General features: G+C 40.1%; 54 protein-coding genes, 1 tRNA gene and 1 riboswitch (2 of these 56 running past the window's edge). Of the genes, 35 read left to right on the forward strand and 20 right to left on the reverse strand.

What is annotated here, in order from left to right; all coding sequences use genetic code 11:
* The 3 genes from yedE to moeA form a co-directional block, all read right to left on the reverse strand.
* A protein-coding gene (yedE, locus tag INP95_RS06630) for a selenium metabolism membrane protein YedE/FdhT (RefSeq protein WP_197560380.1) crosses the window boundary here: on the reverse strand, positions 1 to 89 show its start. 1,135 nt of this gene lie to the left of the window's left edge; only the first 89 of its 1,224 coding nucleotides appear in the window; it begins with the start codon at positions 87 to 89; the stop codon falls past the left edge of the window.
* 566 nt (positions 90 to 655) lie between these two features.
* Positions 656 to 1,378: a molybdopterin-synthase adenylyltransferase MoeB gene (gene moeB / locus INP95_RS06635; RefSeq protein ID WP_197560381.1), complete on the reverse strand. Its 723-nt coding sequence runs from the start codon at positions 1,376 to 1,378 to the stop codon at positions 656 to 658.
* Positions 1,378 to 2,595, reverse strand: coding sequence for a molybdopterin molybdotransferase MoeA (moeA, locus tag INP95_RS06640; protein WP_197560382.1), 1,218 nt, complete (start codon positions 2,593 to 2,595; stop codon positions 1,378 to 1,380). Before moeA ends, moeB begins: the two co-directional genes overlap by 1 nt.
* Positions 2,596 to 2,750: 155 nt before the next feature.
* Here moeA and folE point away from each other — a divergent pair, with 155 nt between their 5' ends.
* The 3 genes from folE (at position 2,751) to INP95_RS06650 (ending at position 4,716) form a co-directional block, all read left to right on the forward strand.
* On the forward strand, positions 2,751 to 3,407 hold the full coding sequence (gene folE / locus INP95_RS06645; RefSeq protein ID WP_049368839.1) for a GTP cyclohydrolase I FolE: 657 nt from the start codon (positions 2,751 to 2,753) through the stop codon (positions 3,405 to 3,407).
* A 111-nt stretch (positions 3,408 to 3,518) separates the two neighbouring features.
* On the forward strand, positions 3,519 to 3,659 hold the full coding sequence (locus INP95_RS09865) for a hypothetical protein (RefSeq protein ID WP_232088511.1): 141 nt from the start codon (positions 3,519 to 3,521) through the stop codon (positions 3,657 to 3,659).
* Positions 3,634 to 4,716, forward strand: a complete 1,083-nt coding sequence (locus INP95_RS06650; protein ID WP_232088512.1) for a multidrug effflux MFS transporter — start codon at positions 3,634 to 3,636, stop codon at positions 4,714 to 4,716. Before INP95_RS09865 ends, INP95_RS06650 begins: the two co-directional genes overlap by 26 nt.
* A gap of 80 nt (positions 4,717 to 4,796) precedes the next feature.
* On the opposite strand, the gene aroA is transcribed toward INP95_RS06650, so the two are convergent.
* From aroA to INP95_RS06665, 3 genes are all read right to left on the reverse strand, one after another.
* On the reverse strand, positions 4,797 to 6,095 hold the full coding sequence (gene aroA, locus INP95_RS06655; protein WP_197560383.1) for a 3-phosphoshikimate 1-carboxyvinyltransferase: 1,299 nt from the start codon (positions 6,093 to 6,095) through the stop codon (positions 4,797 to 4,799).
* Positions 6,095 to 6,931, reverse strand: a complete 837-nt coding sequence (gene purU / locus INP95_RS06660; RefSeq protein WP_049365819.1) for a formyltetrahydrofolate deformylase — start codon at positions 6,929 to 6,931, stop codon at positions 6,095 to 6,097. Before purU ends, aroA begins: the two co-directional genes overlap by 1 nt.
* 71 nt (positions 6,932 to 7,002) lie before the next feature.
* Positions 7,003 to 7,407 (reverse strand): H-NS family histone-like protein, encoded by a 405-nt coding sequence (locus INP95_RS06665; RefSeq protein WP_197560384.1) that lies wholly within the window; start codon positions 7,405 to 7,407, stop codon positions 7,003 to 7,005.
* Between the two features lie 300 nt (positions 7,408 to 7,707).
* Positions 7,708 to 7,885, forward strand: a riboswitch (Lysine riboswitch).
* 60 nt (positions 7,886 to 7,945) lie between these two features.
* Here INP95_RS06665 and INP95_RS06670 point away from each other — a divergent pair.
* On the forward strand, positions 7,946 to 9,466 hold the full coding sequence (locus tag INP95_RS06670; RefSeq protein WP_049368836.1) for a Na+/H+ antiporter NhaC family protein: 1,521 nt from the start codon (positions 7,946 to 7,948) through the stop codon (positions 9,464 to 9,466).
* A gap of 65 nt (positions 9,467 to 9,531) precedes the next feature.
* Here INP95_RS06670 and cls read toward each other — a convergent pair whose 3' ends face one another.
* Complete coding sequence (gene cls, locus INP95_RS06675) at positions 9,532 to 10,992, reverse strand: cardiolipin synthase (protein ID WP_197560385.1); 1,461 nt, start codon at positions 10,990 to 10,992, stop codon at positions 9,532 to 9,534.
* An 18-nt stretch (positions 10,993 to 11,010) separates the two neighbouring features.
* Here cls and INP95_RS06680 point away from each other — a divergent pair, with 18 nt between their 5' ends.
* Positions 11,011 to 11,688, forward strand: a complete 678-nt coding sequence (locus INP95_RS06680; protein WP_197560386.1) for a TIGR01621 family pseudouridine synthase — start codon at positions 11,011 to 11,013, stop codon at positions 11,686 to 11,688.
* A gap of 10 nt (positions 11,689 to 11,698) precedes the next feature.
* Here the strand turns inward: INP95_RS06680 and INP95_RS06685 are convergent, their stop codons facing one another.
* Positions 11,699 to 13,009: a cation:proton antiporter gene (locus tag INP95_RS06685; protein WP_049368833.1), complete on the reverse strand. Its 1,311-nt coding sequence runs from the start codon at positions 13,007 to 13,009 to the stop codon at positions 11,699 to 11,701.
* Positions 13,010 to 13,241: 232 nt separating this feature from the next.
* On the opposite strand from INP95_RS06685, the gene xthA reads away from it, so the two are divergent.
* Positions 13,242 to 14,045 (forward strand): exodeoxyribonuclease III, encoded by an 804-nt coding sequence (gene xthA / locus INP95_RS06690; RefSeq protein ID WP_197560387.1) that lies wholly within the window; start codon positions 13,242 to 13,244, stop codon positions 14,043 to 14,045.
* 9 nt (positions 14,046 to 14,054) lie between these two features.
* Positions 14,055 to 14,828, forward strand: coding sequence for a TIGR01619 family protein (locus INP95_RS06695; RefSeq protein ID WP_197560388.1), 774 nt, complete (start codon positions 14,055 to 14,057; stop codon positions 14,826 to 14,828).
* Between the two features lie 132 nt (positions 14,829 to 14,960).
* On the opposite strand, the gene INP95_RS06700 is transcribed toward INP95_RS06695, so the two are convergent.
* Positions 14,961 to 15,036 (reverse strand) — tRNA-Asn (locus tag INP95_RS06700).
* A gap of 400 nt (positions 15,037 to 15,436) precedes the next feature.
* Here INP95_RS06700 and uvrB point away from each other — a divergent pair.
* Positions 15,437 to 17,473, forward strand: coding sequence for an excinuclease ABC subunit UvrB (gene uvrB / locus INP95_RS06705; protein WP_197560389.1), 2,037 nt, complete (start codon positions 15,437 to 15,439; stop codon positions 17,471 to 17,473).
* Positions 17,474 to 17,510: 37 nt separating this feature from the next.
* Here uvrB and INP95_RS06710 read toward each other — a convergent pair whose 3' ends face one another.
* Positions 17,511 to 18,902, reverse strand: coding sequence for a DegQ family serine endoprotease (locus tag INP95_RS06710; RefSeq protein WP_197560390.1), 1,392 nt, complete (start codon positions 18,900 to 18,902; stop codon positions 17,511 to 17,513).
* Between the two features lie 412 nt (positions 18,903 to 19,314).
* Between INP95_RS06710 and aroG the strand changes: the two genes are divergently transcribed.
* On the forward strand, positions 19,315 to 20,406 hold the full coding sequence (gene aroG, locus INP95_RS06715) for a 3-deoxy-7-phosphoheptulonate synthase AroG (protein WP_070583131.1): 1,092 nt from the start codon (positions 19,315 to 19,317) through the stop codon (positions 20,404 to 20,406).
* 122 nt (positions 20,407 to 20,528) lie between these two features.
* A complete protein-coding gene (locus INP95_RS06720; RefSeq protein ID WP_176747776.1) occupies positions 20,529 to 21,446 on the forward strand; it encodes a LysO family transporter in 918 nt (305 codons plus the stop codon).
* Between the two features lie 78 nt (positions 21,447 to 21,524).
* On the opposite strand, the gene hypF is transcribed toward INP95_RS06720, so the two are convergent.
* Together hypF and hybG are read right to left on the reverse strand one after the other, a co-directional pair.
* Positions 21,525 to 23,792: a carbamoyltransferase HypF gene (hypF, locus tag INP95_RS06725; RefSeq protein ID WP_197560391.1), complete on the reverse strand. Its 2,268-nt coding sequence runs from the start codon at positions 23,790 to 23,792 to the stop codon at positions 21,525 to 21,527.
* A gap of 13 nt (positions 23,793 to 23,805) precedes the next feature.
* The gene (gene hybG, locus INP95_RS06730; RefSeq protein ID WP_005696275.1) at positions 23,806 to 24,081 is read right to left on the reverse strand and encodes a hydrogenase maturation factor HybG; all 276 of its coding nucleotides are present in this window, start codon (positions 24,079 to 24,081) and stop codon (positions 23,806 to 23,808) included.
* Between the two features lie 346 nt (positions 24,082 to 24,427).
* Here hybG and INP95_RS06735 point away from each other — a divergent pair, with 346 nt between their 5' ends.
* The 12 genes from INP95_RS06735 to fdhF all read left to right on the forward strand — a co-directional run bounded on the left by INP95_RS06735 (position 24,428) and on the right by fdhF (position 38,132).
* On the forward strand, positions 24,428 to 25,027 hold the full coding sequence (locus tag INP95_RS06735; RefSeq protein ID WP_014065505.1) for a 4Fe-4S dicluster domain-containing protein: 600 nt from the start codon (positions 24,428 to 24,430) through the stop codon (positions 25,025 to 25,027).
* Between the two features lie 36 nt (positions 25,028 to 25,063).
* Positions 25,064 to 27,085 carry a hydrogenase 4 subunit B gene (hyfB, locus tag INP95_RS06740; RefSeq protein WP_197560392.1) on the forward strand — a complete coding sequence of 674 codons (2,022 nt, stop codon included), beginning with the start codon at positions 25,064 to 25,066 and terminating at the stop codon, positions 27,083 to 27,085.
* Positions 27,086 to 27,095: 10 nt separating this feature from the next.
* Complete coding sequence (locus tag INP95_RS06745) at positions 27,096 to 28,058, forward strand: respiratory chain complex I subunit 1 family protein (RefSeq protein WP_197560393.1); 963 nt, start codon at positions 27,096 to 27,098, stop codon at positions 28,056 to 28,058.
* Positions 28,059 to 28,069: 11 nt separating this feature from the next.
* On the forward strand, positions 28,070 to 29,515 hold the full coding sequence (locus INP95_RS06750; protein WP_197560394.1) for a hydrogenase 4 subunit D: 1,446 nt from the start codon (positions 28,070 to 28,072) through the stop codon (positions 29,513 to 29,515).
* 15 nt (positions 29,516 to 29,530) lie between these two features.
* A complete protein-coding gene (hyfE, locus tag INP95_RS06755; protein ID WP_005697594.1) occupies positions 29,531 to 30,169 on the forward strand; it encodes a hydrogenase 4 membrane subunit in 639 nt (212 codons plus the stop codon).
* 4 nt (positions 30,170 to 30,173) lie between these two features.
* Positions 30,174 to 31,712 carry a hydrogenase 4 subunit F gene (locus INP95_RS06760; RefSeq protein ID WP_197560395.1) on the forward strand — a complete coding sequence of 513 codons (1,539 nt, stop codon included), beginning with the start codon at positions 30,174 to 30,176 and terminating at the stop codon, positions 31,710 to 31,712.
* A 20-nt stretch (positions 31,713 to 31,732) separates the two neighbouring features.
* A complete protein-coding gene (locus tag INP95_RS06765; protein WP_049365604.1) occupies positions 31,733 to 33,463 on the forward strand; it encodes a hydrogenase large subunit in 1,731 nt (576 codons plus the stop codon).
* 12 nt (positions 33,464 to 33,475) lie between these two features.
* A complete protein-coding gene (locus INP95_RS06770; RefSeq protein ID WP_197560396.1) occupies positions 33,476 to 34,123 on the forward strand; it encodes a formate hydrogenlyase complex iron-sulfur subunit in 648 nt (215 codons plus the stop codon).
* Positions 34,120 to 34,896, forward strand: coding sequence for an NADH-quinone oxidoreductase subunit B family protein (locus INP95_RS06775; protein WP_197560397.1), 777 nt, complete (start codon positions 34,120 to 34,122; stop codon positions 34,894 to 34,896). The genes INP95_RS06770 and INP95_RS06775 overlap by 4 nt, the downstream gene beginning before the upstream one ends.
* Before the next feature lie 44 nt (positions 34,897 to 34,940).
* Positions 34,941 to 35,348, forward strand: coding sequence for a formate hydrogenlyase maturation HycH family protein (gene hycH / locus INP95_RS06780; protein ID WP_005696265.1), 408 nt, complete (start codon positions 34,941 to 34,943; stop codon positions 35,346 to 35,348).
* Positions 35,338 to 35,796 carry a hydrogenase maturation peptidase HycI gene (hycI, locus tag INP95_RS06785; RefSeq protein WP_197560398.1) on the forward strand — a complete coding sequence of 153 codons (459 nt, stop codon included), beginning with the start codon at positions 35,338 to 35,340 and terminating at the stop codon, positions 35,794 to 35,796. The genes hycH and hycI overlap by 11 nt, the downstream gene beginning before the upstream one ends.
* A gap of 176 nt (positions 35,797 to 35,972) precedes the next feature.
* A complete protein-coding gene (fdhF, locus tag INP95_RS06795) occupies positions 35,973 to 38,132 on the forward strand; it encodes a formate dehydrogenase subunit alpha (protein ID WP_232088532.1) in 2,160 nt (719 codons plus the stop codon).
* Positions 38,133 to 38,217: 85 nt separating this feature from the next.
* On the opposite strand, the gene INP95_RS06800 is transcribed toward fdhF, so the two are convergent.
* Genes INP95_RS06800 through INP95_RS06820 form a run of 5 tightly spaced genes read right to left on the reverse strand, consistent with a single transcriptional unit; the run spans position 38,218 to position 41,299 of the window.
* Positions 38,218 to 38,859, reverse strand: a complete 642-nt coding sequence (locus INP95_RS06800) for an energy-coupling factor ABC transporter ATP-binding protein (RefSeq protein ID WP_197560400.1) — start codon at positions 38,857 to 38,859, stop codon at positions 38,218 to 38,220.
* Complete coding sequence (locus tag INP95_RS06805) at positions 38,859 to 39,503, reverse strand: energy-coupling factor transporter transmembrane component T family protein (RefSeq protein ID WP_197560401.1); 645 nt, start codon at positions 39,501 to 39,503, stop codon at positions 38,859 to 38,861. The genes INP95_RS06800 and INP95_RS06805 overlap by 1 nt, the downstream gene beginning before the upstream one ends.
* Entirely contained in the window at positions 39,500 to 40,111 is a 612-nt protein-coding gene (cbiM, locus tag INP95_RS06810; protein ID WP_070590778.1) for a cobalt transporter CbiM, read from the reverse strand. Before cbiM ends, INP95_RS06805 begins: the two co-directional genes overlap by 4 nt.
* Position 40,112: 1 nt before the next feature.
* Entirely contained in the window at positions 40,113 to 40,616 is a 504-nt protein-coding gene (locus tag INP95_RS06815) for an HI_1622 family ECF transport-associated protein (protein ID WP_070590776.1), read from the reverse strand.
* Complete coding sequence (locus INP95_RS06820) at positions 40,616 to 41,299, reverse strand: DUF4198 domain-containing protein (protein WP_070590774.1); 684 nt, start codon at positions 41,297 to 41,299, stop codon at positions 40,616 to 40,618. Before INP95_RS06820 ends, INP95_RS06815 begins: the two co-directional genes overlap by 1 nt.
* Before the next feature lie 86 nt (positions 41,300 to 41,385).
* On the opposite strand from INP95_RS06820, the gene INP95_RS06825 reads away from it, so the two are divergent.
* The 5 genes from INP95_RS06825 (at position 41,386) to hypE (ending at position 45,411) form a co-directional block, all read left to right on the forward strand.
* Positions 41,386 to 41,799 (forward strand): MerR family transcriptional regulator, encoded by a 414-nt coding sequence (locus INP95_RS06825; protein ID WP_005697590.1) that lies wholly within the window; start codon positions 41,386 to 41,388, stop codon positions 41,797 to 41,799.
* A gap of 136 nt (positions 41,800 to 41,935) precedes the next feature.
* A complete protein-coding gene (gene hypA, locus INP95_RS06830) occupies positions 41,936 to 42,277 on the forward strand; it encodes a hydrogenase maturation nickel metallochaperone HypA (protein ID WP_070590771.1) in 342 nt (113 codons plus the stop codon).
* A 187-nt stretch (positions 42,278 to 42,464) separates the two neighbouring features.
* On the forward strand, positions 42,465 to 43,271 hold the full coding sequence (hypB, locus tag INP95_RS06835) for a hydrogenase nickel incorporation protein HypB (protein WP_070590768.1): 807 nt from the start codon (positions 42,465 to 42,467) through the stop codon (positions 43,269 to 43,271).
* A gap of 9 nt (positions 43,272 to 43,280) precedes the next feature.
* Positions 43,281 to 44,393, forward strand: a complete 1,113-nt coding sequence (hypD, locus tag INP95_RS06840) for a hydrogenase formation protein HypD (protein WP_049369315.1) — start codon at positions 43,281 to 43,283, stop codon at positions 44,391 to 44,393.
* A 4-nt stretch (positions 44,394 to 44,397) separates the two neighbouring features.
* Positions 44,398 to 45,411: a hydrogenase expression/formation protein HypE gene (gene hypE, locus INP95_RS06845; protein ID WP_070590766.1), complete on the forward strand. Its 1,014-nt coding sequence runs from the start codon at positions 44,398 to 44,400 to the stop codon at positions 45,409 to 45,411.
* Between the two features lie 68 nt (positions 45,412 to 45,479).
* On the opposite strand, the gene INP95_RS06850 is transcribed toward hypE, so the two are convergent.
* The 3 genes from INP95_RS06850 to purR all read right to left on the reverse strand — a co-directional run bounded on the left by INP95_RS06850 (position 45,480) and on the right by purR (position 49,740).
* Positions 45,480 to 45,803: an HI1450 family dsDNA-mimic protein gene (locus INP95_RS06850; protein WP_049357433.1), complete on the reverse strand. Its 324-nt coding sequence runs from the start codon at positions 45,801 to 45,803 to the stop codon at positions 45,480 to 45,482.
* A gap of 113 nt (positions 45,804 to 45,916) precedes the next feature.
* Entirely contained in the window at positions 45,917 to 48,556 is a 2,640-nt protein-coding gene (gene ppc, locus INP95_RS06855; RefSeq protein WP_049369311.1) for a phosphoenolpyruvate carboxylase, read from the reverse strand.
* 173 nt (positions 48,557 to 48,729) lie between these two features.
* Positions 48,730 to 49,740: an HTH-type transcriptional repressor PurR gene (gene purR / locus INP95_RS06860; protein ID WP_049369309.1), complete on the reverse strand. Its 1,011-nt coding sequence runs from the start codon at positions 49,738 to 49,740 to the stop codon at positions 48,730 to 48,732.
* A 404-nt stretch (positions 49,741 to 50,144) separates the two neighbouring features.
* Here purR and INP95_RS06865 point away from each other — a divergent pair, with 404 nt between their 5' ends.
* The 8 genes from INP95_RS06865 to INP95_RS06900 all read left to right on the forward strand — a co-directional run.
* Positions 50,145 to 50,915: a glycosyltransferase family 25 protein gene (locus INP95_RS06865; RefSeq protein WP_049369308.1), complete on the forward strand. Its 771-nt coding sequence runs from the start codon at positions 50,145 to 50,147 to the stop codon at positions 50,913 to 50,915.
* Between the two features lie 7 nt (positions 50,916 to 50,922).
* Positions 50,923 to 52,122 carry a hypothetical protein gene (locus INP95_RS06870; RefSeq protein WP_049369307.1) on the forward strand — a complete coding sequence of 400 codons (1,200 nt, stop codon included), beginning with the start codon at positions 50,923 to 50,925 and terminating at the stop codon, positions 52,120 to 52,122.
* Positions 52,115 to 52,996: a glycosyltransferase family 2 protein gene (locus INP95_RS06875; RefSeq protein WP_049369305.1), complete on the forward strand. Its 882-nt coding sequence runs from the start codon at positions 52,115 to 52,117 to the stop codon at positions 52,994 to 52,996. Before INP95_RS06870 ends, INP95_RS06875 begins: the two co-directional genes overlap by 8 nt.
* A gap of 22 nt (positions 52,997 to 53,018) precedes the next feature.
* Positions 53,019 to 53,822, forward strand: a complete 804-nt coding sequence (locus INP95_RS06880) for a glycosyltransferase family 2 protein (protein WP_049369304.1) — start codon at positions 53,019 to 53,021, stop codon at positions 53,820 to 53,822.
* Between the two features lie 34 nt (positions 53,823 to 53,856).
* Positions 53,857 to 54,975, forward strand: coding sequence for a lytic murein transglycosylase (locus tag INP95_RS06885; RefSeq protein ID WP_049369303.1), 1,119 nt, complete (start codon positions 53,857 to 53,859; stop codon positions 54,973 to 54,975).
* Positions 54,976 to 55,054: 79 nt separating this feature from the next.
* Positions 55,055 to 56,194 (forward strand): cytochrome-c peroxidase, encoded by a 1,140-nt coding sequence (locus INP95_RS06890; RefSeq protein ID WP_049369301.1) that lies wholly within the window; start codon positions 55,055 to 55,057, stop codon positions 56,192 to 56,194.
* Positions 56,195 to 56,292: 98 nt separating this feature from the next.
* A complete protein-coding gene (locus tag INP95_RS06895) occupies positions 56,293 to 57,408 on the forward strand; it encodes an ABC transporter substrate-binding protein (protein ID WP_049369299.1) in 1,116 nt (371 codons plus the stop codon).
* A 15-nt stretch (positions 57,409 to 57,423) separates the two neighbouring features.
* Positions 57,424 to 57,671: the 5' portion of a FecCD family ABC transporter permease gene (locus INP95_RS06900; RefSeq protein WP_054418916.1), read on the forward strand. Its footprint extends 802 nt past the window's final position; only the first 248 of its 1,050 coding nucleotides appear in the window; the start codon lies at positions 57,424 to 57,426; its stop codon lies off the right edge, out of view.

The raw sequence follows: 57,671 nt of genomic DNA on the forward strand, positions 1-57,671 counted from the left end.
GAAATGAGTCCGGCAGCAATAACTGCAGCGACAGGATTCCAGTATTTGATCAGATAATTTTGTTTGAATTGCTGCAAAATCTCTTTCATGAGTGAGTAAATCCTTAAAATGAAATGATGATTTGCAAGTGCGGTATAAAATGAAGATATTTTGAAGTGTCTGCCATTTTCCTATACACAAAACTTGCGATATAAGACAAATGAATTGTCGAGCAAGATAATAGCATTTGTTTTTTGTTAATGCACGAGGGGAGGGATAATTATTTGTGGGTAATTTTGAATTTTAAGATGAGAGAATAAAGTCAATCTATAGCCTTTATTTTTTCCTCAATATCAATTTTTCAATTAAAAAAACGAAGACTAGGGTAATAAGCATCGTAAGTCCACCAGCTAGAATAGCTAATAAACAAATTACCCAAGCAGATTTGTCCATATTAAGGAAAGCAAAGAAATAGAAACCAAATAGTAGGGAAAATACACACCATAATCCCCAACTTAATTTGGAATATTTATTGAATAGGAATTCAAATAATCCTTCAAAAAATAAACGGAAAATACATTCAAAGAGAATATGGCCCATACGTTGTTTCAATGCTAAGTCATAATAATGATTTGTTTAGACAAACTTTCTGTCTGCCTAAATGTTAAGAGAAAACTTAAACAGGCAATTTCATTTCTCGGATACGCATGGTTAATCCATCGATTAACAATAAACGTCCACATAAATTTGAACCGATTTTTAACCGCACTTTGATGGCTTCTAAGGCTTGAATAGAGCCAACAATACCCACAATTGGCGCCAGTACGCCCGCCTCTACACAGCTTAAAACGTTTTGTCCAAAGAGTTGGCTAAGTTGGCGATAGGTTGGGGTATTGGGTTCATAAGTAAAGACGGAAACCTGTCCTTCTAAACGGATCGCCGCACCAGAAACAAGCGGGATCTTCGTTTGTTCGCACCCACGATCGAGCGCATTACGAATATCCACGTTATCGGTACAATCTAATATTACATCAAAGTGCGGTATGATTTCCGCGAGTTTTTCTTCGGAAAGTTGCGCATTGATGGTTTCAATTTCAACGTGTGGATTAATCTGTTGTAACGCAATTTTTGCCGATTCCACTTTAGGCATATTTAATCGGCTATCGGTATGCAGTACCTGACGTTGCAAATTGGAAAGCGATACGGTGTCAAAATCCAATAAGGTTAAATGACCCACGCCAGCGGCGGCAAGATATTGGCTTGCCGCACAGCCTAAACCGCCCAGACCAACAATTAACATTTTGCTGTCTTTCAGCTTTTCTTGCCCGTCAAAATCAACCGCTTTTAAGATGATTTGGCGGTTATAGCGCAGTTCTTCTTCGTAGCTTAATTCAGCCATTATTGCCCCAATAGGTGATTAAAAGGTTCAATGGTGACGATTTCGCCTGCAGCTACATTGCCGCGATCTTTTTCGAGGCGAATAAAACAGTTACTTTTCACAAAAGAACTGAATAAATGTGAGCCTTGGAACCCCACTGGTTGCACTTCAAGTTGACCATTTTCATTAATTTGATAGAAACCACGTTGGAAATCTAAACGCCCTGGCGCTTTTTTCAAATTGGTTTGAGCAATCGCTTTAAAGTGCGGTTGTTTTTTCGGGTGTTTTTTACCGCTTAATTTGGCAATAGCAGGTTGAACTAATTGATAGAATGTCACTAATGCAGAAACGGGATTGCCAGGTAAACCGCAGAACCAAGCATTTTCTAATTTACCGAAAGCAAATGGCTTGCCGGGTTTCATCGCAATTTTCCAGAAATTCACTTGACCCACTTTTTCTAACACGGTTTTCGTAAAGTCAGCTTCACCCACTGAAACACCACCACTCGTGATAACAAGATCTGCCTGAGCTTGTGCTTTCACAAAAGCCGCTTCAAATTCTGCTTGGTTATCCGGCAGAATACCGAAGTCGAGCACGTCACAATTTAATTTTTCTAGCATTAATTTCACGGTGAAACGGTTGGTATCGTAGATTTGTCCAGCTTCTAATGGTTTGCCAACAGGCACTAATTCATCACCCGTTGAAAGCACAGCCACTTTTAAGCGTGGATATGCTTTGACTTCAGCAATGCCTAATGATGCAAGTAAAGGCAAAGAAACGGCATTTAACTCATCCCCTTGATGTAATACCACATCACCTTTTTTCACATCCTCACCAATACGACGGATATTTTGATTGGCTTTTGGTAATGCGGAAAAAGTCACAGTTCCATCTTCATTAACGGTGACATCTTCTTGCATAACCACTGCATCTGCACCTTCAGGAATCATCGCACCCGTCATAATTCTGACCGCACTTTGGGCTACCCATTCCCCTTGAAACGGATTACCCGCAAAGGACTTTCCTGCGACAGAAAGTGTCATAGATTGCTGTAAATCGGCTAAACGAACCGCATAGCCATCCATCGCGGAATTATCAAAAGAAGGCACGTTAATCGGAGAAACCACATCTTCCGCACAGACACGATCAGCGGCTTCAGTTAAAGCAAGAGTTTCAGTTTTTGTTGGGAAGGGAAGTTGGTTGAGCATTTGCGCCAAGGCATCTTCAAGTGGCAACATAATGAATCCTTTGGGTTGAGCGAAATAAAAGTGGATATATTGTAGCCCGAAATACAATATGAAGGAAATTAATAAATTAGGGTGATTTTTCGCATTTTACGAATAATTCATCTTTTGCTAAAATGACGCATTATTTTTTTATAAATGGAAAGTGAATGAACGCTATTTCACCTGATGCGGAAAGTGTCCGCCGCGCCTTGGTAGCCAAAGGCATCGAAACACCAATGATTGATCCGACTCAATGTAAAGATGAGCGCCGTGCAGCGATTGCTTCGCATATGCGTGAAGTGATGAAATTGATTGGATTAGATCTGCGTGATGATAGCTTAGAAGAAACGCCAAATCGTTTAGCTAAAATGTTTATTGATGAAATTTTCAGTGGAATGGATTATGCCAATTTCCCGAAAATGACGAAAATCAAAAACCAAATGAAAGTGAGCGAAATGGTGCAGGTGAATGACATCACCTTGACCAGTACTTGCGAACATCATTTTGTGACGATTGATGGTAATGTCGCCGTCGCATATTACCCGAAAGATTGGGTGATTGGCTTGTCTAAAATCAATCGCATTGTGGCATTTTTTGCGCAACGTCCACAAGTACAAGAGCGCTTAACTGAACAGCTTTTAACGGCATTTCAAACGATTTTAGAAACCGATGATGTGGCAGTTTATGTGAAAGCGACACATTTCTGTGTGAAAGCGCGTGGGGTAAAAGATACTCACAGCTATACCGTGACATCAGCCTATGGCGGGGTCTTTTTAGAAGATCGCGAAACTCGCAAAGAATTTTTATCTTCGATTCAGAAATAACGAAAAAAGCACCGAGCATTCGGTGCTTTTTTGTTTATTAATTGTACGGATATAAGTTAAAATCAGCCTTTTCATTTTTTATTTCGATTTTTATTTTTCTTGAGGATTTTCATGGCGAAAGCTAATTCAAAACTTTTTCTTGTGTTATTACTCGGTGTCCTTTCAGCCTTTGGTCCGTTTGTGGTGGATCTTTATTTACCTTCTTTGCCACAACTTGCTACCTTCTTTGCCACAACTTGCTACCTTTTTTGAAACAAGTGCTTCAATGACACAACTTACGCTCACCACTGCCATGATTGGTCTAGCGGTGGGGCAGTTACTTCTTGGTCCTCTCAGTGACAAATTTGGGCGAAAAATTCCGCTTATTATTTCATTGGTCATTTATATTATCAGCACGGTCTTAATCGTTTATGCACCAAATATTGAAGCGATGATTGTCTTGCGTGTGATTCAAGGGCTTTCTTCAGCAGGAAGTGTGGTTATTTCTCGTGCGGTCGCAACGGATCTGTATCGAGGCCGTGAAATGACTCGTTTCTTTGGTTTATTAATGACAATTAACGGACTCGCCCCAATTATTTCACCAATCCTTGGTAGTTTATTGTTGGAATACATCAGTTGGAAAGGCGTATTTGTTTTCCTTGCATTGATTGGTGTGATTGTTTTGTTTTTCTGTTTCCGTTTAAAAGAAAGCTTGAATGTCAAAAATCGCTTACAAGGTTCAATATTTTCCACCTTTTTGACTTTTGGTGTGATTATCAAAAATCGCTTATTTATGAGCTATGTAGGAATTCAAAGTTTCTTGCTTGGTTCCATGTTTGCCTATATTGCGGCTTCGCCATTTATTTTCCAAAGCTTCTATGGGTTGAGTGCATTTATCTTTAGTTTATGTTTTGGTGCAAATGGGGCAGCGTTAGTCATTGGAGCAAATATTGGCGGTAAATTGCCAAATCGTCAGGCTTTAGCAATTGGCGTATTGGCTTTTGTGGTTGCTGCACTTTATACCATTGCGGTATTGATTATTCAGCCATACTGGTTATTTGTTGAAATCGGTTTCTTTGCCATGTTGTTATTAATGGGTATTACTTTCCCTGCGATTTCTACTTTAGCGATGGAAAGTGAGCGTCAATATGCAGGTAGTGCTTCTGCATTATTAGGTTTTGCCCCCTTCTTCTTAGGTGGCGTAGTCTCTCCGCTAGTGGGTATCGGCAATATTTTCTATTCAACTGCGTTAGTGATTTTAGCTTGTGGAGTATTGGGACTTGCTATCTATTGGTCGATTCGTCATAAAATCCCAACTTTAGCAGAGTAGAGAGAAGTGCGGCCATTTTTGATGGTGTTTTAAAAAAGAAAAAGGCGAACATCCATTTGTTCGCCTTTTGTTATTCAGTTTTAGCTTCGAACACTTAATTTTTCAAATTCGTCGAAGAATGTTGGGAACGTTTTAGCCGTACATTTGGGATCTAAAATCGTGACAGGTGTATCTGATAATGCAATCAAGGCGAAGCACATTGCCATGCGATGATCGTTATAGGTCTCAATTTCGGCATGCTTAAATTGGGAGAGCGCAAGTGGTTGAATTCGAATAAAATCTTCACCTTCTTCAACGTCTGCACCGACTTTTCGCAATTCAGTCGCCATTGCAGCAAGGCGATCAGTTTCTTTCACACGCCAGTTATAAATATTGCGAATAACGGTTTCACCTTTTGCAAATAAGGCGGTTGTGGCAATCGTCATGGCTGCATCAGGAATGTGGTTCATATCCATATCAATGCCGTGGAGCTCAGCTTGTTCTGCTTGAATAAAATCTTCACCCCAAGTTATTTTAGCGCCCATTTTTTCTAGCACATCGGCAAATAGGCGGTCGCCTTGAATGGAATGTTTGCCAATTCCTGTCACTTTTACGTTGCCTTTAATTGCGGCAGCGGCAAGGAAATAAGAGGCAGATGAGGCATCACCTTCTACCATGTATTTACCCGGTGAGACATAGGATTGGTTACCTTTCACCTTAAACACTTGATAATCTTGATTTTCAACCGAAACACCAAAATCTTTCATCATGGCGAGAGTGATATCAATATAAGGTTTTGAGACTAGATCACCTATAATATGGATATCTAAATCGCCTTCAGCAAGTGGTGCAGCCATTAAAAGTGCGGTCAAAAATTGAGAAGAAATTGAACCGTCAATTTCAACTACGCCACCTTTAATCCCTTGATTGCGAATTGCAAGCGGTGGGTAGCCGTCATTTTCTAAATAACGAACATCGGCACCCGCTTGAAGAAGCGCATCAACCAAATGTTTGATTGGGCGCTCTTTCATACGAGGTTCACCAGTCAAAATAACTTCGCTTTCTGTTTTGCCTTTTAAACAAAGCGCTGCTGTTAAAGGACGCATGGCCGTACCGGCATTACCGAGAAAAAGTGATAAGCCATTTTCAACCTGAAATGCACCGCCTAAGCCTTCAACTTTGCAGCAAGTTTTGTCTTCAGATAGTTGGTAATTCACCCCTAACGCTTTGAGGGCGTTTAACATATGGCGAATGTCATCACTGTCTAATAGGTTAGTGACGGTTGTGGTGCCTTTAGCCAATGCAGCTAATAATAATGCACGGTTTGATAAGCTTTTCGACCCCGGTAAGTTGATTTCACCTTCAATACGGGAAATTGGTTCTAACGTGATCGCTTTCATTACAAGACCACCGTTTTGTTTTTATAGACAAAAATACGATCGTGTAAGGCAAGATCAAGTGCACGGCTTAATACGGTTTTTTCCACATCACGCCCCGCACGCATCATGGCATCGGCAGAGTAGGTGTGATCCACATTAATCACATTTTGCATAATGATCGGACCTTGATCTAATTCATTGTTAATGAAGTGAGCTGTTGCACCAATAATTTTTACGCCACGTTCATAGGCTTGTTGATAGGGTTTGGCACCAATAAATGCCGGTAAGAATGAATGGTGAATATTAATCACACGATTTGGATAACGCGCCACGAATTCTGGATTTAATACACGCATGTATTTTGCTAAAACAATGTAATCAGGTGCATATTCATCAATTTTTTCAGCCAGTAATTTATCGTGTTCCACACGAGTGAGCCCTTCATGACTGACACAATGGAATGGAATATCAAAGCGTTCAACCAATTCGCGTAAATTATCGTGATTCCCAATGACAGCCGCAATTTCTACATCTAATGCACCGTAGTAATTTTTCATTAAGATATCACCTAAGCAGTGCGCTTCTTTGGTGACTAAAATCACGATACGTTTACGTTTTGCACTGATTAGGCGGCAATTTGTCCCTGCCGGCAAACTATAATTTAAGTCAGCTAACAAAGTTTCTTCATTAAAAATGCCTTCCAATTCGGTGCGCATAAAGAAATGCTTTGTTTCGAAATCAACGAACTCATTATTGTGAAGGATATTTAATTGATGTTTGTAACAAATGTTGGTGATTTTGGCGATTAAACCTTTATCATCCGGACAGTCGGTCAGTAATATTTTCTTTTCTAACATAATGAATATTTTGCAAGATAAATAAAAAAAGAGAACCCATAAAAATGGGTTCTACATAATCGATAATAGAATTAGATTTCAAAAGAAGCTAAAGAGGCACCTTTATCTAAGGCCTTTTGAATCACACGAGGTGTGCGACCTTGACCAGTCCATGTTCTTTCTTGACCCGTTTCATCAGTATATTTGTATTTTGCTGGGCGAGGTTCACGTTTTTTACGAATTGAAGAAGGTGCAATACCAATAATTGCCGTTAATTCTTCTGCCGTGATACCTTCTTGTTTAATTAATTCTTTATATTTTGCGATACGCGCACGACGCTCTTGTTCCGCTTGTTCAATTTCAGCTACTTGAGCACGTTTTTCTTCAACAGCAGCTTGTAATTTTAAAAGTGAACTTTCAGCTTGTTCTAATGTTAAATCGCGTACAGCGGCACGTAAACTACGAAGGTTAGTTAAACCTTTTGTTAATTCGTTCATGATGTCCTCTTTTTATGTGTGTGAATGCTTAATTATTTTAGGGAAAACAATAATAACGAAAATAATATATTTGGTAAATATTAATTCGCCTAAATTAAAGAATTAATTGGTCTGATCTCATCATACTCCATATTATGGAGTGACGTATTTTCTATATTATTGCAATCGTTTGCTCGTAAAACCGTATAACAATAAATTAACAATTCAATAAGTGATTTCAAATTAAAGAACAGATTTTGGGGAAAGTGTAAGATTTTATTGGTAATTTTATCCATTTTAATGTAATCTTTTCTCATCCTATACAACAGTAGAGGTGCGGTCATTATAAGTATTCTCCTGGAGTGGATAGCGTTGAAGGGAAAGGAAAGGAATGATTGCCGAAATCGAATAGGCGTCATCTTATTCGGTTGGTCACGTCTTCGAAAGGAACGTGACTGTCATAGTTTTTGTGTATTAACTATGGAGCGCTACGGTTCGGTCTGGTCATCATTGTGTCTTTTCTTGCCGTTGTCTCCATTAAATTATTAGGTATAACTTAATGGAACTAGTCGATTATTCTTCATCTATTTATTCAATTATTCCCGCATTACTTGCAATTATTTTAGCAATTGCAACTCGTCGGGTTTTGGTGTCCCTCAGTGCTGGGATTATTGTCGGTGCGTTAATGTTGGTTGATTTCAATCCATTGAATGCGCTCATTTATTTAAAAGATAATGTTGTGGCATTAGTTTATAGTAGCGAAGAAGGCATGAATTCAAATATGAATATCGTGTTTTTCTTAGTTTTACTTGGCGTATTGACCGCACTTTTAACGGTGTCAGGCAGCAACCGTGCGTTTGCTGAATGGGCACAAAATAAAATTAAAGGTCGTCGCGGTGCGAAATTATTAGCGGCATCTTTAGTGTTTGTGACATTTATCGATGATTACTTCCATAGTCTTGCTGTAGGTGCGATTGCACGTCCAGTTACTGATCGTTTCAAAGTTTCTCGTGCAAAATTAGCGTATATTCTAGATTCTACTGCTGCACCAATGTGTGTCATGATGCCAGTATCAAGCTGGGGGGCATACATTATTACTCTCGTAGCAGGTTTATTGGCGACATATTCTATTACCTCTTATACCCCAATGGGTGCATTCGTTGCCATGAGTTCAATGAACTACTATGCGATCTTCTCATTATTGATGGTATTCTTTGTGGCTTATTTCTCATTTGATATTGCATCAATGGCACGCCATGAAAAATTAGCGATGGAGCGCGATTATAAAGAAGAAGTCATTGAAGGTGTGAAAGGTAAAGTTCGCAACTTAATTTTACCGATTTTAGTCTTAATTACCGTCACAGTTTTTATGATGATTCATACGGGGAGTGAAGCCTTAGCAGCAGATGGAAAACCATTTAGCCTCTTAGGTGCATTTGAAAATACAACAGTAGGTATTTCGCTTGTTGTTGGTGGTTCAAGTGCGGTTGCTATGTCAACATTATTGATTATTCTTGAGCGTCAAGTTTCTTTACAAGAATACGGAAAAGCGTGGATTGCCGGTATTAAATCTATGTTAGGTGCAATTGCAATCCTATTCTTTGCTTGGACAATCAATAAAGTAGTGGGTGATGCACAAACCGGTAAATACTTATCTTCTTTAGTGAGTGGCAGCATTCCAGTTCAATTTTTACCAGTGATTTTATTTATCCTTGGTTCAGCAATGGCATTCTCAACAGGGACAAGCTGGGGGACATTTGGCATTATGTTACCAATCGCTGCGGCAATGGCGACTAACTCAGCACCAGAATTATTACTTCCTTGTTTGTCTGCAGTTATGGCTGGCGCAGTATGTGGCGACCACTGTTCACCGGTTTCGGATACAACTATTCTGTCGTCAACTGGCGCAAAATGTAACCACATGGATCACGTCACCACACAATTACCTTATGCTGCAACTGTCGCAACAGCAAGCGCTGTAGGCTACATTGTGGTAGGCTTTACAGAATCAGGTTTAGCTGGATTTGTGACAACAGCAGTTGTTTTAGTAGCTTTAGTGTTTATCGTGAAAAAACGTTAAGCATAAACGTGAAAAAGAAAGGGCGTACTGTGTGTGGTACGCCCTTTTTGTATTTGTTATGAGAATTAGAGTAATGGACTAAACAAGAAAAATAACCGCTCGATGATTCGATGATAGAAAGGACGATTGATCCATTCTTGCATATTGAGTGCAGAAGAGTTCGCTAAATAATTTTCATGGAGTGTGGCCACTTCATTGGCAAAATTACGATCTTCTACGGCAACGGTGATTTCAAAGTTAAGCAGGAAACTGCGTAAATCCATATTTACTGTACCAACGAGCGCGAGCTTATTATCGATTAACACACTTTTTGTATGGAGAAGCCCAGCTTCAAAATGATAAATTTTGACACCTGCTTCGAGTAAATCATCAAAGAATGTTCGACTTGCCCAACGAACCATCAAGGAATCATTGTTTTTAGGTAAAATGAGCGTGATATCAACGCCACGGAATGCGGCAATACGTAATGCTTCAGCAATATTGTGACTTGGCACAAAGTAAGGTGATGTGATCACAATGCTTTCTCTTGCTGCATAAATAACCGTTGCAAGAGATTGCGCAATTAAATCATCCGGGAACGCGGGGCCACTCGCAATAACTTGTACAGAATGGGTGTCATTATCGTCAATTTCAACAAGGGGACAATTTGGTAATAACAGGGGTAATTCTTCTGTCGTTTCAATTTCCCAATCCCAAGCATGTAAGCTGTTTAAAATTGGTGAAACAGGGCCGTTGATTCTCACCATCACGTCGATCCAATTGCCTACGTTGCTATCTTGTTTGAAGAAATTCGGATCCACCATATTCATACTGCCTGTGTAGGCAATTTGATTATCGATGATGATGATTTTACGATGTTGGCGTAAATCAATTCGGCTGAAGAACATCCGGAATAAATTTACATGTAGCGCTTCGGTAATTTCAATGCCTTTTGCTCGCATTTCTTTACAAACAGGGCTTTTCAAAAAAGCATTACTGCCAACGGAATCGAGTAAAAGACAAACTTTTACGCCACGTTGCACGGCTTCTTCTAACGCTTGTTTCACTTCATTAATCATGCCATCATTGCTCCAAATATAGAACACCATATTAATGGAATGATGTGCTTGTTGAATATCACGAATGATACTTCGAATGATGCTTTCTGGCGTGTCGAGAATATGTAATTCATTACCTCGAATGTTCGGAATACCTAAGCGGTGGTGGACTAGTTTAAATAAAGCACGATAACGAGGATCCTGGGAATGTGTAACCAGATCTTTTTGTTCTGACAGTTGCTGAAGCCATTGGGTATATTTAGGTTTTAACAGTTGAAAGGCTTTGGCTCGGCGCGTACCGAGTTTAATCTCACCAAAAATTAAATAAGCAATAACGCCAATCAGTGGCACAAGGTAGATAATCATCAGCCATGACAACGTAGCAGAAACCGCTTGTTTTTTGACGAGTAAACGCAATGTGACAGAAATAACTGCCATCCAAATTAACACGGGAATAATATAAACCAGTATAATATGTTCAAAACTCATTAATTTTTGACCGCACTTATGAAATTAGACATTGTTTATCAGACGGATGATTTTATCATTATTTATAAGCCTTGTGGGCTAAGTGTGCATAAAGATCAAAGCGAAATTGGTTTAACCACTTTGCTTGCTGAGCAGCTTGGCGTGCCACAAGTCTGGCTTGTTCATCGGTTAGATAAAGTGACATCTGGTTTACTCATCTTGGCATTGAATGCTGAAAGTGCGGCTGAATTTTTCCGACTTTTTTCCGAACATCATATCCAAAAGACTTATCTTGCACTCAGCAATCAGAAACCCAAAAAGAAACAAGGATTGCTTGTCGGGGATATGCAAAAGGCCAGAAACGGTGCCTGGAAACTTTGCCAATCGAAAGAAAATCCCGCGATTACGCGTTTTGAAAGTGTCAGTTGTGAGCCTAATTTACGATTATTTATTTTAAAGCCGCAAACAGGTAAAACCCATCAATTGCGTGTAGCGATGAAAAGCTTAGGTAGCCCCATTTTAGGCGATGCGCTTTATGGTAAAAACACTGAAAAAATTGACCGCACTTATTTACATGCTGCAAGATTGCAATTTGAATTTAAAGGTCAAGCATTTGATGTGTTTACCCCTCCGAAAGAAGGAGAGTGGTGGCATCGTGAGAACGTTCAATCTCAGATTCAAAAATTTGGCTCAGCAAATGCTGAGCCAAAGAAATAATCAATAACGTTTATTTCGCTAATCCGATACCCGTATAGCCACGTTCACGCATGGTGGCTTCTTTTGATTTACGAATTAAGGTCTCAATTGTCATACCTTGTACGAGAATGGAGAATGCCACTACCGCATACGTCATACCTAAAATAAGATCGCGAACATCCATTTCTAATCCTTCAATATAAAATTGACCACTTGGAATAGAAAGCGCCATAGCGAGCGCTAATCCCCCTCGTAATGCGCCCCAAGTAAGTACTTTCATGGTGTAAGGATTGTATTTACGATAACGTTTCATGACTTGGAATGGTAACCAGACACTTGCATATCGACAGATTAAGCAAACCGGAATAGCAAGGAAAATTAAGATTAACCCTTGCCAAGACACATGAATCAATAAAATCGCTAAACCGATCAAGATAAAGAGTAAGGAGTTAAGGAAGTGATCGATCATTTCCCAAAAGTGATCTAAATAGCGTTGGCTTTGTTGAGAAAAGCCTGTGTATCTTGTCCAGTTACCAATTAAAATCCCCGCGACAACCATCGCTAATGCACCTGATACATGTAAGAGATTAGCAAGCATAAAGCCCGCAGTGGGTACGATTAAGGTCAAAAGAATTTCTAACGAACCATCATCGGTAGCTGAAATCAGATAATGGGCGAAGAGACCTAAAACCAATCCAAATGCAATCCCGCCTAAAGCTTCTTTAAAAAATAAATGGAGAATGCCGCTTGCTGTCGGTTCATGACCGCCAAATGCGACAGCAAAAACCGTGGTAAAAATTACCAAGCCAATCCCATCATTAAAAAGTGATTCGCCTTCCACTTGCATAGATAAGCGTTTTGGTGCTTTTAAGTTTTTGATAATGGCAAGTACGGCAATCGGGTCATCAGGCGAGATGAGTGCACCAAATAAGATGCAGTAAATTAAATCAATATGCCAGCCGAAAAGTAAGGCAACACCATAAAGTAGAAAACCAATGAAAAAGGTGGAGGCAAGCGTAGAGAATAGAGCAAAAATGGTAATTTCCCATTTTTGATTGTTTAAGACTGGAAGCTTAATGCCCAAGGCGCCGGCAAAGAGCAAAAAGCCTAAAATCCCGTTCAATAAGAAATCTTTAAAATCAATGCGTTCGATGACGCGTGTTGCAATGTCATCCAAATTAAACCAGCCGAAATATCCCAATAACACTAGGAAAAGCGAGCCCGCCATGGAGGTGGCTGTGATGGCAATAGTATATTGGATATTATCGTTCAGTTTACGTGTGATAAAACTGATAAGAATGGCTATTGTGGTGAGAAAACACAAGTAAGTATAAATATTCATAAAATGATCCGAGTAAAGTAATAAAAGCGCCGCCAGTATAAGCAAGTTAGTTTTATTTATAAAGTGCGTTTTTAGGAAAAATTTTAATGAGAACGAAGGGTAAAATTCATTTGATTGCAACTGAAGCGTAATCACATTAATAGGCGTAACTTCTCCCATTACAGAGGAAAAGTGCGGTTAAGATTTCAATTATTTTGTATAATAGACCCAATTTTTCACATTAGGAACAAAAATGAAATTTATCTCTTTTAATATTAATGGTTTACGTGCCCGTCCTCATCAACTTGAAGCAATTATTGAAAAATACCAACCGGATGTGATTGGTTTACAAGAAATCAAAGTAGCAGATGAGGACTTTCCTTATGCAATTACTGAAAATCTGGGCTATCACGTTTTTCATCACGGGCAAAAAGGCCACTATGGTGTAGCCTTATTAACTAAACAAGAGCCAAAAGCGGTACGTCGTGGTTTTCCAACAGACAATGAAGATGCGCAAAAACGCATTATTATGGCTGATTTAGAAACGCCATTTGGTTTGTTAACGGTAATTAATGGCTATTTCCCACAAGGGGAAAGCCGAGCTCATGAAACGAAGTTTCCGGCAAAAGAAAAATTTTATGCGGATCTTCAACGTTATTTAGAACAAGATCACGATAAAGCCAATCCGATTTTAATTATGGGCGATATGAATATCAGTCCAAGTGATTTGGATATTGGTATCGGCGATGAAAACCGCAAACGTTGGTTGCGTACTGGTAAATGTTCGTTCTTACCCGAAGAGCGTGAATGGTATCAACGCTTATACGATTATGGATTGGAAGATACGTTCCGTAAATTAAACCCAACAGTCAATGATAAATTCTCGTGGTTTGATTATCGCTCGAAAGGTTTCGATGATAACCGTGGATTACGTATCGATCATATTTTAGTGAATCATCAATTAGCAGAGCGTTGCGTGGACGTCGGCATTGCATTGGATATTCGTGCGATGGAAAAACCGTCCGATCACGCACCAATCTGGGCAGAGTTTAAATAGGAAAGCAGCATGGATATGGCAAATTGGCAGAATTACCGTTCACAAGTGAATGGTATGCCTGCTGTGTTTACCGCAAATATTGAAGATTTAGATGTTTATCATGGTAAACATCTCAGTAAGGTTGTGCAATTTACCGTGCCTTATCAGGGAGATGAGGATGGTTTGCCGAATGAAGACGAATATGAAAAATTGATTAATCGTCTTTTTAAAATTCTTGCACAATTGACCGCACTTCCAAATGTATTCTTTGCAGGGCATTTTATTTGCAACCATCAGGCAAAAATGCATTTCTATTGTGAACACGATGCTTTGCTTAAAGAAACCCTTCAACAGCTTGATTTTGTCTCAGAAATCAATGTGCAGAATGATCCAAATTGGGATACCTATTTCGATTTCTTGTTGGCTTCACCATTAGAAATGAAATTAAATGCGACAGAAGAGATTTTGAGCATGCTGAATAGCAAAGGGCGTAATTTAAGTGACACTTATTTAATTGAGCATACTTTCCATTTTGATGAAGAAGAGAAAATGTTTCCCTTTATGGATGAATTGACGCTCGGACAAGTTTCTTTTAATACGTTGAAATATTCTAGCCAAGCCATTCAAACAGAAGAAGATGAAGAACCTTACTTTATGGTGAAATTGGAACAAGAGCTTTCATTAGACAGTAATGAGATCTTTGAGTGGGTAGAGCGCTTTGAAAAGCTAGCCATGGAGTTTTCTGGCGATTATATTGGCTGGGAATGTGATAATTTAATGGATGACCGTTCATCATTAAATTAGTTTGATAATTCATCAAACTAGCATTGATTCGATAAAAATAAAGCCCATCAACACGATGGGCTTAAATTCTTTTGGCTACTAATTTAGGATTCGTAAAAGGAGACAAACGAAAGCTAAACCAAAAGAGAAATTTGGCTCCTCCTGCGGGACTCGAACCTGCGACATATGGATTAACAGTCCACCGTTCTACCGACTGAACTAAGGAGGAATAAATTTGGTATCACAAAGAATAGGCGCGCATTTTAATGATCGGACCACTTCTTGTCAAGACCAAAAATGAAAAAAATTATAAAAAATTTTGCACTTTTTTCTATCCACAAAGCCTGTGGATAACTTTGTGAATTGTTTTTGTTTAAAATGGTCAACCACTGATGCAGACTGGCTTTTCCTTAAATTGTTCATCTATTAGCCATAAGTGAATATTCTTTTAAATATCAATATGTTGCATAAAGTCCAGCAAAAAAAATAAAATATTTTTCAATTTTGAAGTGTTTCAGACTTGACACGCCTAAGTATGTGTAAAACTTGGATTTTTATCACTCAATTTGGAGCAATAAATGTGCTAAAATAGCTCCACTTATAAAATACCTAAAAAATTGACCGCACTTATGGCAGAGAAAATCAATACTAAGCCTTTTATCCTTCATTCTGATTTTAAACCTTCCGGTGATCAACCCCAAGCAATCGAAAAATTAGTCGAAAATTTAGAGGATGGTTTGGCTCATCAAACCCTTTTAGGGGTAACGGGGTCAGGTAAAACATTTACCATTGCAAATGTCATAGCGACATTAAATCGTCCCGCAATGTTACTTGCCCCCAATAAAACGCTTGCGGCTCAGCTTTATGCAGAAATGAAAGCGTTCTTTCCTGAAAACGCGGTGGAATATTTCGTCTCATACTATGATTATTATCAGCCGGAAGCTTATGTACCGAGTAGTGATACGTTTATTGAAAAAGATGCTTCTATTAATGATCAGATTGAACAGATGCGTCTTTCGGCTACCAAGTCGTTCTTAGAGCGTCGAGATACTATCGTAGTCGCATCTGTTTCGGCAATTTATGGTTTGGGAGACCCTGATAGCTATTTGCAAATGATGTTGCATTTACAACAAGGGGCAATTATCGATCAACGTCAGATTTTAGCGAAGTTGGCGGAATTACAATATACAAGAAACGATCAAGCTTTTCAGCGTGGTACATTCCGAGTGCGTGGCGAAGTGATTGATATTTTCCCTGCAGAATCTGACGATCGTGCGGTAAGAATTGAATTATTTGATGATGAAATTGAACGTTTAAGTTTATTTGATCCTTTAACGGGTACAAGTTTTGGCTCTGTTCCGCGTTTTACAGTGTATCCGAAAACCCACTATGTAACACCAAGAGAGCGTATTTTAGATGCCATTGAAAAAATCAAAGCGGAGCTTGTGCAACGCCGTGAATATTTCATCAAAGAGCATAAATTGTTGGAAGAGCAGCGTATTACCCAACGTACACAATTTGACATTGAGATGATGAATGAGCTCGGCTATTGCTCAGGCATCGAAAACTATTCACGCTATCTTTCTGGTCGAAATGAAGGCGAACCGCCTCCGACATTGTTTGATTATATGCCGTCTGATGCGATTTTGATTATTGATGAATCACACGTGACTGTGCCGCAAATTGGCGGGATGTATCGTGGTGACCGTTCTCGTAAAGAAACCTTGGTGGAATATGGTTTCCGTTTGCCTTCTGCATTGGATAACCGTCCATTACGCTTTGAAGAGTTTGAGCGTTTAGCGCCGCAGACCATTTACGTTTCTGCGACACCAGGGCCTTATGAGTTGGAAAAATCGGGCAGTGAAATTGTCGATCAGGTGGTACGTCCAACAGGCTTACTTGATCCGCAAATTGAAATTCGTCCAGTATCCATTCAAGTAGATGATTTACTGTCAGAAGCACGCCAAAGAGCAGACAAAAATGAGCGTGTTTTAGTGACGACGCTAACGAAGAAAATGGCGGAAGATTTAACGGATTACTTAGACGAACACGGCATTCGTGTGCGTTATTTGCATTCAGATATTGATACGGTTGAGCGTGTAGAGATTATTCGTGATTTACGTTTAGGTGAATTCGATGTGTTGGTCGGCATCAACTTATTACGTGAGGGGCTGGATATTCCAGAGGTTTCTCTTGTTGCGATTTTAGATGCGGATAAAGAAGGTTTCTTACGTTCTGAACGATCTTTAATCCAAACCATCGGTCGTGCTGCTCGAAACTTAAATGGTAAAGCTATTTTGTATGCTGATAGTATTACTAAATCTATGGAAAAAGCCATTACCGAAACGAATCGCCGTCGTGAAAAACAAATGAAATACAATGAAGAGCATGGTATTGTTCCACAGGCATTGAATAAGAAAGTCGGCGAATTATTAGATATTGGTCAAGGTGCAAATCAAAAAGCAAAATCGAAACAGCGTGGAAAAACGGCAGCTGAACCGACCGCACTTTACAATACACCTAAATCAGCCAAAGAATACCAACAACAAATTAAGAAATTGGAACAACAAATGTATAAATTTGCTCAAGATCTCGAATTTGAAAAAGCCGCTGCAGTACGCGATCAACTTCATCAATTGAGAGAGCAGTTTATGATATCGGAATAAAGGAAAAGAGCGATCAAATTGACCGCTCTTTTTTATTTTATTGTACTAATAAGTAGAAGTTGTTTTTGCCACGTAAGATATTGAGTGCAACAGCAGATGGTTTTTCATCTAGCGCTTTGCGTAAGTCTTGCGTGCTTTCAATTGGCTGGCGGTTGATGCCGATGATAATATCACCTGATTTTAAACCGCGTTGTGCTGCCATTGAATTTGGTTGAACTTTACTAATTTCCACGCCTTTAACACCTTTGGCATCATAGTTGTTTAAAGTTGCACCGTCTAATGCTGGAAGTTCCGTTTTACTTGCTGTTTGAGAGCCATCGTCTGCTTGTAAAGTCACTTTTACGTTGTCAGTTTTACCATCACGTAAGTAAGTGAGTTCAATTTCTTTACCCGCACCAGAGGTCGCAATTTTTGCACGCATTTCGGCGAAACTTGAGATTTTTTGACCATTCATTGCGGTAATGACATCACCTGCTTTCAAGCCTGCTTTTTCTGCTGCTGAATTTGGAATAACTTCACTCACAAATGCACCTTGTTGTGCACTAACATTAAAGGCTTTTGCTAAATCGGCATTTAATTCACCGCCCTTAATACCGAGCAAACCACGGCGTACTTCACCAAATTCTAAGATTTGTTGAACAAGGTTATTGGCTTGGTTACTTGGAATCGCAAAGGCAATCCCGGCGTTACCACCACTTGGCGAAATAATCGCGGTATTAATACCAATTAATTCACCTTGTAAGTTCAATAATGCACCGCCAGAGTTACCACGGTTTACTGCAGCATCAGTTTGAATATAGTTTTCATATGTACCACTATCTGAACCGGTAGAGCGGCCTAGCGCTGAAACGATACCAGAGGTTACAGTTTGACCTAAACCGAATGGATTACCGATAGCAACGGTAAAATCACCGACACGTAATTTATCAGAGTCGGCCATTTTGATTGCGGTGAGGTTTGTTGGTTTTTCGATTTGTACTAAAGCGATATCAGATTGTTCGTCTTTTCCAACAAGTTTTGCTTTGAATTCACGCCCATCTTGTAGTTTTACGGTAATTTTATCCGCACCATCTACCACGTGATTATTGGTTAAAACATAGCCTTTATCTGCATTGATGATCACACCTGAACCTAAACCACGGAAGTTGCGCGATGCGCCACGATCTCCGCCGAATTGTTCACCAAATTGATCACCAAAGAAAAATTTAAATTCTTCTGGAATATCATCAGGCAATGCTGAACGGCTGTTTGCTTTTGCTTTGCCTTCAACAGAAAGCGTTACGACTGCTGCTTGCGCTTTTTCTAACATTGGCGCAAGACTGCCTTGTTCGACAATTTCATTCGGAATAGCCGCTTGTGCAGATAAAGAGGTCGCAAATACGCTTAAACCTAATGCGATACCGGTTAATACAAAATTTCTTTTCTTCATAGAGTTCTCCAAGTAAAAATAAATGACTGAATAAGTGTTCAGTCAGACAATAAAATGAGGGGGATGTTCACTAAAAACAAGGGCATTGAAAAAATATTTTTAAAAAGTGCGGTCGGAATTGAAATTGTTCTTTTGCCCGCATTTATCTAAACCTATTTTCAATTTGAAAGATAAAAGAATCATTCTGTTTAAATAGTGCTGGTACAACCTATTTTTACGTCAAAAACCTTGCCAGCTAAGGCTGAAATATAGTTTAATTAACGCCCTGTTTCACTGCTTAAGCAGTATAAATTTTACGCAATCACATAATAATTGTGTATGAATTTAATGAACTAGTTTACTAGTACAAAAAATAGGTGTAGAGTAACGCCATTAGATTTAAGCACAACATTTAAGATTTAGAGAGTGACATATGGCGACGAAGAAAGAAGAAATCGAAGTAAAAGTTGCAAATGATGATACCCGAATTGAAAAAGTCGATCAGGTATTACCTCCAATTGCCTTATTAGAAAAATTTCCAGCAAGTCAAGAAGCGGCTGATTTAGTTCATGAAACCCGCTTGCATGCACACAATATTATTCATGGAAAAGATGATCGTTTACTTGTGATAATTGGTCCTTGTTCTATTCATGATCCTAAAGCGGCATTAGATTACGCGAAACGTTTAAAAGTATTACGTGATGAATATAAAGATACACTTGAAGTGGTGATGCGTGTTTACTTTGAAAAACCGCGTACAACAGTAGGTTGGAAAGGCTTAATTAACGATCCTTATTTAAATGATACCTATCGTTTAAATGATGGTTTACGTATTGCACGTAAATTATTATCTGACATCAATAATTTAGGCGTCCCGTCAGCAGGTGAGTTCTTAGATATGATCACACCACAATATGTGGCTGATTTCATGAGCTGGGGTGCAATTGGTGCGAGAACAACTGAATCTCAAGTACACCGGGAATTAGCGTCAGGCTTATCTTGTGCGGTAGGCTTTAAAAATGGCACAAATGGTGGCGTGAAAGTCGCCTTAGATGCAATGGGTGCGGCAGAAGCTTCGCATTACTTCTTGTCTGTGACAAAATTTGGCCATTCTGCCATTGTTTCAACAAAAGGAAATGAAGACTGCCACATCATTTTACGTGGTGGGGATAAAGGTCCTAACTATAAAGCAGAAGACATTGCAAAAGTTTGTGCAGAGATCGAAAAATCAGGTCGTATTCCACATGTAATGGTTGATTTTAGCCATGCAAATAGTAGCAAACAATTCAAAAAACAAATGGAAGTTTGTGAGGATGTTTGCCAGCAAATTGCAGGTGGTTCAAAGCAGATCTTTGGTGTCATGGTAGAAAGTCATATCGTTGAAGGTCGTCAAGACTTAGTCGATGGTAAAGCTCAGACTTACGGACAAAGTATCACTGATGCTTGCATCGGTTGGGAAGATACAGAAATCGTGTTAAAACAGTTATCCGATGCAGTCGTAGCACGTCGCCAAGTAAATGGCTAATCAGTTTAATTTTTAGATGATTAAAAGTGCGGTTGATTTGACCGCACTTTTTTTATGCGCTTTGAAAAAGAGGACGAAAAGGGGTATGCTAGCTTCAATGGAATAAGAAAAGGGGCAGTATGATGCAGGATATGATAAATGGCTTATTAATTGTCTTAATACCAATGGTGTTAGGTTATTTATTAAAGGTCAATAATAAATCCTATATTGCAAAAATAAATCATATCGTGATGTTTTTGCTTTACATTATTCTTTTCTTAATGGGTTATTTACTCGGCCAGTTAGATGATTTAGAGCATAAACTGCCGATTATTGGCACTACTGCGGTGACACTATCTGCGATCATTTTGGGATCCAATATGATTGGTTTGATGCTTTATGACCGCTTTAACCCCGCTGAGCCACTTAAATCACAAGGTAAAATTGATTCTCGCTGGCACTCCTTAATTGACTCGCTCAAACTTTCCGGCACGGTGGTGATCGGCACCCTTTGTGGTTTCTTATTCAAATCCTATCTCATGTTGCCTACTGGAATTAATCTGTATGTATTGATCGTACTGATTTTCTTTGTGGGGATTCAGTTAAGAAATAACGGCATTTCCTTGAAAGAAGCTCTGTTCAATAAACGAGGTTTCCAAACGGGGATGGTGTTTACTTTTACTTCATTACTAGGCGGTATCATTGCTGCTTTCGTTTTAGCGATGCCAATTACGCAAGGGCTTGCATTTGCCTCTGGAATGGGGTGGTATTCGTTATCCAGTGTGGTATTGACCAATGCATGGGGGCCAGTGCAGGGCAGTATTGCCTTTTTTAATGATTTATCCCGTGAAATTGTCAGCTTATTTGTGATCCCATTATTTATGCGTCATTTCCGTTCGACTGCAATTGGGATTACGGGGGCGACTGCAATAGATTGCACCTTGCCAATTATTCAAAAAGCGGGAGGTATTGAAGTCACGCCAATTGCGATTTCATTCGGGTTTGTCACGAATATTCTGCCGCCGTTACTATTGGTTTTCTTTTCCAGTATTCCGCTATAAAAAAGAAATACAAAAAACAAAAGAGTTAATCGTTACTTTTCGATTAACTCTTTTTCTTATATTTAATATTAGGGATTATCAGTTTTTATGCATAGCAATAACCGCCTGACCTAGACTGAGTCCGCCATCACCCATCGGTAGTTTATGCGCACTTAGTACATGGAATTCGCTCAAATTTTCTTTTAATAAGCGACGTAGCAGTTGGTTATGCATCACACCGCCAGATAATACGATGGTACGGCATTGGTATTTTCGTGCTTGGTTCGCAGCAAGTTCAGCAAAACCTTGGGCGAGAGCATAGTGAAAGGCGAAGGCTTTATCTGCAAGAGGCGCCTGGTAATTCAACCAACTTTGCCAGAAATAAGCTAAATCCAGTTTATTGCCGATAAGTGGCATTTTTACTGGAATATTGACCGCACTTTGTGCTTGTGTTGCCAAAGATGAGGTATTTGCCAGTGCTTCTAAATGACAGGCAGCTTCGCCCTCCCAAGAAACAATGGTTGGTGCAATACCGAGAGCATAAGCTACGGCATCAAATAAACGACCGGCAGATGATATAGGTGGGCAATTGAGTCCACGTTCAATGGCGTTGACTAATATTTGCCAATTCGGTTCGGTACAGGTTTTGGTGAGAATTTCTTGCCATTGTGGTACAAATTGATGCAGGTGAGCCAACCAGTTTCGCCAAGGTTGTTTAGCTGCAAGATCGCCACCTGGTAGAGCAACAGCCGGCAGACCACCTAAATATTGACTATGTTGATAGTCAACGAGTAGGCATTCGCCTCCCCAAAGTTGTCCATTTTCCCCCATGCCGATACCGTCTAGTGCAAGACCAATTACAGGTTCATTACAATGATGTTCGGCCATTACGCTGACAATATGAGCATGATGATGAAGTACTTCGATGGGGGGGATTTGTTGCTGTTCGGCAAGTTTTTTCCCGATAGAAGATGAAAAATAGCCAGGGTGAGCATCCACCGCGATAATGTCTGGTTTAAATTGGTAAATCTGCTGAAATAATGCAAGGTTTTCACTTAATTGTGACCGCACTTGCTCATTTGCAGTATCACCAATATGTTGGCTCAGTACGGCTTTATTGTGACGTAGTAAGCAGAAGGTATTTTTCAGATCAGAACCCAACGCCAACACATTTTTTGTGCTTTGTGTTTCAAGTGGTATTTCATCGGGCACATAGCCTCGAGCACGACGTAGTGTTTCTAATCCATCGAAGGCAACGCGAACAAGGCTATCATCAGCACGTTGTAGAATATCGCGATTGTGACAAAGATAAAAATCCGCTAAATCAGCTAATTGTTCCACTGCATGTTCATTTTTCAATACAGGAGGTTGCCCACTGGCATTCGCAGAGGTCATCACGAGCGGACGATTAATCGCGCGTAATAACAAATGTTGTAGTGGATTACTTGGAAGCATGACGCCGATTTCTTGCAAGTTAGGTGCGATGTTATCAGCAATATTGGGTACTTTATGTTTTGCTAGCAGTACAATCGGTGCTGCACTGCTGGTTAGCAATTCTGTTTCTTGAGAACTCAAATCCTGTAAAAACTGCGGATCAGGCACCATAATGGCTAATGGTTTTGTGGGACGATGTTTCCGTTGACGTAATAAATCAACCGTCTTTTGATTATTCGCATCACAGGCTAGATGGAAACCGCCTAAACCTTTAACCGCGACGATATGACCTTGTTGCAATAAAAGTGCGGTCTGTTTTAGTGCGGTTTCATGAGTAGCAAGCGTTTGTTCTCGATCTTGTAACCAGATATGAGGGCCGCAGACCGAACAAGCATTGGGTTGAGCATGAAAACGACGATCAGCGGGATCTTTGTATTCTTTTTCACATTGTGGACAAAGCGGAAAAACAGACATCGCCGTGTTTTTTCGGTCGTAAGGAATTGCCTTGATGATGGTAAAACGTGGGCCACAATGGGTACAATTGGTAAAGGGGTAGTGATAACGTCGATTGTTGGGATCGAATAAGTCAGCTAAACAATGTGGACAGGTCGCCGCATCGGGAATAATTTGCGTATCCATTTGATTATTTTCGCTTTCCCGGATAGTAAAGCTTGTTACTGTGGCGGAGTCAGGCCAATCTATGGCGCGCTGAGTAATGTCAGTAATTTGCGCTAGCGGTGGGAGTTTATTTTGTAGGTCGGATAAAAATTGCTCAAGTGCATTTGCTGGTGGAGAGACAAAACGAATTAACACGCCTTGTCCATCGTTATTTACATCTCCGTTTAACTTATATTGACTTGCTAGCAGCCAAACAAAAGGGCGAAATCCCACGCCCTGAACTTTTCCTTTTATGCGTAATTCGATCCCTTGCATGACGCAGTCCTGTTTATTTTTGATTTAAGCCAAGAAAATCGCCGACTTCGTGTTCTAGCTGACTCATGGCAATTAAAGCTTCTTGCGTTTGTTTGGCCTCTTCTTCATCGATAATTGTCATGGCAAAACCCACATGCACGAGTACCCATTTACCAACCAGCGGTTTGGGGTCATCCTGACAAATTAATGAAATATTAACTTCTCTTTTAACACCACACACATCGACTACAGCAAGCTGTAATGCACTGTCTGCAACTTGAATAATTTGTCCTGGAATACCTAAACACATAATCTGTCCTTAGTTAGAATGTTTATGAGATAAATCGTTTATTGTGTTTCAATAAACGTACTGTGAGTGTGAAATTTTATCATGTAAGCACCTAAATTTGTATAGCCATATTTTAAATAAGGCTACTGCATTTTTGTTTAAAGTCTGTTCACATTTTTAACATAAAATTATTATGTTTCACTGTTATTTAACAGGTGCATCAGAGTAATAGAAAAACAATGGAAATCTTTTGATCTTAATCACAAATTTTCGAATTAGTTCTTGAGCTTTACTTTTTTACAGGAGTATCCTTACTCCTAGAGTGGTTATTGTAAAAAACGTTATTTACATACAAGGAGGGGAATGTATGAATCGTTTTGTAATCGGTGATCCGAAGGATTGCATTGGATGCAACACCTGTATGGCCGCTTGTAGTGAAGTGCATAAAGCTTTCGGATTACAATCTTTCCCACGCTTACAAGTCATGCGTAATGACGATGTAACCGTGCCAATTCTCTGTCGTCATTGCGATGATTCACCATGTGCTACTGTGTGTCCGGTGCACGCAATCACACATATCAATGACACTATTCAACTTAACGAAAGTCTCTGTATCGGTTGTAAACTTTGTGGTATTGCTTGCCCATTCGGTGCAATTACCCAACATGGTTCTGCACCGATTGACGCACCAACCTATTATGAAGGATTCTCCTTCACTGATGCGGTAAAACGAGATATTCGTACTGCACCAGATAATACGGATTTACACAATATGTTGGCATGGCAACCAGGTGTGAAAGCCATTGCGGTGAAATGCGATCTTTGCTATTTCCGTGAAGATGGTCCGGCTTGTGTGCAAACCTGCCCGACCAAAACGTTATTTATTATTAGTGATGAGAGTATCAAGCAGGCTAACGAAAGAAAACGTGAAATGGCCATGGTTTCTTCGCCTGCTATCCCAAGATAATTAGTGTGTTTAACTTGTAATCAATGGAGTGATATTATGAGTTTACCAATCAATTTACTCATCACGACCCTGTTGATTTATGTCGTAGGTGCGTTTATTTCGCTCGCAGTGAGACGAAACGAACAACTTTCAATCAATATATCCGGCGTGACCGGTGTACTTGCTGGAGTGTTAGGTATTGTTGCCTGCATCCCCGTTCTGATCAGCAGCGACACAGTCGTTGATGTTTTCAAAACCCCATTTGAATTTGCCTCGTTCTCCATCCGTATTGACGGATTGGCGGCGTTTATGGTGTGTGTTATTTCTTTATTAGTGATTGTGACTGCACTTTATTCTTTCTCATATGTAAAAGAATATAAAGGTAAAGGCGCAGGTTCTATGGGCTTTTTTATGAATTTATTTATCGCTTCCATGGTTGCGTTAGTCACCAGCGATAATGCGTTCTACTTCCTTGTATTCTTTGAAATGATGTCATTGGCATCTTATTTCTTAGTCCTTACCGAACAAGATGATAATGCCGTAAATGCAGGCTTGCTTTATTTCTTTATTGCGCATGCCGGTTCGGTATTAATTATGATCGCCTTCTTCATTTTCTACTGCTATGCCGGTAGCTTTGAATTTAGCGCATTCCGTCAAACTACTTTACCGGCACCGCTTGCCTTTACCGCCTTTATTTTGGCATTTTTAGGTTTTGGTGCCAAAGCAGGGATGATTCCATTACATAGCTGGTTACCAAAAGCTCACCCAGCTGCACCTTCTCATGCCTCAGCGATGATGTCTGGAGTGATGGTAAAAATTGGTATTTTCGGGATCATTAAAGTAGGTGTTGATCTTCTCGGTTCTACCAATGTTTGGTATGGCGTTATCGTACTTGGTTTCGGTGCAGTATCTTCCGTACTCGGCGTACTTTATGCCTTGGCAGAACATGACATCAAAAAACTCTTGGCTTATCACACGGTAGAAAATATCGGCATCATTATGATGGGTGTAGGCGTTGGTATGATTGGTATCGCGACACATCATCCAGTATTAGCAACCGTGGGCTTACTTGGTGGGTTATACCACTTACTTAACCATGCTGTATTCAAAGGCTTATTATTCTTAGGTGCAGGCTCTGTAATGTATCGTTTGCATACTAAAGACATGGACTTAATGGGTGGCTTAGGCAAACTTATGCCTTACACTGCGTTCTGTTTCTTAATTGGTACCATGGCGATTTCTGCATTGCCACCATTTAATGGTTTCGTCAGTGAATGGTTTACTTATCAATCCTTGTTCACATTAAGCCAAAGTGATGACTTCGTATTAAAACTTGCCGGTCCAATTGCCATCATTATGTTGGCATTAACGGGTGCGTTAGCAGCACTTTGTTTCGTGAAAGTGTACGGTATCAGTTTCGGTGGTGCACCGCGTAGCGAAAAAGCAGCCAATGCACGTGAAGTGCCAAAACCAATGGTGATTGCCATGGCGGTATTAGCGTTATGTTGTGTGTTGCTCGGTGTTGGCGCATCTGTTGTAACGCCAATAATTGCGAAAATTTCGACCGCACTTGCTCATAGCGAACCGCTAATGTTGGCTCAAAATGGCGTGGTGGTCGCACAAGCTGAACCGCATACCGCGCTTTCAACACCGATGGTGACTATCATGCTATTGGCATTCTTCTTCTTGCCATTTAGTTTTTACGCCTTCACCAAAAATCAACGTTTATCCGATCGTGCAAAAGGCAATCCATGGGCTTGTGGTTATGCTTATGAACAAGATATGGCGGCCTCTGCAGGTAGTTTCACTCGTCAGTTGCGTACGATTTTCAAATCACTTTATACCTTGCGCGAAGTGTTGGATCCCGCACCTTTAGGTGATAAAGGTATCCAAGCGGTAATTAAAGGTGCAACAAAAGCTGAACCTTTCTGGGAAGAAAAAATGACGATGCCAATCGCTCGTTTTATTCCTTGGTTAGGAACTAAAATTCAATGGTTGCAACAAGGTGATTTCCGTGTGTACTGTGTGTACTTCGTGATTGCCTTGGTGGCAATACTACTTTCCATTGCGTTGATGTAGGAGGTTGAAGATGATTACGTTACCTTCAGAAATTGCAACATCTGCCGGAATGTTTGTTTTTGCCATTGTGCAAGCCTTGATTTTGCTTGCCCTTGCACCGTTATTTTCCGGTATTTCACGTATGATCCGTGCTCGTATTCAATCTCGTCGGGGTCCTGGCGTGTTACAAGATTATCGTGACATTGCAAAATTAATGAAACGTCAAAACATTTGGCCAGACAATGCGGGGTGGGTTTCTAAAGCGATGCCTTATGTGCTAATTAGCACAGTGATGGTGGTTGCCATGAGTTTGCCTTTATTTACTCGTGTTGCACCATTTGGAGCTGGCAGTGATTTAATCACCGTGATTTACTTATTCGCCTTGTTCCGTTTCTTCTTTTCAATTGCGGGTTTGGATTCAAACAGCACATTCTCAAGTTTAGGAGCAAGTCGTGAAGTCACATTAGGTGTCTTGGTAGAGCCAATTCTCATGTTGGCATTCCTTGTCATTGCGTTAATTGCCGGTTCAACCAATTTTGCGGTTATCGGTAATGCACTTTCCGATAACACTTGGCAATATCCAATTGCGACAGTGATTGCTATCGCTGCAGCATTCTTCGCCGTATTTATTGAAATGGGTAAAATTCCATTTGATTTGGCGGAAGCGGAACAAGAATTACAAGAAGGTCCATTGACAGAATACTCTGGTCCAGCACTCGCCTTATTAAAAGTCGGCTTAAGCTTAAAATCTATGGTTGTAGCATCTATCTTTGTGAGTGTGTTGCTTCCTTTCGGTATCCCGACAGAGATGAGCTTAAGTGCGGTCATTTTAGGTGGCATTTTATTCTTCGTGAAATTATTAGTGGTGTTCGTATTGGCTTGTGTTTTTGAGAACACACTTTCTCGTACCCGCTTTATGTTAACAGGACGTTTAACCGTGGTCGGCTTCGGCATTTCTGTGTTGGCGTTTGTATTTTACTTCACTGGGTTGTAAGGAGGACAAATATGGAACGTTTAGCTCTGATTACAATCATTTTACCTTTCGTAGGGGCGTTTATTGTCGGTTTGAATAAAAAACATTTTGCTCAAATTGCCACAGTATTTGCTGCGCTTGCTACGCTGGGAACCTTGTTAGTCGCAGGACAATGGTTTGCCGATGGTCATCAAAGCGTCACTTATGACATCGTCGCTTTTGATAAAACCGCGATCTTTGGTGTAACGCTTGATGCAGTCAGTACATTAATTGCCTTTGCCGTTGTGGCCTTAGGTTTCTTAATCTGCTTATATTCTTGTGGTTACTTAACTGATAAAAACCGTGAACACCCACATAATGGGTTACCACGTTTTTATGCATTCTTGCTGATTTTTATCGGTGCCATGGCAGGCTTGGTGTATTCCTCAACTTTAGCAGGACAATTATTGTTCTTCGAAATTACCGGGGGATGTTCTTGGGCATTGATCAGTTATTATCAAACACCAAAAGCCCAAGCCGCCGCAATGAAAGCCTTGATTATTACCCACGTGGGTGCAATCGGGTTATATATTGCTGCAGCCTATTTGTTCAGCCAATCAGGTACTTTCTCTATCACAGCGTTAGAACATTTAGATCCGAGTGCGAAAACCATCGTATTATTCGGTGTGATGTTTGCAGCGTGGGGTAAATCAGCACAATTACCAATGCAAATTTGGTTACCGAATGCGATGGAAGCACCAACACCGGTGAGTGCGTATTTGCACGCCGCATCAATGGTAAAAGTTGGGGTCTATATTTTCGCTCGCTCTGTTATGTCTGCTGGTGAGATTCCACATATTGTGGGCGAAGTCGGCATCATTATGGCGATGATTACCTTAATTTATGGCTTCTTGATGTACTTGCCACAAACTGACTTAAAACGTTTATTGGCGTACTCAACTATTACCCAACTTTCTTATATTTTCATTGGGATTTCTCTTGCTGCATTAGGCTCTAAATTGGCCTTTGTGGCAGCAATTAGTTACATCTTTAACCATGCTTTCGCGAAAAGCTTATTCTTCTTAGTTGCTGGTTCATTAAGTTATGCGACAGGAACTCGTTCTATGCCATTACTACAAGGCATTATGCGTACAATGCCCGTGGTCGGTGCAGGATTTGGCGTAGCCGCGTTAGCGATTGCCGGGGTGCCGCCGTTTAATGGATTCTTCAGTAAATATCCATTATTTGCGGCCGGATTTGAGTTAGGCCAAGAGTACGGTTGGATCACTTGGTTGATGGTGCTTGCTTTAGTTGAATCTACCGCGACATTCGTATGGTTATTATATAAATTCGGACAATGTGTCATCGGTAAACCATCAGAAGCAGTTGTCAATGCACAACCTATACCATTCTCTATGCGTTTTGTGTTAGTTGTATTAATGGTAATGTCCGTGGTGTCCAGTTTTATCGCCGCATATTGGTTAGGTTTGGCTGGTTAGGTTAAGGAGGAATCTATGTTAATGATAAATGGACTTGCGTGTTTACTCATTATTACCTCTCTTTGCGTAATTATGGTTCGAACCGCCAAAAAAGCTGCATTGTTTTACAGTTTGCAATCGTTGGTGTTGGTATTACTGTTTGTCTATCTTGCCAATGAAATGCAAGCCCATGAACTTTACATGTGGTCAATCAGCGCATTTATTACCAAAGTGGTTTTGGTACCAGCGATTTTAATCTATGCGATGAAAAAAGTTGATGAAAGTCAAACTCCAGCAGGAATAAATGTCGCTTGGTTGATCCCGATCACAGCAGTGATAGTGACATTGTGCTACTTTGTTGTTGTCCCAATCGATTTGCCATTGGTTGCACATCTTAAACCGGCATTATCAGTGTCATTAAGTCACTTCTTATTAGGTTTAGTGTGCATTGTTAGCCAACGCAATATCGTAAAACAAGTATTCGGTTATTGTTTGATGGAAAACGGTTCTCATCTCACATTAGCCTTATTGGCAAATAAAGCACCTGAGTTAGTGGAAATCGGAATTGCCACAGATGCTATCTTTGCCGTCATCATAATGGTGGTGTTGGTAAACAAAATTTACCGTACATTCCATTCATTAGATGCAAAACAACTTATGAGTTTGAAGGGGTAACGCTATGTATGAACAATGGATAATCGCGTTATTAATCGCACCTTTAGCAATATCACTTGCCAGTTTCGCTTGTGGCGTGACAAAAACACGGACAATTTGTACCGCACTTCATGTTACAGGTTTGATTTTGATGTTGGCATTCACCTTACAAATTATTAATGGTGTGCTGACTCAGGGGGAAATCAGTGCATTACATAACTGGGTTTACATCGACAGTCTATCTGCTATTTTCTTAGGTCTTATCGCTATTGTTGGAACGTTAGCCGGTATTTATTCTATCGGTTACATTAGTACTGAATATCGCGAAGGGCATCTTGATTTGAAAACATACTGCAATTATTACGGCTTTTTGCATTTGTTTTTCTTCACCATGATCATTTCTGTGATCACCAATAATGTGATTTTGATGTGGGCAGCCATTGAAGCAACCACATTAAGTTCAGCATTCTTGGTCGGTACATACAAACAAAAAACCTCTCTTGAGGCTGCATGGAAATACATCATTATTTGTTCAGTTGGGGTGGCGTTTGGATTGTATGGCACAATTTTAACGTTCTCTAATGGAACAAATCTTTTAGCTGATCCAAGCCAAGCTATTTTCTGGACAGAAATCAATCAACAGGCAGCAGGTTTAAATCCAATGCTCATGTATCTTGCTTTTGCCTTTATTTTGGTTGGGTTTGGTACTAAGTGCGGTCTATTTCCAATGCATACTTGGTTATCTGATGCACACAGTGAGGCTCCAAGTCCTGTGAGTGCGATTCTATCTGCTGTATTATTGAATTGTGCCATGTTGGTGGTATTGCGTTATTACATCTTAGTTTCTAAAGCAGTCGGTTCTACATACCCGCAAACCTTATTGTTGGTATTTGGTTTACTCTCTGTATTAGTGGCGGCGTTGTTTATTATCGTCCAATTCGACATCAAACGTTTATTGGCATATTCCAGTATTGAAAACATGGGGTTAATTAGCTTTGCCTTTGGTTTAGGTGGCCCAATCGGTGTATTTGCGGGTTTATTACATACCATCAACCATAGTTTAGCGAAAACCTTGTTATTCTGTGCTTCAGGTAACATATTATTAAAATATAAAACCCGTGATATGAACCAAGTACGTGGTTTATGGCGTGTAGCACCAATGACGGCGGTGTTATTTGCCGGTGGTGCGTTAGCACTAGGTGGTATCCCACCATTTAACGTGTTCGTCAGTGAATTCAGTATTGCTGTTGCCGGTATTTACGCAGGTAAAACTTGGTTAATGGTGTTCTGTTTAATTTTACTCACTATCGTGTTAGCTGGATTGTCTTTAATGGTATTAAAAACCGTATTAGGCAAACAACCGGATAATGTTGAAGTGGGGGATGTGAACAAAGTTTCACTCGTGGCGATGGCAATTTTATTGTTATTCATGTTTATTATGGGTATTCATATTGCCGAACCAATTTTGCAGTTATTAAAAAGTGCGGTCGGAATTGTACTCGGATCTGAACAAGTGTCTTTTGGTGAAATGTTAGTTTTACCTTGGCAAAGTTTAGCGCAATGATCGACAGGAGGGATAAATATATGGAATTAACTAAAAATACATCAGTCGATCCAGCCAAAATGATTGGCAAAAATTACATTGAAGCAGTCAATGCAAAATTTCCAAATACCATTTTGGATGAGGAGTGGTCAACACCAAATCAGGTTACACTTACCATTAAAACCAATATGTTACCTGATGTTGTTGAATACCTTTATTATCAACATGAAGGTTGGTTACCGTTGGTATTCGGGAATGATGAGCGTTCAATTCATGGAAACTATGCAGTGTACTACGTGCTTTCCATGGAAGGGGAAGTGAAAACTTTTATCACCATTAAAGCCTTAGTTGATCCTGTGAGCTTAGAATTTCCATCTGTGACACCAAAAGTCAAAGCGGCGGTTTGGGGTGAGCGTGAATTATTCGATATGTATGGTTTGAAAGCCGTCGGTTTGCCTGACCAACGCCGCTTAGTGTTGCCAGATGATTGGCCAGATGATCTTTATCCATTACGTAAAGACTCAATGGATTACCGTTTACGTCCAGATCCGACAACCGCGACAGAAACATACGAATTTATTAACGAAAAAGGCGAAGCACGTATCGTTCCACTTGGCCCGTTACATATCACTTCCGATGAACCTGGACACTTCCGTTTGTTCGTAGATGGGGAAGATATCATTGATGCGGACTATCGTTTGTTCTATGTGCACCGTGGTATGGAAAAATTGGCAGAAACCCGTATGGATTACGACCAAGTTAACTTCCTGGCTGACCGTGTATGTGGGATTTGTGGCTTCACACATAGTGTGGCCTATGCCAATTCCGTCGAAAGTGCTTTAGGGATTCAAATTCCAAAACGCGCTGAATGGATCCGCGCGATTTTATTAGAAGTAGAACGTTTACACAGTCACTTATTAAACTTAGGTCTATCTAGTCACTTTACCGGCTTTGATACTGGCTTTATGCAATTCTTCCGTGTTCGTGAGAAATCCATGACCTTGGCAGAAGTGCTAACAGGTGCACGTAAAACCTATGGTATTAACCTTATCGGTGGTGTGCGTCGTGATATGTTGAAACATCAACGTGAGCAATGTATCAAACTTATCGGCGAAATGCGTGAAGAACTCAAAACCTTAACCGATATTTTATTAAATACACCGAATATGGAGCAACGTACGGTAGGTGTTGGTGTCTTGGCAAAAGATATCGCTCGTGACTTTAGCCCGGTTGGTCCAATGATTCGTGGTTCTGGCTTTGCGCGTGATGTACGTAAAGTACATCCGTTCTCCGGTTATGGCGATATCCCTTTCAATCTCTTCACTGAAGCCAATGGTGACGTGTTATCTCGTGTGAAAGTGCGGATTAATGAAGTGTTTGAATCCATGAATATCATTGATTACATGGTGGACAATTTGCCAAGTGGCGAAATCTTAAAAGAAGGTTTCAATTATACGCCTGGACGTTTTGCTTTAGGGATTACGGAAGCACCACGTGGCGAAGATATTCACTGGTCAATGCTAGGCGACAACCAAAAACTTTTCCGTTGGCGTTGTCGTGCTGCCACTTATGCTAACTGGCCAACCTTACGCTATATGTTACGTGGCAATACAGTGTCTGATGCGCCACTTATTATTGGTAGTCTTGACCCTTGCTATTCTTGTACCGACCGTGTCACCGTGGTGGATGTGCGTAAACGCAAAGCGAAAACTGTAGATTATAAAGAAATTGAACGCTACGGTATTGAACGTAAAAATTCACCATTGAAATAGGGGAGGCGGAAAATGTTTAAATTACTAAAAACGGTATTTAAAGCAGGTGATGTCACCACCAAATATCCGTTCAAACCTTATGAAGTCGATGAGGATTTTAGAGGAAAACCGGAACTCAATTCTGATCAATGTATTGTCTGTGCGGCTTGTACTATTGCCTGTCCAGCTAATGCGTTGACCATGAGAACCAACCCAGTTACAGGTGAACGCACATGGTCATTATTCCTTGGTCGTTGTATTTTCTGTGGACGTTGCGAAGAAGTTTGCCCAACTAAAGCCATTCGCTTGTCACAAGATTTTGAACTCTCAGTGACCAATAAACAGGATCTTTTCCAAGAAACCACCTTTGCGACAGTAACTTGCCAGGAATGTGGTAAACCGTTTATTTCTTATAAAGAATTGAATTACACCATTGATTTATTCAAACAAACTTTGGATAAACCTGAATTAGTGAAACAAAAATTAGCGGAGTTGCATACTTGTCCGGTTTGTAAACGTCAGCATAGCTTAGAAAAAACCGCGAATATGGAATCCAATATGCGGATGAAATTAATCGACTTTAAGGAGCCAGTTCGCTTGAATTTTAAAAAAGCACTCGAGCAACGAGAACAAAGTGCGGTTGATGTACCTAACGTTTTAGCAGGAGGCGAAAGACGATGAACACACAAATTCCAATGCCGGTCAATGGCATATCAACACCGTTTAGTATTGATGAAAATATTGCCAAAATGAAACAAACGTTACTGAAAGATATTCAACGTTCAGCTTACGTTTATCGTGTGGACTGTGGCGGTTGTAATGGGTGTGAAATCGAAATTTTCAGTACCATTACGCCAACATTCGATGCGGAACGTTTTGGTATTAAAGTGGTGGCTTCACCTCGTCACGCGGACATTTTATTATTCACTGGTGCGGTTACCCGTGCGATGCGTACGCCAGCAATGCGTGCTTACCAAGCTGCGCCTGATCCAAAAATCTGTATTTCTTACGGTGCTTGCGGTTGTGGTGGCGGTATTTTCCATGATCTTTATTGTGTTTGGGGCGGTAGTGATCAAATTGTGCCAATTGATGTGTATATCCCAGGCTGTCCTCCAACCCCTGCAGCAACTATTTATGGATTCGCGGTAGCGCTTGGTTTGCTTGATCAAAAGCTCAAAGGTAAACAAGAAAAAGCCGATCCTAACGCAGAAGCTAAATTACGTTTCCCAACTATTCCGTTGGATTTGCGTATTAGTCTTGAACGTGAAGCGCGTCGTCTTGCTGGTTATCGTCAAGGCGGTAACATCGCTAACCAATTTATGGCAATGATGGCAGAAAATGACAAAGTGCCATTTGGTGTACGTTTAGGTGAATACCTAGAACGCGAAGCCGATCCGCGTTTAAGCGAAATCGTCAATCGTTTGCATGCGATTAGTCTGCCGTTTTCGGGATAATTAATGATGGGGCAAGTGATTGCCCCTATAAAAATGGGAATGTTATGACAACGAAAGTCTTTTTCTATTTATTAAACGAACGTTTCGTCGAAAACGATGAACAGGTGCCAGAGCAAGCAAAACAGGTGATGTATTACTCTTTGGCGATTGGTCACCATGTTGGCGTAATTGATTGTTTTAAAAAATTACTGGTTTGCGACTACGATGCTTATCAACGTTTTGTAGATAGCTTTCCAGAAGGGGATGCTAAACGTAAATTTGCCGGCTTAATGCGATTCGGTGAAATAGTGATTGATTCTAGCCATGTCAATTTATTGGCGAAAGCGATGGATGAAAATAAAGCCAATTTCACCCCAGAACATCAAGAGTGGGTCGAAATTCTGATGGATACGTTAGCATCGATTCAGCGTGAACCTGTGATGTATATTATGGTGAAACGTCGTGACGAATAATGTGATCTTAACCGTTGGCAACAGCATGATGGGGGATGACGGTGCGGGCCCTTATCTCTATCAGTTATTGAGTGAAAATCCATTGCCAAATTGGACCGTACTTGACGGCGGCTCAGCACCAGAGAATGTTGCACATATTGTGCGAGACATGAAACCTGATTTGCTTTTAATTTTCGATGCGGCTGATATGGAATTAGTACCAGGCAAAATCCGAATCATTGAAAAAGAGAGCATTGCTGAAATGTTTTTCATGAGTACGCATAATATGCCGCTTAATTACCTCATTGAACAACTGGAACAAGATATTAAACAAATTGTTTTCGTGGGGCTTCAACCCGATCTGGTTTCCTTTGGTTTTCCAATTACAGAAAGCGTAAAAGAGTCTGTGCAATTTATGTATGATTTTTTAAAAGAGGGAAGATCGCTTGAAGAGATTCCTGTTTTGTAAAAAAGTGAGGGTGATTTTCTAAAATATTTTAAAAATATTACGAAAACCTGTTTTATATCAATAAATCCATGTTTTTTGTAAGACTATAAACTGATTTTGGGTGTAATATATACCCAGAATTAATTATTCTAATTCTATCTCTAACCTCGTGTTGTATCTAAAATAAGGACGTTACTATGGCTATTAAAAAAGTAATTACCGTATGTCCGTATTGTGCCTCAGGTTGTAAAATCCATCTTTTGGTGGAAAACAACAAAATTGTGGGAGCTGAAGGTGCAAACGGCAAGACAAACGAAGGGGAGTTATGCCTAAAAGGATATTATGGCTGGGATTTTGTGCATGATACAAAAATCCTGACTCCTCGCCTAACTCAACCGATGATCCGCTACAAACGTGGCGAACCATTCACACCAGTGAGCTGGGAAGAAGCGATTTCTTACACAGCAAGACGTCTCAGTGAAATCAAAGAAAAGTACGGTAACGAATCGATTATGGTAACGGGTTCTTCCCGTGGACCAGGTAACGAAGTGAACTTCGTGATGCAAAAATTCGCCCGTGCGGTATTAGGAAATAACAACATTGACTGTTGTGCGCGCGTGTGACACGGCCCTTCTGTAACAGGTCTGCTCAAATCGGTCGGTAACGGCGCAATGTCCAACTCAATTGTTGAGATTGAAGATACCAAATGCGTATTCATTTTTGGCTATAATGCCTCCACTTCACACCCTATTGTGGCGCGTCGGATTAACCACGCCAAAGCAAAAGGGGCGAAAATCATTGTTTGTGACCCTCGTAAAATCGAAACAGCCCGTATCGCGGATATTTATGCACCGCTTGCTAACGGGTCTAACGTGGCATTCTTGAATGCGATGATGAATGTGATTTTAGAAGAAGGATTACAAGATCAAAAATTTATTGATGAACACACCGAAAACTTCGATGCGTTCTATGAAACCGTGAAAGCTTATACACCGGAATCCACTCAACACATCACAGGTATTGAGCCTGAAATGTTGCGTGAAATTGCCCGCACTTATGCGAAAGCGGAAACCGCTACTATCTTATGGGGTATGGGCGTTTGTCAATTCCGTCAAGGTGTAGAAACCGTACGTGCATTAGCAAGCTTGGCAATGCTTACCGGTAACTTAGGTAAACCAAATGTTGGGGTAAACCCAGTACGTGGTCAAAACAACGTACAGGGCGCGTGCGATATGGGCGCATTATTCAACACATTACCAGGCTATCAAAGTTTTGCAGACCCAGAAACTAACGCAAAATTTGCGAAAGCTTGGGGCGTGCCATCTATTCCAACCAAACCAGGTGTGCCATTGAGTGAAGTGCCTGAAGCAATCATGGAAGATAAAATTAAAGCATTCTATATCATGGGTGAGGATACATTACAAACTGAGCCTGATATTAATGCGGTTAAAAAAGCCTTCGAGAAAGTTGAACTTCTCATCGTTCAAGATATCTTTATGACTCAAACAGCCGCAGAAGCAGATATTTTATTGCCTGCCACTTCTTGTGCTGAGCATGAAGGTGTGTATAGTGCCGCTGACCGTGGTTTCCAACGTTTCTATAAAGCCGTTGAACCAACTGGCGACGTCAAGGATGACTGGGTGATCATTAGTGAACTAGCTACAGCAATGGGTTACCCAATGCACTATAACAATACCAAAGAAATTTGGGATGAACTTCGTTCACTTTGCCCAATTTACAAAGGGGCAACCTACGAAAAAATGGAAGGCATGGGCTATATCCAATGGCCATGTACTGACGAAGGCCCTGAAGATCAAGGTACAACATACTTGTATAAAGGCCAAATCTTCGACCGTCCGAATGGCAAAGCTGAGTTCTTTGCTTGCGACTGGGAACCACCAATGGAAGATCTCTCTGAAGAATTCCCATTGATACTTTCTACAGTTCGTGAAGTGGGTCACTATTCTTGCCGTTCAATGACAGGTAACTGCCGAGCTCTTGCTGCACTTGCGGATGAGCCGGGATTCGTACAAATGAACGATCAAGATGCCAAAGAATTGGGCATTAAAAACAACGACTTGGTTTGGATTGCCTCATCACGCGGTAAAGTTATTTCTCGTGCAGATGTGAGCACGCGTACAAACAAAGGCGCTTGTTATATGACCTATCAATGGTGGATCGGTAAATGTAACGAATTAACCGCTGAACATTTGAACCCGGGTTCTAGAACGCCGGAATACAAATATAGCGCGGTTCGTATTGATAAAATCGAAGACCAAGCCTGGGCTGAACGCTATGTGGTAACTGAATACGCGAAATTAAAAAATCGCTTAAAAGAAACCGCACTTGTGGCTTGATTAGTGTCATAAATGAATGACGGGCGAACTTAAATGGTTCGCCCGTTTTTTTATTGAATTATTTCCTTACGCATTATGAATGCATTTAGCCATCGTTATCCGTAGCTAAAGATAAACAGGAATCTGCGAGCGTTTCACTAAAGCGTAAATCATGTGAGGCAATAAGCATCGGTAACTGTAGTTCACGTAAAAGTGCAGTCAGTTTGGCGATATTTTTTGCATCCAGTCCATTGGTTGGTTCATCTAACAGCAATACTTTTGGCTGCATCGCCAGAACACCAGCTAGCGCAGTAAAATTCTGTTCACCGCCAGATAAGGTATTTACTGAGCGATCTTTTAACCTAACAATATTCAGACGTTCTAGTTGCTGTAATGCAATTTGATAGGCTTCATTTCTGTTCAAGCCCTGATTAAGTGGACCAAACGCCACATCATCAAGTACGGTTGGACCAAACAGTTGATCGCCCGCATGTTGGAAACAGATACCAATCTTTCCGCGTAACGGTACAAAATCTTTTTCTTGGCGACAGGTGTTATCGAACCAGCGAATCTCACCTTGTTGGTAAGGTATAAAGCCTAATAAACAGTGTAATAGGGTTGATTTCCCACAACCAATATCACCTTGTAAAAAAAGGCGATGACCTTCGGGGAGTTCAAAAGAAAGGTTATCAATAATCACGCGTTGGTCGCGCATGATCTGTAATTGTTTGACTTCGAGGACGTTCATCAAGATTTATCCTGTGTTTTTTTAACATCATGCAGCTGAAAGCCACGTGCTTTTAGCGCCATTTCTGTTTTTTCTGCTTTAACGAGAGCATGAATTAATAATAATGCCACACGTTGTGATGCAATGAATAAGGTTCTACCGTTAAGTTTTGGCTGATATCCGCGTGCGCGCATCGCCATATCCATTTTTTTATGTACATCACCAAGTACAGAAATATAACGCACGGTCAGAACGAATAGGTGAAGTAGTTTTTCAGGCAATGGCAAACGACACAATGCTTGCAATAAAAGGCTCTCGTTCATATCAATTAACAAGAGGCGAGTTAAGCTTAAAATTAAATTGAAACGTAGCGTGATGAGTAGCGCGAGCTGAATACCCATTGGATTCAATGCTAAGCCTTGTTCAGTGATTTTCCAACTTAAGGTCAACCAAACAAGCAAAGTAAAGAAATTCAGTTTCAACCAATATTTAAAATAATCGGCGAGGGATTTTTGATATCGAATTAGCGTAATAAGTAACCCGCTGAATACGATCAGATTAAGGATAATAAGCATTGAAATATGTGTCATTGTGCTGACGATAAGTCCACACAAAAACACATAAATTAATCGCAAGTGCGGTTGAAAAATAGCAAGAAAATTCATTTCACCACACTGAGCGCTGTTGGATACATTTTGTTTAACAATAAGACCACCCCGACGCTGACGATACTGTCGATAATAAACACAGGAATATGTGATATTACCAGCAGCATGATCAGATCGCTGTAAGCTTTACCACCATCTAGAGCCAAGACTAAAGAGGCGAGCAAGGCTGAACCGCCAACGCCGATCACGCCAGCACCAATACCTGCAGTAATTTGAGTTCGACGGGAATTGTCATTTTCAAGTCTTTTTGCAAATAACCAATGTACAAGAAGAGCAGGTAATGCCATTACGCATAAATTGACGCCTAATACAGCAAATCCACCGAAGGAAAAGAGCAGGGCTTGTAGGACTAATGCGATTAAAAAGGCAGGGAAAACGGCCCAGCCAAGAAACAGACCAGCCATGCCGTTTAAGATAAGATGCACGCTACCAATGCCTACCGGTACATGAATGGTTCCAGCAACAAAAAAAGCAGCAGCAAACAATGCTGTTAGCGGCAATTGCTGCGAATTGAGTCGTTTAAGACCAATCATTACGCAGACTAATGCGACAGCTGCACCACTAAGCAATACGGGTGTATGCAACACACCTTCCGATAAATGCATATTATCTTTCCTTAGATTGCGACGCACGCGTCATCTTTGAGGCTCTAATCAATGCCCATAAGCCGAAAATGCCAACAATATAACCGATACCACCAATAATATCGTGTAGGTAAATTTTGTCTTTTAATTTAGAAATATCTTCGCGGACCAACATCAATGCATTGTCATTGTTATTAGTGGCTTGCGCAGATACTCTGTTGGCAACAATTGAGGCTCGATGTCCTTCTTCACCTTCTATCACTACTTTAATGGCACCTTCGGCAGTGGTATTGATCGGATAGGCAAATAGCCCATCTCGATCTGTTTTGCCTTCCAATAGAGGGGAGTCCTGGCCAGCTTGCAAAATCTCCATATAGGTTTCTGCCGCTGGGGTCATATCGGAATAATAGGCTTTGCCAGAAACTGTGCGTCCATCATATTGTGCAAAAACATGCAAACTATGAGCCAATGCGGATGGTGCGCACAGCCAGGTGAAAAGTGCGGTTAAAAATACAACTCTTTTCATTATTTCGCATCAAAAGTCAGCATATATTCAACACTACGTTTGCTATAGTCAGGATTGTCTTTAACCGGCTCGTCAAATTCAGCCCAGACTTTGTTATAGCCCGCTTTAGGGGTGAATTGTGCAATACCTTTTTCATTGGTTAAGTTGAATGGGTGATCTTCGCCTAAACCCACTTTGATGCCTTGCACTGGTTTACCTTTTACTAACACGAGAATATCCAGTGGTTGTCCCGCTTTCGGTTCACTTTGTGGAATAAGCTCATAATCCATATTGTGTGATTTATTCGCTTGCGCATCCCAGTGTAAAATCGCTTTGCCGAATTTGACTGGGTTAACACTGAGTACAGCTTCAGGTGCTTGCTGTTTGGTTTTTTCGACATATTTACCGCTTGGCAATTTCGACCAAACACCATTATCAAAGCGAATAAATGCGATGGCAGCATCAGGTGCGGCAAAGTGCGCTTCGCCTTCTTTAAAGTTTACTGTGGCATTTTGCAATTGGCCTTTAGCATCAAGTAGGCGTACCGCTTTTAATTTGCTTTGAGGATAGGTTTCGGTTTCCTCATGACCAAATTTAACCACATATTGCCCTTTTGCATCCTTAGCAGGCTTCAACCAAACATTATGTGCATTAGCGAGTGAAGCACCGAATAGTGCGGTAATAAACAATGCTGTTTTTTTCATGGAAGTTCTCCTTTTCTAACATGTGAATACTGTGATAAAGTATAAAATATGAAGTAACTTCAGAGTCAAGTGTAATTTAATAAAAAATGAAAATTGGTCAACTAGCCAACATTGTTGGCTGTACGGTGGAAGCTGTACGTTTCTATGAAAAACAAGGATTAATCGAGCCAGCCAAACGAACGAGCGGTAATTTTCGTGTTTATACGGAAGAGCATTTGAAACAACTTTCTTTTATTTGTTATTGTCGCAGTTTGGATATTTCACTAAAAGAAATCAAAATGTTGCTCAATCCTCAATGTGCCACTCAAGAGCAGGAACGAGAAATCAATGAGCTGCTAGATCGACATATTCGAGAAGTGTCAAAACGGATCCATGAATTGGCTCACTTACGAATTCGCTTAATTCAGCTCAAAGGCAAATGTAGCCAGTTTGAACAAAATAATGATTTAATGAATACCTTATTGCAGCATAGCGGCATTAATTTTGTGCCGCTAAAATGATGTCTAGCACGAGTACCAGTAAAAATTTTTCAAATAATGTTTAAATATCGAACAGTGAAACATAGAAAAGCTGAAAATAAACATCAAAAAAGAGTAAAATTGGAACAGACTGCTTTTTTATTTTAAGGAGAAAATCATGCATGAGATGTCTCTCTGTCAGAATATTATGGAAATTATTGATCAACAACAGAAAAAGCATGAAATCCATGAAGTGACAGATATTTGGCTAGAAATTGGGGCACTGTCTTGTGTCGAGCAAAGTGCGGTAGAATTTTGCTTTGAAATTATGCGCAAAGATACCGTTGCTGAAAACTGTCAGTTACATTTTATTCATTTACCTGCGATTGCATGGTGCTGGCAATGTCAAAAGGAAGTTGAGATTGAAGCCTATCAAGATTGCTGTCCACATTGTCACAGTGCATATTTACAACGTCGAAGTGGCACCGAATTTAGAGTGAAAGAAATTGCCGTAAAATAGCAAAGATATCTAAATGGACAAATTAAATTTGATCTTTTGAATATAAAATACGCTAACTACTTGATAGTATGTATTTATCTCTCTTCAAAGAATATATTTAAGATAGAGAATATGGTATTCTAACGCATGTGAATTACCATAGATTCTAAGTATTTACAGAATAAACGAAAAATTATTGAGGTGACTTATGTGTACAACCTGTGGCTGTGGCCATCCAGATCAAGTCAGAATCGGTGAATTACCGCATGTTCATCATGATTCCAATGCGCAACATGCAACAAAACTACCTAATTTTTCTCATTCCTCCTTCCGCATGCCAGACACGCCGCAACAAGAAGAAACCCAGCAACGATTACTGAAAGTAGAGCAAGATATTCTTGGTGCCAACAATCAGTTAGCCGATATGAATCGTCGCTTTTTTGCCAATCAGCATATTTTGGCACTTAATCTTGTTTCAAGTCCTGGTTCAGGCAAAACAACCTTATTGACGACTACGTTAAATGCATTAAAAAATGACTATCCTTGTTATGTGATCGAAGGGGATCAGCAAACAGAAAACGATGCGGATCGTATTCGTCAAACCGGTGTGCCGGCAATTCAAGTCAATACAGGTAAAGGATGTCACTTAGATGCACAAATGATTGGTAATGCATTAGTGAAATTGCAGCCACAGGAAAATAGTCTGATGTTTATTGAAAATGTCGGAAACCTAGTCTGCCCATCAGAATTTGATTTAGGTGAGCATGCCAAAGTGGTGATTTTATCCGTGACAGAAGGTGAAGATAAACCGCTGAAATATCCACATATGTTTGCGGCTTCTAAATTAATGATTTTAAATAAAGTGGATTTACTACCTTACTTGAATTTCGATGTGGAAAAATGTATTGCTTATGCGAAACAAGTGAATCCGACAATTGAGGTTATCCAGTTGTCTTCTCAAAGTGGAGAAGGATTACAGCAATGGCTAGACTGGTTAAAAGCGCAAGAACGATAGGAGCATCAAATGCAGTTTGTTGATGAATTTCGTGATCCTGAACTGGCCAAAAGTCTGTTGCAGCGACTACAAAAAATAATGGAAAAACAACAGCACTTTACGCCAGAAAATCCGTTATATCTAATGGAGGTCTGCGGCGGACATACCCATACCATTTTTAAATTTGGACTAGATCGTCTATTACCCAAAAGTATTGAGTTTATTCACGGTCCAGGCTGCCCAGTATGTGTCTTACCGATGGGGCGAATTGATGTTTGTATTGAGATTGCTCGTCGTCCAGAAGTGATTTTCTGTACTTTCGGTGATGCCATGCGAGTACGCGGACGTTTAGGTTCATTATTAGAAGCCAAAGCACAGGGCGCAGATGTTCGAATTGTTTATTCACCGCTTGATGCATTGAATATCGCATTGAATAATCCAGACAAAAAAGTGGTGTTCTTTTCACTTGGTTTTGAAACGACCATGCCAAGTGCCGCAATTACCTTGCAACAAGCGAAAAAACAACAGGTAAAAAACTTTTTTGTGGTATGCCAAAATATTACTATCATCCCGACATTACACAGCTTATTGTCGCAAGGACAAGTAAAAATTGACGGCTTTATTGCGCCCGGTCATGTCAGCATGGTAATTGGTTCTGAACCTTACCAAGAATTATGTGACACCTATCATAAGCCTTTTGTGATCACTGGTTTTGAACCTTTAGATATCCTACAAGCAATTTTAATGTTGGTAACACAGATTGCTGAACAACGCTGTGAAGTGGAAAATCAGTATAAACGCATTGTGCACCAACATGGCAATGTGTTGGCTCAACAGGCAATCAGTGAAGTATTCCGCTTGAAAGCCAGCAGCGAATGGCGTGGATTGGGCGAAATTGCAGAATCAGGCGTAGAACTGACAGATGATTATCAATGCTTTGATGCAGAAGCGCATTTTGCATGTCAGCCACATCAAGTTGCTGATGATCCTGATTCTCGCTGCGGTGATGTATTAATCGGTAAATGCAAGCCGGCTGATTGCCCATTATTTGCTAAAAAATGTAATCCAGACAATGCTTATGGTGCGTTAATGGTGTCTTCCGAAGGGGCATGTGCGGCCTATTATCAATATAGACGGGAATAAAACAATGACTGATTTTATTACAATGGCACACGGAAATGGTGGTGCCACAATGCAAGAGTTGATCCGCGATTATTTTGTCGAGGCATTTGATAACCCAATACTTTCACAAGGCGAAGATCAGGCTCGCATTGCTTTACAAGAGTTGAATGCTTTAGGTGAGACTCTGTCATTTTCTACCGATAGTTTTGTGATTGATCCGATTTTTTTCCCGGGTGGTGACATTGGTAAACTCGCCGTGTGTGGCACAGCTAACGATGTAGCGGTATGTGGTGCCGTACCAAAATATTTATCCTGTGGGTTTATTCTGGAAGAAGGCTTACCATTAGAAACTTTAAAAAAATTGATTCAATCTATGGCAAAAGCCTGCCATTCAGCTGGTATTCAAGTGGTAACAGGTGATACCAAAGTAGTACAAAAAGGCGCGATAGATAAAGTGTTTATCAATACGGCAGGCATTGGTGTGATTCCAAACGGACTCGACTGGGGTGTACATCGCATTCAACCAGGTGATCAGATTATCGTGAGTGGTACTTTGGGTGATCATGGTGCAACCATTTTGAATTTACGCGAAAATCTTGGTATTCAAACGGACTTACGCAGTGATTGTGCTGTGCTTGCCCCGCTTATTGATTGTATTCGTCCGATTGAAGGCGTGAAAGCTGTGCGCGATGCAACCCGTGGTGGTGTGAATGCGGTACTCCATGAATTTGCACAGGCACAGAAAGTAGGGATTCAAATTGATGAAACGGTATTACCAATTCGTCAGGAAGTACGCGGTATTTGCGAATTACTCGGTTTAGATGCGTTAAATTTTGCTAATGAAGGTAAATTGGTGATTGTGGCGGATAAAGAAAAAACAGCTGAAATTCTGACCGCACTTCGTAGCCATCCATTAGGTGAAAATGCGGCCGTAATCGGCGAGGTAACGACTGATGGCAAAGTTCGTGCTGTTGGGCTTTTCGGTCAAAGTCGCTTGTTAGACTTACCGCGTAACGAACCTTTACCACGAATCTGTTAAGCAAAAACCGGTTTAATGTTAAATTAAACCGGTTTTAGTTTGTGAATTGATATGTGCGAGAAGGGTAGTTATTTTTTCCAAATAACGTGGAATTCACGATCTTCTTCTCGGTGTGAAATTAAGAATTTTGCAAACACATCATCCATTTCATCTTTCTCATTCACTAATCCCACCCAAACTTCAGCAAAAGCGTCAGGATCGATTAATACCCCAATTTCTTGTTCCCAATCATCTGCCGTTTCGACAAACTCGACCGCACCACGATCTTCAAATTGCAGATTGAATAGCATAATATCTGCTGGATCGAGATTTTCGCCCGCCATCTCTAAGAAAATATCATAAGCAAGATCAATCGCTGCATCTGGATCGAGTTTTTGAATATCAGTTGTCATTGGGTTTTCCTTCATTAAGTCAATTGCACGTATGATACCGCAAGAAACAGAAAACAAAAAGTGCGGTCAAATTTATCGTTGTTTTTGACCGCACTTATTTTTAGTTGCCGTAACTAGCCCGTATTTCGCATACCTGCGGCAATACCTGTGATGGTAATCATCAGGGCTTGTTCTACATCAGGGCTTGGGTTTTCAGGCGATTCACGGAAACGACGGAGCAGTTCCACTTGAAGAAGATTGAGTGGATCCGTATAAACATTACGTAACGCAATAGAATCGGCGATCCACGGCAAGTCCGCCATTAATTCATCTTTGTGAGAAAGCGAAAGCACGGTTTTAATATCTGCATTCAGTTGATTACGCAGATTTTCACCTAAGTACCAAAGTTCTTTTTTCACTAAGTTATGATCATATTGTTCAGAAAGCCAAGTATCGGTTTTACTGAACACCATTTCTAACATCCCCACACGAGTAGAGAAGAATGGCCAAGCTTTACACATTTCTTCAATAATATGACCTTTGCCTTCATCTACAATTTTTTGAATTGCCGCACCCGCACCAAGCCATGCCGGTAGCATTAAGCGGTTTTGCATCCAAGCAAAAATCCATGGAATGGCACGCAAGCTTTCTACGCCACCATTTGGATTACGTTTTGCAGGGCGAGAGCCAAGTGGTAGTTTAGACAGTTCTTGTTCTGGTGTGGCACTGCGGAAATAAGGCACGAAGTCTTTATCCCCACGAACAACACTACGGTAAATGTCACATGAAGTAGCGGAAAGCTCATCCATGACGGTACGCCATTCTGCTTTAGGTTCTGGCGGTGGGAGTAAGTTTGCTTCTAAAATCGCGCTCGCGTAAAGATCAAAGGTTTCAACCGCAACTTCGGGTAAACCAAGTTTAAAGCGAATCATTTCCCCTTGTTCAGTCACACGTAAACCATTTTTGAGTGAGCGTGGAGGTTGAGAAAGTAATGCTGCATGTGCAGGCGCACCACCACGACCGATTGTACCACCACGACCATGGAATAAAGTGAGTTCAATACCCAGTTCTTCGGTTAAATTGACTAATGCTTCTTGTGCACGATATTGTGCCCATGAAGCTGCCATCATTCCCGCATCTTTAGCTGAGTCAGAATAACCAATCATCACCATTTGGTGATTGTTAATTACGCCACGATACCAACCAATATTAAACAATTGACGCATGACACCTTCAGAGGCATCTAAGTCATCTAAGGTTTCAAAGAGTGGCACGACAGGAATGTGATAAGGCACGCCCGCTTCTTTTAATAATAAATGCACAGCAAGAACATCAGAGGCGCTTCTTGCCATGGAAATAATATAGCAAGCAATTACACCTTGTTTTTGTTGTGCAATGACTTTGCAAGTCTCTAAAATTTCTTGGGTTTCTGCAGATGGCTCCCAATGGGTTGGAATTAATGGACGGCGAGAATTTAATTCACGCACCAAGAAAGATTGTTTTTCTGCTTCGCTCCATTGTGCATAATCTCCAATACCAAGATAACGGGTAATTTCAGCAATCGCATCTGTATGACGCGTACTTTCTTGACGGATATCCATTTGTGAAAGGGTAACCCCAAAACAGCGAATACGATGCAAAATATCCAATAAGGATCCATTGGCAATAATCCGCATGCCGCATGCCATCAATGATTGATAGCAATCATAGAGTGGTTCCCAAAGTTGATTATCTTCCATGATGATATCTGCTTGGCTTACGCGTGGCGGACGATTTGCCATGCAATCTTCAAAGTAATCAAGGGTCGCGATAAGTTTTGCACGAAGCGCTTTGACCACAAAACGATAAGGTTCTAAATGTTCACCATATTTTGCGGTAAATTCTGGTGTGCATTTCACCATGGATAATTCATCGGCAAGGGATTTAATGTCATTTAAGAATAAATCCGCCGCTTTCCAACGAGCAAGATAGAGCACTTGTTGCGTAATTTTTGAAGTAACAAATGGGTTACCATCACGGTCACCGCCCATCCAAGAAGAAATTCTGACAGGACGTAAGCCCACAGGTAAATCGTAGCCTAAGAATTCACGAGCATGTTCATTTAGTTGACGTAAGAATTCCGGTACTCCTTGCCATAGGCTATTTTCGATCATGGCATAGCCCCATTTTGCTTCATCGAATGGGGTAGGGCGAACAGTACGGATTTCATTGGTATGCCAAGCTTCAGCAATTAAACGAAGCAACAGACGTTCAATAATGCCGCGTTCTTTCGGTGTTAAATCATCGTGTTCTAATTTGCTTAAGCATTTATTGATCTCAACGTGTTTGTGGATTAACGAACGTCGTGTGGTTTCGGTTGGGTGTGCGGTTAATACTAGCTCAATGAGCAAGTTTTCAACGGTTTTGTAAACTTCTTCTTTTGAAATATTTAATGCTTTTAAGCGTTGGAATAAAGCACTTAATGAACGATTAGAAGATTGTAAATCTTTGTGTTGGCGAGAGACCGTTTGGTATTGTTCAGCGATATTCGTTAAGTTAAGGAAATGGCTGAATGCACGCGCAACGGGAATAATGTTTTCGTTAGAAATGGTGGAAAGGGTATCTAACAATGTTTTACGTGCTTGGCTATCACCCGCTCGAGATTGTTTGGACAATTGACGAACATTTTCAATTAAGGTGAGAATGTTTTCGCCTTGTGCATCATTAATGGTTTCTCCAAGAAAACGCCCTAGCATATTAATGTTATGGCGGAGAGTGCGATACTCATCAGTCATATGAACTCCGATAAAGAAAAAAATAAAACTAGGGGAGATATAACCAAAAATATGTATCGGGATCAAATGCTCTACGTCAAAAACTTGCATTAAATCAAAAAAGGCTAAAATAAGTAAAAAAATGACCGCACTTTTTTAGATAAAATTCAAAGTGCGGTCAAAAAGTTTAATGTTTATTTAAGGTTGCGAACTGATTTTCGAATGACGAGTTCAGGATGGATCGCAATGCGGTGTTTTTCGTGATTATCGTTATCTTTATTGGCAATACGCTCAAATAAAAGATTAACCGCTTGTGCACCTAAACGAGACTTCGATTGGTGAATCGTTGTGAGCGGCGGTGCATAGAAACGTGATGAGTGAATATTATCATAGCCGATAATCGAAATATCATCAGGCACGCGCAAGCCTTTTTCCGTAATCGCAGAAATTGCACCTAATGCCATTACATCATTACAACAGAACACGGCAGTAGGTAGACTATCTTGTGCAAGAATTTTATTCATACACTCGTAACCGTCTTCAGGCTCGAAGAAACCTTCCATAATCCAATTTTCATGGATCGGTAGATTGGCTTCATTCATGGCTTTTACAAAGCCCTCGTAACGGGTTCTTGCAGTCGTTTTATCTAATTCACCCGCAATAAGACCAATGGCTTTATGGCCACAATCAATTAAATGTTTCGTGGCAAGGTAACCGCCCGTAAAACTGTTATCTTCAATGATATCGGTATCTGTATTTGGCCCCCAATCCATTACCACCATCGGCACAGACGAGAAACTAGAAAGTACATCGAGCGAATGTTGTGTGTATTCAGAACACATGACCAATAAACCATCTACACGTTTTTTGGCAAGCATTTCGACGTGGTTTTTAATTTTTTCAGGATCATTTTGTGTATTACACAAAAAAAGTGAATAGCCTTGACGATAACAATGATCTTCAACGGCATGAATGATTTCAGCAAAATAAGGGGATTCACTGGTGGTAACAATCATCCCAATGGATTTTGTCGTATTGACTTTCAAACTCCGAGCAACAGCACTTGGTGAGTATTTCAAGCTTTTAATGGCTTGCATCACCGCCTCTTCGGTTTCTTTTGCTACAAAACGGGTTTTATTAATTACATGGGAAACAGTGGTGGTGGAAACACCGGCCATTTTCGCGACATCTTTAATTGTTGCCATAATTTTGCCTCTAGAGAATTTTTCCTATTATAAAGACTGTCACCAAATAGGTTAAGTAAATTATAAAAAATTTTTGAAAAAACGTGCTTTATTGTTAGAATGGGTTATCTTTAACTAAACAAGTGGGAAATTAAAATGAGTGATTTTGGTTACGCAATGTTAGCTGTAGTGCTTTCTTTAAGTGTTGTAGTCGGTTTAGCGACTGCAATTTTCTAATTGAAAGAAATAACATATTAATCCGTTTAAAATAGACCGCGCTTTAAGCATTTAAAGTGCGGTTATTTTTTTAAGGCTTTTTAAAGTTGTGTTAAAAGCCATGCCATAGGACTATTTCTTTAGTATAATTTGCAACTATTTCCGTTTGTTGTAATCAAAATACTGCAAAAACCAAATTTGAGATAATTATGAATAAATATTTGATTTCACTAGATAAAGATGTTCAGCGTCGTGAGCTGTTTTTTGCTCAACCAGATACGGCAGATTTCGTTGTATTTTCAGCCATTAATACCATGAAAAAAGAATGGGATGAATTGGCAGAAGTATTCAATCCAACGAAGTTTGAACAGCATTATGGGCGCAACGTCACAAAAGGTGAAATAGGTTGTACATTAAGTCATTTAGCGGTTTATCGCCAGATCGTAGAAGATCAAAATGTGACGGAAAATGACTATGCATTGATCTGTGAAGATGATGCGTTATTTAATGCTAATTTATCACCAAAAACGATCGCACTTTTAACCGAAAAATGTGATGCAGATATTGTATTAATCGGGCAGTCAAAAATTGCGGAATTTGATGATGTGGAATTAGAAATTAATTATCCAACCACTTTTTCATTCTTGCGCCAAACTATTGGTGATGTCACCGTGGCTTACCCGTATAAAAGTTATTTCGCAGGTACGGTGGCATACTTAATCAAAAAATCAGCGGCACGTGCATTTTTAAAGCAACTTGAACAAGAAAAACCGTTTTGGCTTGCTGATGATTTCTTGCTATTTGAAACCCAATTCCAGATTAATAACAATGTGGTTCGACCGCTTGTGGCGATTGAAAATCCACAATTAGTGAGTAATTTGGAAGCGATTCGCGGTTCAAAATCTAATAATTTAGTGAAGAAATTAATTAAATATCCACTCAAAAAAATCTTAGCAGTGAAAAAGAATTTAGGAAAATAACGTAAAAATGACCGCACTTTTTAATCTTTTTTATCTTTACGATCCTTGGCTGTTTCATGTTGTACGAATGTCATTCGTCGCAGGTTTAGCGGCATTGGTTGTATTGGCTTATCAGTATTTTAAAAAGCAGAAACCACAAGGTATTACCGTGCCAGTGGATAGTTTAGTCGTTATCATTGGGCTGATTGCATTTAGCGTGATTCCACTTTTAGTCAATGGTACGCGAGATTTTTCTGTCATCACCATGTATGTGAAAGAGCTGATTTTATTTATCTTCGGCGTGGGACTTTATAATGCCTTCTATGCCAATGTAAATGATCAACTGAAGGTGGTGCGTGATTTACAACTCGGTGTAGTAGTGCAGTTTGCAGTAGGCGTGATTGGCTTACTCGGTGCATCATTTATGATTGATTTCTTGCTTTCAACCAATGCGGTGTTGCCTGCACGTTTTTATGGTTCGGAGCAGGAGTATCGTTTATATAACATCACCGCAACTGCCTTTTTCCAGTTGAGTTTATTCTATTTAATGCTGTTGCATTTCTTACTGGCTTACAACGCTAAACATAATACGCTTCCGAGTATTCTGGTATTTTTAATGTTATGTATCGGATTAATTTCAGGGCGTACATTCCTTCTGTTATCGGTTGTGAGCATTTTAGTGTATTTCAAATGGCGTTATGTTCCATCACTCATTGCGTTTGCTGTTTTGGTATTATTACTGGCCTATTTCTTACCTGAAAATCCTTATGTGGCACATGCTTTAGAGCCCGTGATTAATTTATTACACGGTGCAGGATTTGTCAGTTCGTCAACAGATACCTTGATGAAAAACCACCTCTTTATGCCAACGCTCAAGCAGTTCATTTATGGCGATGGTATGTATATGACAGGTGAGTTAGAAGTTGGCCGTTATTATGGGCATACGGACTCTGGTTTCTTACGCCAAATTCTTTATGGCGGCGTGTCTTATGCTTTAGTGTGTTTTGCCGTGACATTCTATTTTGTACGCAAAGTTGCCTTAAACTGGTTTGATGGCAGCTGGAAATTTATTCTTTCTGCCTTTGTGATTTTAGCGTTCTGTAACATCAAAGCGGATACCTTTGCTTTCCCAGGCATTATGTTTGTCATGCTGATGTTCTTATCGCTTTTTGGCACTCACGGTAAACAACTTATTTTATTTAAACAACAGGAGCAGAAAGATGTTTAGTATCATCGTGCCTTCTTATAATCGGAAAGAAGAAATTCCTGCCTTATTGGAAAGTTTAACTAAGCAAACCACCTATAATTTTGATGTGGTGATTGTGGATGATTGCTCGAAAGAACCCGTTGAAGTGACACAATCGTATCCATTTGCAGTTAAAGTTATTCGTAACGAAACCAATCAAGGGGCGGCAGAAAGCCGTAATATTGGGGTACGAAATGCGGATAATGAATGGTTGTTATTTCTTGATGACGATGATCGTTTTGCAAATGATAAATGTCAGAAATTAGCCGATGTGATTGCCGAGCATCCCGATGTTAACTTTGTGTATCATCCAGCTAAATGTGAAATGGTCAATGAAGGTTTTAGCTATGTGACTAACCCCATTGATCCACAAGAGATTAGCGTAGAGCGAATTTTACTGGCGAATAAAATCGGTGGTATGCCGATGATTGGGGTAAAAAAAGATCTGTTTTTAAAAATTGGTGGATTATCGACCGCACTTCGTTCATTGGAAGACTACGATTTCTTGCTGAAGCTTGTACAAGATCCAACGTTTAAAGCGTACAAAGTGGCAGAACCATTAACTTATTGTACCTTCCATACCAAGCGTTCTAGCGTATCAACGGATACGACTAATACGCAAAAAGCGATTGATTATATCCGTGAACATTATGTGAAAACGGCAGAGCAAGAAAAGAATTTTGCCATCAACGCACAATATATGTTGGCTTACCCACATATTATGAATTTATCCCGTAAAGCCGCTTTTTACTATTTTGAGATTTTTAAATTAACGAAAAGTATTAAGCAGCTAGTCATTGCCTTTGTGGTTTTAATTTCACCTAAATTGGCAATTAATTTGAAACGGTTTATGTAGATAACTTATTAGATAGAGAAGTATGAAATTTTCAGTTTTAATGTCCTTATACATTAAGGAAAATCCACAATATTTAAGAGAGTGTTTTGAAAGTTTAGTGGCTCAAACCCATCCTGCAGATGAGATTGTGTTGGTGTTTGATGGTGCTGTCACACCTGAATTGGAGGCCGTGGTTTCTGAATTCGAAACAAAATTACCCTTAAACTTAGTGAAGTTGCCAAAAAATTTAGGCTTAGGCAAAGCGCTTAATGAAGGTTTGAAACATTGTTCGCACGATTGGGTATTTCGTATGGATACCGATGATATTTGTGTGCCAGAACGTTTTGCAAAACAAGTGTCGTTTATTGAGCAACATCCGGATACGATTATTTTCGGTGGGCAGATTGCTGAGTTTGGCGAAAATATTCAAGACATCGTGGCATATCGTAACGTGCCGACTGAAGCACAAGATATCGTTAAATTTACCCAAAAACGTTGTCCGTTCAATCACATGACGGTGGCATATCAAAAAAGTGCGGTTATTAATTGTGGTGGATATGAGGATTTACAGGAAGATTATTACCTGTGGATTAAGCTTGTGGCGCAAGGACAAAAAGTGGCAAACTTGCCGGACATTTTAGTTTATGCCCGCGTGGGTAATGGCATGGTAGGGCGTCGTCGTGGTTTAAACCAAGCGAAAGCAGAATGGCGTTTATTTAAATTGAAACATCGCTTAGGTATTCAAGGCTTATTTTCAGGCTTATTCACCTTTGCCTTGCGCTCAGGTTCTCGCTTATTACCAACCTCATTATTGAAAGCTGTTTATAACAAATTTTTACGCAAATAATGCGATATTTTGAACATTAAAAAAAGGAAAAGAAATGAATTTAATCTCAACGTTAAAAATGACTGCATTATCGACCGCACTTTTATTGGCGGGTTGTTCAAGTAATACGACAACAACGGCAACCTCATCCACGAAAAGTATTCCGTCAGTAAGCAGTAATGCTGTTTATAGCAAACCAAGAACTTTAGATAACTTTAATGATTATGTTCAGTTCTTAAAAGGCAAAGCGGCTGCTGAAGGCGTATCATTGTCAGTATTGAATGCACAAAATAATATTCAATATATGCAAAAGGCTGTAGATTTGGATCGTGCACAAGCGGGGAGAAGCCAACGTAATGCGGATCAACCACAGTTACCGAATCCAAACGGTACAACGAATTATTTGAATAAAGTACTGACCCAAAACAAAGTAGACATTGCCGAAGAGCGTTATTGGGAAGTCCAGGCACCATTACAACAAGCAAGCCAACGCTATGGCGTTCAACAAGAATATATCCTTGCTTTATGGGGTATGGAAAGTAGTTTTGGCTATTATCAAGGTAGCTATGATGTACTATCAGCTTTAGCCACATTAGCCTTTGATGGTAGACGTGAAGCCTTATTTAGCAAAGAATTTGTGAATGCGATGAAGATGTTAGAACGTGATCATATTCAACGCAATAAAATGTTAGGCTCTTGGGCGGGTGCAATGGGACAAACTCAATTTATGCCAAGCGCATTCTTAAATTATGCAGCAGATGGTAATAATGATGGTGTGAAGGATATTTGGACAAACCAATTTGATGCGTTTGCTTCAATTGCAAATTATCTCCACACTGTAGGTTGGGATAACAAATTGCCTTGGGGCGTTGAAGTCACATTAAATCAACCATTAGATTTATCGCTTTCAGGTATTGAGAAGAACAAAGCTCGTTCACTCAGCGACTGGCAGTCTAAAGGCGTCACTTTAGCGAGCTTTAGCCAACAAGAACAAGATAAACTTGCTGCGCTTTCTCAAGCTGATCTTTGGCTCGTTCGCCCTGATAAAGAAGTTGGTCGCGCATTCTTGGTTTCCAATAACTACCGCACGATTTTAGATTGGAACAAATCAAATTACTTCGGCGTGAGCATCGGTATGTTTGCTGATCGCATTAAGATGGCCACCGGCTTGTAGAAAATTATTTTCCTTTTATAATCCAACAAAGCTTTGTTGGATTATTTTTTATCTATAATTTGAATATTTGGAGAACACGATGCAAAAAAAATGGCTTTCTATTTTATTGTTTGCACCTTTGATGCAGAGTAGCTATGCATTGGCTGATCAAGTTACGAAAAAAGAATTGGATTATAAAGCACTCGGTGAAGTGTTGTTTTTTGATAAATCGATTTCTTTTAATAAAACACAAAGCTGTTCAACCTGTCATAGTCCAGATACCGCTTTTGTGGATCAACGTAAGAATTCTGCAAATCAAATGGTCTCAGAAGGGGATAATCCTCATCTTCATGGTAATCGCAATGCCAATACTGCGCTTTATGCGATGTTCTCACCGAATTTTCATTTCGATAAAAAAATTCAAGATTATGTAGGCGGACAGTTCTGGGATGGCCGAGCGAAAGATTTAGCCGAGCAAGCAGGCGGACCACCAGTAAACCCAGTAGAGATGGGCATGCCAGATAAGAAAGCTATTGTTGAACGTTTAAAAGCGGATCCGACTTATTATAAACCTATTACAGATCTTTATGGCGAAAGCATTTGGGCAGATGCCGACAAGATTTATGCCATCATGGAAAAAGCCATTGGTGAGTTCGAAAAACAGGAATTATTTGCGCAATTCTCTTCAAAATATGATCGTGCTTTAAAAGGTGAAGCAGAATTGACCGCACTTGAATCTAAAGGTAAGGCATTATTTTTCGATAAAACACGCACAAATTGTAGTAACTGCCACCAATCAAGTGAAGCGAATTCAGCAACAGAAACCTTTACGAATTACCGCTATTTCAATATCGGCGTACCAAGTAATCAAGAATTAATTAAGCACAACAAATTAGCTGCCGATTTTGTGGATAATGGGCTATTGGATAATCCGATGGTGAAAGGCGATAAAAAGCAAAAAGGCAAATTTAAAGTGCCAACTTTGCGTAACATCAGTGTCACTGCACCTTATATGCATAACGGCGTTTTCCGTGATTTAAAAACTGTTTTGTTATTTAAAGACAGTTTTAATAATCCTAATCGTAAAATCAATCCTGAAACAGGAAAAGCGTGGGAGAAAGCCGAATATGCTCAAACCATCAATCCTGATGTTTTAAAAGCAAAACCGTTTACAGATGAAGAGATTAACGCATTAGAAGCATTCTTAAAAACATTAACTGACGAAGCTTACGAAGAATAATTAATCGCCTGAGTTGAATTTAGCAATCGTTTTCGGTATTATTCGCATCGATAATTATTATCATTTACTTTCTTGATTTTACTCAGGAGATTTTTCTTATGAAAAAACGTTTTTCAACTTTAGCGATTGCTACTATTCTTGGTTTAAGTGCAGGTTTTGCCAATGCTGACCCCGTGAAAGTAAAAGATATACTTGATCGTGAAGTCACTGTTGATTTACCGGCAAAACGCGTGGTACTTGGTTTCTATTATCAAGATTATATGGCAGTTGGTGGTGACAAAGCGTTAGATAACGTTGTCGGTTTTTCTAAGAAAGTATGGTCTTCTTGGGCACCAGCAAGCTGGGAGTTATTCAGCAAAGCGGTGCCAAAATTGAATCAATTAGATGATGTGGGTGAAGTGGAAGAAGGCACATTCTCTGTGGAAAAAGTGCTTTCATTAAAACCTGATCTTTTAGTCTTAGCTGATTGGCAGTACGAAATGTTAGGTTCTGATTTAGATGCCATTAATGAAGCGGGCATTCCAATTGTGGTATTAGATTACAATGCTCAAACCTTAGATAAGCACATTAAATCTACTGAAATTATTGGCGAATTAACAGGTCAGAAAGATCGCGCAGCAAAAATTGCGAAAGAATACAAAGACATTGTTGAACATATCCAGACTACGGTTAAAAATGCAAAATTAGCAAAACAACCAAAAGTGTATGTAGAGTTTGGTCGTGGTGGCCCAGCTGAACAAGGTATGACTTTCTTCTCTAGCATGTGGGGCTCTATGATTAGCCTTGTTGGTGCAGAAAACGTGGCGCCTGCAGAAATTGGCAAATGGGGTACGTTGGCTGCAGAGAAAGTGTTAGCCGCGAAACCGGATGCAATTATTATTACAGGCCGTGAAACTGAATTGAAGAAAAATCAAGACGGTATGGTAATGGGCTTTGGTATTGAAAAAGCAGAAGCAGAACGTCGTTTAAACGCATTCAAACATCGTGCGGGTTGGGCTGAATTACCGGCAGTGAAAAACAACCGTGTTTACGCAGCCTATCATGCGAACTCTCGTACGTTATCTGACAGTGCTTCAGTTCAGTTTGTGGCTAAAGCCGCTTATCCTGATCTATTTAAAGATTTAGATCCGCAACAAACTTACTTAAACTTCTATAAAAACTACTTACCGGTTACCCCGGAAGGTACGATTTATCTTTTCCCTGAAACCAAATAAAGGAAACGTTAATCAATGAAAAACAATTCTGTTGTAGCAGATATTGTGGCTAACCAGCGTAAGCTTGAACGCAAACGCTGGTTTGTTATTTTATCTTTTCTTGTGATTGGTGTGATCAGTCTTATTCTCGACGTGATGACAGGCCCAGCGATGCTATCGGTATCTGAAGTTGTGAATGCGTTATTCGGCATCGGTGAAGTCGATAAAATGACTAACAATATTGTGCATAATTTACGTTTACCGATGGCATTGATGGCGCTTGT

The sequence above is a fragment of the Haemophilus parainfluenzae genome, from assembly GCF_014931375.1.
Taxonomy (GTDB): Bacteria; Pseudomonadota; Gammaproteobacteria; order Enterobacterales; family Pasteurellaceae; genus Haemophilus_D.

Coding starts and splice junctions, on each gene's coding strand:
- moeB (WP_197560381.1), bottom strand. CDS start 1,378: ATGGCTGAATTAAGCTACGAAGAAGAACTGCGCTATAACCGCCAAATC.
- moeA (WP_197560382.1), bottom strand. CDS start 2,595: ATGTTGCCACTTGAAGATGCCTTGGCGCAAATGCTCAACCAACTTCCC.
- folE (WP_049368839.1), top strand. CDS start 2,751: ATGAACGCTATTTCACCTGATGCGGAAAGTGTCCGCCGCGCCTTGGTA.
- INP95_RS09865 (WP_232088511.1), top strand. CDS start 3,519: ATGGCGAAAGCTAATTCAAAACTTTTTCTTGTGTTATTACTCGGTGTC.
- aroA (WP_197560383.1), bottom strand. CDS start 6,095: ATGAAAGCGATCACGTTAGAACCAATTTCCCGTATTGAAGGTGAAATC.
- purU (WP_049365819.1), bottom strand. CDS start 6,931: ATGTTAGAAAAGAAAATATTACTGACCGACTGTCCGGATGATAAAGGT.
- INP95_RS06665 (WP_197560384.1), bottom strand. CDS start 7,407: ATGAACGAATTAACAAAAGGTTTAACTAACCTTCGTAGTTTACGTGCC.
- INP95_RS06670 (WP_049368836.1), top strand. CDS start 7,946: ATGGAACTAGTCGATTATTCTTCATCTATTTATTCAATTATTCCCGCA.
- cls (WP_197560385.1), bottom strand. CDS start 10,992: ATGAGTTTTGAACATATTATACTGGTTTATATTATTCCCGTGTTAATT.
- INP95_RS06680 (WP_197560386.1), top strand. CDS start 11,011: ATGAAATTAGACATTGTTTATCAGACGGATGATTTTATCATTATTTAT.
- INP95_RS06685 (WP_049368833.1), bottom strand. CDS start 13,009: ATGAATATTTATACTTACTTGTGTTTTCTCACCACAATAGCCATTCTT.
- xthA (WP_197560387.1), top strand. CDS start 13,242: ATGAAATTTATCTCTTTTAATATTAATGGTTTACGTGCCCGTCCTCAT.
- INP95_RS06695 (WP_197560388.1), top strand. CDS start 14,055: ATGGATATGGCAAATTGGCAGAATTACCGTTCACAAGTGAATGGTATG.
- uvrB (WP_197560389.1), top strand. CDS start 15,437: ATGGCAGAGAAAATCAATACTAAGCCTTTTATCCTTCATTCTGATTTT.
- INP95_RS06710 (WP_197560390.1), bottom strand. CDS start 18,902: ATGAAGAAAAGAAATTTTGTATTAACCGGTATCGCATTAGGTTTAAGC.
- aroG (WP_070583131.1), top strand. CDS start 19,315: ATGGCGACGAAGAAAGAAGAAATCGAAGTAAAAGTTGCAAATGATGAT.
- INP95_RS06720 (WP_176747776.1), top strand. CDS start 20,529: ATGCAGGATATGATAAATGGCTTATTAATTGTCTTAATACCAATGGTG.
- hypF (WP_197560391.1), bottom strand. CDS start 23,792: ATGCAAGGGATCGAATTACGCATAAAAGGAAAAGTTCAGGGCGTGGGA.
- hybG (WP_005696275.1), bottom strand. CDS start 24,081: ATGTGTTTAGGTATTCCAGGACAAATTATTCAAGTTGCAGACAGTGCA.
- INP95_RS06735 (WP_014065505.1), top strand. CDS start 24,428: ATGAATCGTTTTGTAATCGGTGATCCGAAGGATTGCATTGGATGCAAC.
- hyfB (WP_197560392.1), top strand. CDS start 25,064: ATGAGTTTACCAATCAATTTACTCATCACGACCCTGTTGATTTATGTC.
- INP95_RS06745 (WP_197560393.1), top strand. CDS start 27,096: ATGATTACGTTACCTTCAGAAATTGCAACATCTGCCGGAATGTTTGTT.
- INP95_RS06750 (WP_197560394.1), top strand. CDS start 28,070: ATGGAACGTTTAGCTCTGATTACAATCATTTTACCTTTCGTAGGGGCG.
- hyfE (WP_005697594.1), top strand. CDS start 29,531: ATGTTAATGATAAATGGACTTGCGTGTTTACTCATTATTACCTCTCTT.
- INP95_RS06760 (WP_197560395.1), top strand. CDS start 30,174: ATGTATGAACAATGGATAATCGCGTTATTAATCGCACCTTTAGCAATA.
- INP95_RS06765 (WP_049365604.1), top strand. CDS start 31,733: ATGGAATTAACTAAAAATACATCAGTCGATCCAGCCAAAATGATTGGC.
- INP95_RS06770 (WP_197560396.1), top strand. CDS start 33,476: ATGTTTAAATTACTAAAAACGGTATTTAAAGCAGGTGATGTCACCACC.
- INP95_RS06775 (WP_197560397.1), top strand. CDS start 34,120: ATGAACACACAAATTCCAATGCCGGTCAATGGCATATCAACACCGTTT.
- hycH (WP_005696265.1), top strand. CDS start 34,941: ATGACAACGAAAGTCTTTTTCTATTTATTAAACGAACGTTTCGTCGAA.
- INP95_RS06800 (WP_197560400.1), bottom strand. CDS start 38,859: ATGAACGTCCTCGAAGTCAAACAATTACAGATCATGCGCGACCAACGC.
- INP95_RS06805 (WP_197560401.1), bottom strand. CDS start 39,503: ATGAATTTTCTTGCTATTTTTCAACCGCACTTGCGATTAATTTATGTG.
- cbiM (WP_070590778.1), bottom strand. CDS start 40,111: ATGCATTTATCGGAAGGTGTGTTGCATACACCCGTATTGCTTAGTGGT.
- INP95_RS06815 (WP_070590776.1), bottom strand. CDS start 40,616: ATGAAAAGAGTTGTATTTTTAACCGCACTTTTCACCTGGCTGTGCGCA.
- INP95_RS06820 (WP_070590774.1), bottom strand. CDS start 41,299: ATGAAAAAAACAGCATTGTTTATTACCGCACTATTCGGTGCTTCACTC.
- INP95_RS06825 (WP_005697590.1), top strand. CDS start 41,386: ATGAAAATTGGTCAACTAGCCAACATTGTTGGCTGTACGGTGGAAGCT.
- hypA (WP_070590771.1), top strand. CDS start 41,936: ATGCATGAGATGTCTCTCTGTCAGAATATTATGGAAATTATTGATCAA.
- hypB (WP_070590768.1), top strand. CDS start 42,465: ATGTGTACAACCTGTGGCTGTGGCCATCCAGATCAAGTCAGAATCGGT.
- hypD (WP_049369315.1), top strand. CDS start 43,281: ATGCAGTTTGTTGATGAATTTCGTGATCCTGAACTGGCCAAAAGTCTG.
- hypE (WP_070590766.1), top strand. CDS start 44,398: ATGACTGATTTTATTACAATGGCACACGGAAATGGTGGTGCCACAATG.
- INP95_RS06850 (WP_049357433.1), bottom strand. CDS start 45,803: ATGACAACTGATATTCAAAAACTCGATCCAGATGCAGCGATTGATCTT.
- ppc (WP_049369311.1), bottom strand. CDS start 48,556: ATGACTGATGAGTATCGCACTCTCCGCCATAACATTAATATGCTAGGG.
- purR (WP_049369309.1), bottom strand. CDS start 49,740: ATGGCAACAATTAAAGATGTCGCGAAAATGGCCGGTGTTTCCACCACC.
- INP95_RS06865 (WP_049369308.1), top strand. CDS start 50,145: ATGAATAAATATTTGATTTCACTAGATAAAGATGTTCAGCGTCGTGAG.
- INP95_RS06870 (WP_049369307.1), top strand. CDS start 50,923: ATGACCGCACTTTTTAATCTTTTTTATCTTTACGATCCTTGGCTGTTT.
- INP95_RS06875 (WP_049369305.1), top strand. CDS start 52,115: ATGTTTAGTATCATCGTGCCTTCTTATAATCGGAAAGAAGAAATTCCT.
- INP95_RS06880 (WP_049369304.1), top strand. CDS start 53,019: ATGAAATTTTCAGTTTTAATGTCCTTATACATTAAGGAAAATCCACAA.
- INP95_RS06885 (WP_049369303.1), top strand. CDS start 53,857: ATGAATTTAATCTCAACGTTAAAAATGACTGCATTATCGACCGCACTT.
- INP95_RS06890 (WP_049369301.1), top strand. CDS start 55,055: ATGCAAAAAAAATGGCTTTCTATTTTATTGTTTGCACCTTTGATGCAG.
- INP95_RS06895 (WP_049369299.1), top strand. CDS start 56,293: ATGAAAAAACGTTTTTCAACTTTAGCGATTGCTACTATTCTTGGTTTA.